The following is a 55,051-nucleotide window of genomic DNA, read 5'->3' as shown; positions in this document are numbered from 1 at the left end:
TGTTCAGGTTGATGGTTCTTTGGTGGGAAGGGACCGAGCCATGCCACGGCCTGTCCGCAAGGACGACCAGGATCCTCTCGGCCTCCTTCCCACTTCAACCATACAACGGAACCAACACACAGGATCCTCGGGTGGTCTACGCGTCCGCTTCGCTCCCGCCCCGCGCGTGGATGACGAAACTCGGATGCTTCGGCCAGTCCCCGAGGTTGGCGATTACCGCCGGCATTCGCCGCGGGTCGGCTTCAACTTCGGTCGCGACCCTATGCCGGCCGCTTCTTCTGCTTCTTGCGCTTCGCCGGCCGGTCAGATTTCGGCCCATCGAACTTCGGCCCATCGAACTTCGGCTTGTCGAATTTTGGCTTGTCGAACTTGGCTTTGCCGGGTTTCTTTGCCCAGGGTTTTGAGTCCGGCGCCCCGGCAGGCTGATGCCCGGCCGGCCCGCGCTTCTCGAATTTGGGCGCGTTCTGATCGAAAGCGCGCTTGCCGCGATGCGGCCTCTTCTCCGGTTTCGGCGGCTGGTATCCGGCCCGCGACAGATCCGGCGTGCCGTCGAGCCGCCTGACCGCGATGCTGCCCTGCAGCTTGCGGTCAGGGCCGATCGCGGCGAGGAAGCGGTCGGCCCAGTCGGCCGCGATCTGCACGAAGGTCTCTTCCGGCTGCATCTTGATGGCGCCGATCTCGCGTTTGGAGATGCTGCCGGTGCGGCACAGCATCGGGATCAGCCAGCGCGGCTCGGCATTCTGCCGGCGCCCCACCGACAGCGAGAACCAGACGCTGTCGCCGAAATCGTCGCGGCGGCCTGGCGCCTCGTCCCTACGCGAGAACTTCTCTTTCGACGGCGCGAACGGCGCGACATCGAGCAGGTCCTCGGGCGCCGAGCGGCTGCCGCGGCAAAGCCGCACGAAGGCCGCGGCCACCAGTTCTGCGCCATGCCGCTCGAGAAGCGCTGTGGCGAAGTCACGCTCCTCGTCCTTCACCGGCTCGCCGAAGGCCGGATCGGCGAGGATGCGCTCGTCGTCACGGCGCAGCACCTCGTCGGCTGAGGGCGGGCTCGCCCAGGCAGCGGTCAGGCCGGCATTGTGCAGCAGGCGCTCGGTGCGACGACGGGCGCTGCCCGGCACGATCAGCGCGCTGACGCCTTTTCTTCCGGCGCGCCCAGTGCGCCCGCTGCGATGCAGCAGCGTCTCCGGATTAGTCGGCAGGTCGGCATGGATGACCAGGTCGAGATTGGGCAGGTCGATGCCGCGGGCCGCGACGTCGGTGGCGATGCAGACCCTGGCGCGGCCGTCGCGCATCGCCTGCAGCGCATGGCTGCGCTCGTTCTGGCTGAGCTCGCCGGACAGCGCCACGACGGAGAAATTGCGGTTGTTGAAGCGCGCGGTGAGATGGTTGACGGCGGCGCGCGTGTTGCAGAACACCATCGCGTTGGTGGCCTCGTAATAGCGCAGCACGTTGATGATGGCGTTCTCGCGGTCGGCGGGTGCCACGCTCAGCGCCCGGTACTCGATGTCGAGATGCTGCTTCTCCTCGCCGCCGGCCGTGATGCGCACGGCCTCGCGCTGGTAGCTTTTCGCCAGCGTGGCGATGGAGCGCGGCACGGTGGCGGAAAACATCAGCGTGCGGCGCTCGGCGGGCGCGGCGTCGAGGATGAATTCGAGGTCCTCGCGGAAACCGAGATCGAGCATCTCGTCGGCCTCGTCCAGCACCACGGCCTTCAACGCCGACATGTCGAGCGCGCCGCGGGTGATGTGGTCGCGCAGCCGGCCCGGCGTGCCGACGACGATGTGGGCGCCGCGCTCCAGCGCTCGCCGCTCGCCGCGCATGTCCATGCCGCCGACGCAGGACGCGACGGTCGCGCCGGTCAGCTCGTAGAGCCATTCAAGTTCGCGCCGAACCTGCAGCGCCAGCTCGCGTGTCGGCGCCACCACCAGTCCCAGCGGCGCGCCGGCGTCAGTGAAGCGTTGCGCGCCGCCGAGAAGGCTCGGCGCCAGGGCAAGGCCGAAGGCAACCGTCTTGCCGGAACCGGTCTGGGCCGAAACCAGCGCGTCGGCCGAGCCTAGCCCGGGCGCCAGCACCGCCTGCTGCACCGCCGTGAGCGCTGAATAACCGCGCTTTTCCAGCGCCTCTGCCAGCGCAGGAACGATCGTATCGAAACTGGACATCTTCTTCTTTCGGGATTCGGGTTCTGCGCTCGTCGTGGAGCACAAGGCCGGCACTGCGCCAGCCAAACGAAATTTGGGCGTTCCTACTTCTTGCGCCCGTCATTGTACAGAGCAGGCGGCGGCGCCTTGCCCTTCTCCTCTTGTGGGACAAGGTGGATCGGCGCGCCGATTGACTCTTTTAGCAAAGTGCGTAAAAGCCGGCACCGAACGGGATCATCCTCGATGCGCGGCCTCTTGATGGCTCTTCTTGCATTCGATGCCCCCAGCCTCAATGCGAACCATTGGGCCGGGCGCGTCGGCGTGTCCGCTCGTTCCAGCAAAACTACGGCCAAAACCACCACCAAAACGGTGTGATTCCCTTGGCCTAACCACCCTCTCCCGGGTTCGGCCCGGGGGACGGAACCCGCATGAGGCCGGCGGGTTTTCTCCAACAACCAAGCGGAGAGGGACAGGAGATCTTTATGAGTTTCAAGGTTGCGGTAGTCGGCGCCACGGGCAATGTGGGCCGCGAAATGCTCAACATTCTGGACGAGCGCGGCTTCCCGGTGAGCGAGGTCGTGGCGCTGGCCTCGCGGCGCAGCCAGGGTACCGAAGTGTCCTTCGGCGACCGCACGCTGAAGGTCAAGGCGCTCGACACCTACGACTTTTCAGACACCGATATCTGCGTCATGTCGGCTGGCGGCAATGTCTCCAAGGAATGGTCGCCCAAGATCGGCAAGCAGGGCTGCGTCGTCATCGATAATTCGTCGGCCTTCCGCTACGATCCGGACGTGCCGCTGATCGTGCCGGAGGTGAACCCGGACGCGGTCGAGCTGTTCTCGCGCAAGAACATCATCGCCAACCCGAACTGCTCGACGGCGCAGCTCGTCGTGGCGCTGAAGCCGCTGCATGACGTCGCCACCATCAAGCGCGTCGTCGTCGCCACCTACCAGTCGGTCTCCGGCGCCGGCAAGGAAGGCATGGACGAACTCTTTACCCAGACCCGCGCGGTCTTCGTCGCCGACCAGGTCGACGTCAAGAAGTTCACCAAGCGCATCGCCTTCAACGTCATTCCGCATATCGACGTCTTCCTCGACGACGGCTTCACCAAGGAAGAGTGGAAGATGGTGGCCGAGACCAAGAAGATGCTCGACCCCAAGATCAAGCTGACGGCGACCTGCGTGCGGGTGCCGGTGTTCATCGGCCATTCGGAAGCGGTCAACATCGAGTTCGAGAAGCCGATCACGGCGGACGAGGCGCGCGAGATCCTGCGCGAGGCGCCGGGCTGCCAGGTCTTGGACAAGCGCGAGAACGGCGGCTACATCACGCCGCTCGAATCGGCCGGCGAAGACGCCACCTTCATCTCGCGCATCCGCGAGGATTCGACCGTCGACAACGGCCTGTCGATGTGGGTCGTCTCCGACAATCTGCGCAAGGGCGCGGCCCTCAACGCCGTCCAGATCGCCGAGCTCTTGGTCGAGCGCGGCCTGATCCAGCCGAAGAAGCAGGCGGCTTGATTTTCGCTCACGGCCCGTTTCGCCGCTGACGCGGCTGGGCCTCCGCGAGGGCGCCGGACGACCGGCGGCCCGCGGTCGCGGGCTCGGCCTTTGGCCGATTCGGTTTTCGCTCACGGGCCGTATCGCCGCTGCCGCGGCGGGCCCTCCGGGGGGCGCCGGACGACCGGCGGCCCGCGGTCGCGGGCTCGGCCTTCGGCCGTTGGGTTCTCGCTCGCGGCCAGTACCGCCGCTGACGCGGCTGGGCCTCCGCGAGGTGGCGGCCTGTGACTGGCCGCTTCTTTTTGTCCCGAAACCGGTCCCACTTTCGGAGATATGCTTTAGCCGCCGCTGTCCGCCGCCAATTGCCGCAATATCGCCAGCGCCTCCCCGGCCCGCTCCGCCGGGACGAACAGGTGATCGTGATAGAAAGCCGAGACCGGATTGACGCCCATGCCGGCGGCCGCGAGCCGCGCGGTTACGGCGGCGAGGAAGCCCACCGCCTCCAGCGAGGAATGGATGTCCAGCGTGATCATGCGGCAGCGGAACGTGGCGGCGAGGCCGGCCGCTTTCGCCTGATCTTCGGGCACGATCAGCGTCCGGCCTTCCCGTTCGCGGAATTGCAGGACCGGATCGAGTCCGTCCGGCAGGGTCACGCCCGGCGCCAGCGAGGCAAAGACATAGATCTCGGGAAGCAGTTGCGGGGTCATCGACGCCAGCAGCTTTTGCAGATCGGTCTCGCCGGTCATCTTCTCTCCCTTGGTGACTTGTCCACGGTCTGGTGCTTGGACGACGTCGCTCTCCAGAGCGTTTCAGCGATTCATAGAATCGCCGAACCGCTCTAACTATTTGTTTTTTGCGCAATTCCGGACGGAAAATCGGTACACACCTTTCCTGGAATTGCTCCAGAGCGGCCGCCCGGTGCCGCCAGTCCTCCGCTGTTCAAACGACATCGCAATGTCGCGAGCGGCCGAGCTTGCGGAGCTGATGAATAACACAATACACAAGATCAGCGCCGCCCGGCTCAGGCGCGGTGTCGGACTGTCTCGCGGAAGCGCGCAGTTTCCTGGAATTGCTCTTGAGGGTTTCGATGATCGTCCGGCCGCGCCCTGGAATCCTGCATCTGTTCTTCATCATGCGCGGCTCCGTGGTGCCGCGCATCCTGCCGCAGATCTTCGGCTTCGCCGCCTATGGCGCGCTGGTGGTGCTGATCGTGCGCGCCCTCAAGTTGGAGTTCGGCAATGCCGGCACCGCGCCCTTCGCCCTGCTCGGCGTGGCGCTGTCGATCTATCTCGGCTTCCGCAACAACGCCGCCTATGACCGCTGGTGGGAGGCGCGCAAGCTGTGGGGCCAGCTCGTCTTCGACATCCGCAACCTGGCGCGCGCCTCGACCGGGTTGATCGAGGATCGGAGCGAGCTGCGCGGCCTGCTGATGGACGCGATCGCTTTCTGCCATTTCCTGCGAGGCTTGCTGCGTCGGGTCGATGCTCTCCCGGAAGCACGCGGCTTCATCGGTGACGACGTCGAGGCGGTCGCGCGTGCTTCCAACGCGCCTGACGCCATGGTGCGCCGGATGGGAGCGCGCGTCGCCGCCCTGCGCAAAAGCGGCGCCATCGACACGATCGGCTACCGCATCCTCGACGAGCGTCTGTCGGAAATCGCCGCCGCCGAGGCCGGATGCGAGCGCATCATGGGCACGCCGCTGCCCTTCGCCTACACGCTGCTCCTGCAGCGGACGGCCTATGTCTTCTGCCTGCTGCTGCCGTTCGGGCTGGCCTCCGCCACGGGCTGGGCGACGCCGTTGTTCACGGCGCTGATCGCCTACACCTTCTTCGGCCTCGACGCGCTTTCCGAGGAGCTAGAGGACCCGTTCGGAACCCAGCCCAACGACCTGGCGCTGGACGGTCTCTGCCGCGTCTGCGAGATTTCCGTATTCGAGGCGCTGGGCGAGACGCCGCCGAAGATGATCCCAGCCGACAAGTTTTATTTTTCGTAGCCCTGCCCTGTCGTCATCCCAGCGCGGAGCAAGGAGCAAAGCGACGCGCGTAGACCCTGGGATCCATGCCGTAACGTTCGTGATAGGCAAAGCGGGCCAGGATCGAGCCCTTTTTCACAACGGATGGGAGCTTGTTCTGAACCGCGGTGTTCTTCGGCCGAGGTCACGGGCATGGATCCTTGGGTCAAGCCCAAGGATGACGAAAGATAGTTGCGCCTGCGCTAAAAAAGAACCTCAGCCTTGTAGGATCGCGGCGTCTTCCTCCGTCCTTGGATTGAAACCGGCAAGCAGCCGGCATTCGAGCCACTTGGAGGGAACACCATGAGCATTTCTGAGGCCGCGCCCGTCTCGAACGGCGCCTTGTGGACCGGGCGCGCGCTCAGCGCCGTCGTCGTCCTGTTCATGATCTTCGATGGCGTCATCAAGCTGCCTCCGCTCGGCGTGGTCACCCAGACCATGGCTGAGCTCGGCTGGCCGTCCGACGCCAACATCGCGCGGCTGCTCGGCATCGTCGGGCTGGTCTCGACCGCGCTCTATGCGCTGCCGCGCACCTCGGTGCTCGGCGCCATCCTGCTCACCGCCTATATGGGCGGCGCCATCTCAACACATGTGCGCATCGGCAACCCGCTTTTCTCGCACACGCTGTTCGGCGTCTATCTCGGCGTGGTCCTGTGGGGCGGGCTCTATCTGCGCGACGCCAGGGTGCGCGCGCTTATCCCGTTCAGCCGCTAGGTGGGAGGGCGAAATGCTTGCCACAATCCTTATCATCCTCGTCGTTATCATTGCCGCTTTGCTCGTCTATGCCGCGACACGCCCGAACGATTTCGTCGTCAGCCGCTCGGCCAGCATCAAGGCGCCGGCCGAGGCGATCTTCCCGCTGATCAACGACTTCAAGCGCTGGCCGGAATGGTCGCCCTATGAAAAGCTCGATCCGCAAATGAAGCGCACGCTCTCCGGCGCCGACAGCGGCAAAGGCGCGGCCTACGCCTGGGAAGGCAACAACAAGGCCGGAAAAGGCCGCATGGAGATCGTCAACGCGGTGCCGTCGTCGCTGGTCTCATTGAGGCTCGATTTCGAAAAGCCGTTCCGAGCCAACAATACCGTCGACTTCACATTGGCGCCGTCGGGTCCGAACACGACCGTCACCTGGGCGATGCGCGGCGCCAGGCCGTTCATCGCCAAGCTGATGGGCCTGTTCATGAATTTCGACACGCTGATCGGCAAGGACTTCGAGGCCGGCCTCGACAATCTGAAGCGCGCCACCGAGTGATAAAATCCAATAGGTTCAACCATATAAAAGAGCTACGCCGGCAATCTTCATTGCCTTCGGGATCAAATTAGCCGCCTGCGAGTTAAAGACATGGCGGCGAGGACGGTGATCCGCTTGAGAGAGGAACCGCAATGAAGAAAGCGATGGTCATTCTGGTGTTGGCGACGGCGCTCGGCGCATGCTCGCAAACGGAAAAAGGCGCCGCGATCGGCGGCTTGGGCGGAGCGGCGGTCGGTGCCGCGGTCGCCAATGATCCAGTCCAGGGCGCGGTGGTCGGCGGCGCTGTCGGCGCGGTGGCCGGCGCTTTGATCGGCCGTGCCAGCGAAAGCGGCCAATGCCGCTACCGCGACCGGTACGGGCGCGTCTACATCGCTCGCTGCCCGGCAGGCTATTGAGCCATCAAACCAAAGAAAAACGGCGGGCAGAGCCCGCCGTTTTTGTAAATGGAGAGGGCCGGGATTACTCGGCGGTCGCGGCTTCGGCCTCGGCCGGCGCGGCGGTCGCCGCGGCAACGGCAGCGGCGGCGTCGTCCTGGGCCTTCTTCAGCAGGGCGGCGCGTTCCTGCGCCTTCTTGCCGGGCAGGGCCTTGTTCGGGTTGGAGCGGGCCTCGCGCTTGGCGATGCCGGCCTCGTCGAGGAAGCGCAGCACGCGGTCGGTCGGCTGGGCGCCGTGCGAGAGCCAGTGCTTGACGCGGTCGGCATCGACCTTGACGCGCTCGCCGTCCTTCGGCAGCAGCGGATTCCAGGAACCCAGCGCCTCGATGAAACGGCCGTCGCGAGGCGAACGGGCGTCGGCGACGACGACGTGGTAGTAGGGACGCTTCTTCGAGCCCGCGCGGGCCAGTCTGATCTTCAGTGCCATTGTCTATCTCCTAAAAAGCTCTGATTTGGTTGATCGGGTTGCGGCTACTTAGCCGGTTTTGGTAGCGCCGTTGGAAGCGGCGATCTGTTCGTGATGCCGGATCACCTCGCGGATGACGAAATTCAAGAATTTCTCCGCGAAATCCGGATCGAGATGCGCATCCTTCGCCAACTGGCGAAGGCGGGCGATCTGCTGCTGCTCGCGCGCCGGATCGGCGGGCGGCAGGCCATGCTCGGCTTTCAGCACGCCTACCGCCTTGGTGCAGCGGAAGCGCTCGGCCAGCATATGGATGAGGGCGGCGTCGATGTTGTCGATCGAAGCGCGGTAGCCCGCCAGAACGGCGCGTGCCTCGGCCATGTCCTTCTCCTCGTTCATAGCCCCCTCACTTCTTCTTTCCGAGGCCTGGCAGCCCGCCGCCGCCAAGGCCGGGAAGGCCAGGCAACTTCATGCCGCCGGGCAGGCCCGGCAGGCCGCCGCCGGGAAGTCCACCAGGCAGCCCGCCCGGCAGGCCTTTGCCGAGGCCGGCAGCCTGCGCCTGCTTCTGCAGCGCCTCGAGCTGCTTGGGATCCATCTTGGAGAGGTCGGGCATGCCGCCGCCGGGCATCATGCCGCCGAGGCCCATTTTCGAGGCAAGGCCGCCCATCATGCCGCGCATCAGGCCGCCGCCTTTGCCCTTGCCGCCCATGGCCTTCATCATGTCGGCCATGCCGCGATGCATCTTCAGAAGCTTGTTGATCTCGGCGGCATCGGTGCCGGCGCCGGAAGCGATGCGTTTCTTGCGCGAATGCTTCAGAATGTCGGGGTTGGCGCGCTCGGCCTTGGTCATCGAGGAGATGATGGCGAGCTGGCGGCGGAACATCTTGTCGTCGAAGCCGGCTGCGGCAAGCTGGTCCTTCATCTTGCCCATGCCCGGCATCATGCCCATGATGCCGCCCATGCCGCCCATCTTCGACATCTGGTGAAGCTGCGCGGCAAGGTCGTTCAGGTCGAACTTGCCCGACTGCATCTTCTTGGCCATCGCCGCCGCCTGCTCGGCGTCGATGGTCTCGGCGGCCTTCTCGACGAGCGAGACGATGTCGCCCATGCCCAGGATGCGGTCGGCAATGCGCTTGGGATGGAATTCCTCCAGCCCGTCCATCTTTTCGCCGGTGCCGATCAGCTTGATCGGCTTGCCGGTCACGGCGCGCATCGAAAGCGCCGCGCCGCCGCGGCCGTCGCCGTCCATGCGGGTGAGCACCAGGCCGGTGATGCCGACGCGCTCGTCGAAGCTCTTGGCGAGGTTGACGGCGTCCTGACCGGTCAGCGAGTCCGCGACCAGCAGGATCTCGTGCGGCGACGACACCTTCTTGATGTCGGCCATCTCGACCATCAGCGGCTCGTCGATATGGGTGCGGCCGGCGGTATCGAGAATGACGACGTCATGGCCGCCGAGCCTGGCCGCCTGCACGGCGCGCTTGGCGATGTCGACCGGGCTCTGGCCGGCGATGATCGGCAGCGTGGCGACCTTCACCTGCTCGCCGAGCTGGCGCAGCTGCTCCTGCGCGGCGGGACGCCGCGTGTCGAGCGAGGCCATCAGGACCTTCTTGTTCTGACGCTCGGTCAGGCGCTTGGCAATCTTGGCCGAGGTCGTCGTCTTGCCGGAGCCCTGCAGGCCGACCATCATGACGACGACAGGCGCCGGCGCGTTGAGGTCGACGGCGACGCCTTCGGCGCCCAGCATGTCGACCAGCTCGTCATGGACGATCTTGACGACCATCTGTCCGGGCTTGATCGACTTCAGCACGGCGGCGCCGACGGCCTTCTCGCGCACCTTGTCGGTGAAGGAACGCACCACCTCCAGCGCGACGTCCGCCTCGAGCAGCGCGCGGCGCACCTCGCGCAGCGCCGCCGAGACATCCGCCTCGGACAGCGCGCCGCGGCCGGTCAGGCCGTTCAGGATGGAGCCAAGGCGCTCCTGGAGGGATTCAAACATCTGCGGTCCTTATCTCGGTTCGTCTCGATCCGAGAGGTAGTGAGTTCGCGCCGGGTCGCCAAGCAAAAGCGCAAAGCCAAAAAGCACCCGGGGGCGCATCGCGCTGCCGGGTGTTGGCCTCCAGGATCGGTTTACAGCTCTTGCCTCGAAAGAGGCTTCGGCGTCCTGGTCGGCTTTCGCGGAGGTGTACTCGTCGCGGAATTCGAGCGCGTCTAGACAGGAAATCGGTGGCGGAGTCAAGGCCGGGGCGGCAACAGGGCCAAAACACCGCGATCTAGGGCAGCTTTTCGCCGTCCAGGATGCGCTTGTAGAGATCGAGATATCCTTGTGCCGTCCTGGCGATCGGAAAACGATCGGCGGCGGATTGCCGGCATCGATCAGGCGAAAGCGCCGCGATCTCGGCCAAGGCTTGCGCGAACGCGGCATCTGTGTCGAACCGGCGTCCGGTGGCGTCGTCGACGATTTCCGGCAGCGCGCCGCGCGGCGTCGTCAGCACCGGCGTGCCGCACAGCATCGCTTCGACCGGCGCCATGCCGAACGGCTCTTCCCAGGCGATCGGGTTGAGGAAGGCCTTGGCCTCGCCGAGCAGGCGCAGCTTCTCATCGCCGTCGACTGTGCCGTGGTAACGGAAGCGGGGCCCCAAGCTTTTGAAGAAGACGCCCTGGCGGCGGACCTTCGTGCGTGTCAGGAGCTGCCAGCGCGAGCCGCCGGCGATGTCGAGCTGGAAATCGAAGGCCTTGGCGAGATCGACGGCCCGGTTCAAGTTCTTGCCGGCACGCGCGATGCCGGCCAGAAACAGCAGCCGGTCCGTCTTGATGGCGGCGAGACGATAGGCATCGATTGGAAACCCGTTGTAGACGAAGGTTTCCCCGCCGTGGTTGCGCGCATGGCTGGCGCTGACGAAGCTCCAGTTTCGCCCCTGTTTCTGGAATCCCGGGGCAAAGCCGTGCATCGTGTAGAGCGCCGGGCGCGACGTGTCGACGTACCAGCCGTTGAAATGCACGATGTCGGCGTCGGCCGGGATCGCGGCGCGGCATTCGGCGGCCGAAGACGCCTGCCGCACTTCGCAAAGCGGGTGGCTCGAACCGCGACCGGCGATCAGGACCACCTTGTGGCCGAGGCGCGAAAGCTCATTTGCCAGCCAATCGACCTGCCGCTCGGTGCCGCCGTAACCCTTGCAAGGAATCGCGCGTTCCGCCACCAGCGTGATGCGCATCAGGAGAGCCCCCCGGCTTTCTGCTCGCCCATCGTCCAGTCCAAGGCCCGGTTTCGGCTTTTTGGGATCATGGCCCGTCCGTCCCGACCTTGAGAGGCGAGCGGCGGTGAAACAGCAAGAGCATGGTCAACAGCGTACTTGCGATACCGATCGCGGCGATGAGGACGGCATCCCAATTCGTCCAGCCGGGACCTTCGAGCGGCTTGGCGTTGAACAGGGCGAAGGAATTGTAGCTCTCCTGGTGCGAGATCAGCAGGAAGCCGGTGAGGTTGTTGCCGAGATGGGCGCCGAAGGCGGCGCCCAGATTGCCGGTGACATAGACCAGCAGCGTCAGAAGCAGAGCGAAGGTGGCGATCGAGACCAGAACGCAGGCATTGATGGCAAGCGTAGAGGTGGAGCTCCAGTGCAGCGCGGTGAACAAAAGCCCGGGCAGCGCGGCCCAGATCAGCGGGCTGGCGAACCGGCTGGCCAGGCCGCGCAGCAGATAGCCGCGGAACAGGGTCTCCTCCGAGGACGTCTGCAGAAAGGCGAGCAGCGCGATCGGCACGAGGAACAGCAGCCAGGACGACAAGGCGATCGGTCCGCGGGCGATCTCCGGCTGCAGCCAGTAGAGCAGGACCTCCGAGAACAGGGAGGTGATCAGGACCGCGACCAGGCCTTTGAGGAAACCGCCGCGCGAGATACGGCGGCTGGTCCCGATCAGCGCCGAGAGCGGCTCGCCATGCAGGAAGCGCATCGCCACCCAAAGGCCGATCCAGATGCCGGCAAAGGACGCCAGCGCGGTGAGGATGCCGACGGGCGAGGCGAGGAAATCCTGGACCGGCCGTCCAGTCGACAGGCCGGGAAGGTGCAGGACGATGAAAGCGTAGGTGCCGGCGACGAGCACCACAAACGTCATGGCGAGCCAGAGGAAAACGACGATCGCCGTTCCCAGCAGCAGCCGCAGCAAGGTGGTCTTTTCATTCGGCGAGCGCCGGTAGCGCTCGAAGACGGCACTGTCGATGATCACGCGGGTCCCCTGCCCAGCCGCTTTGGGTCGCATGATCTAGGGGATTGCCGTTTTCGGCGCAATCGTCCTTGCTAATGTTCGGGAGAGTTCTCGTTGCCGACCGGCGAAAAAAGCGGCCGCCCATTGGGCAGCCGCTTTCCCACATCATCAGCGCATCACATAGACGATGCGCCGCGTGCCCGGATCGACCAGCGCCGGCTGGTTGTTCACATAGACGTAGCGGTAGTTGTAGTCCGGAATCTCGCGCAACTCTACCGTGTCTGGCAACGTCGCGCCGGTCACCACTTCGCCCTCAAGATAGACCGGGTCGACCCGATGCGTGGTGACGTAGGTGCCGACCTCGGCCGGCGGCCTGGCGATCGGATCAACCGGATCGCTCGCGACAATGGCGCCGGTGTAGTCGTCCGTATAGGTGTCGTCGACGGGCGGCGCCACGACGGCGATGCCGGCTTCAGCCGGCCGACGCGTCACGACAACCCGGCTGCCGCCGAAGTCGCCCGCAACATAGTCGGAATAGACCCAGCCGTTGCCGCCACCCTCGGCGATGGTGCACCATTTGCTTCCTTCGATGCAGCCCCTGAGCGTGGCCGACTGGCCGGCCGCCAGAACGCCGATCACAGGATATTGCGGACCCGGGCCGGCGCGGACATTCAGATCCGTCAGCGCCGAGACGGGCGTGTCGGCAAGGGCCGCACCCGACATGGCGAGCAGCGCACCGGCAAACGCCGGAAACAATACGCTTTTCATGGCTTTTTCTCCGTTTTCAACGCTCCCTCGGGCTCGAAAACGAAACCAGGCCTTATGCGTTCCGGCTAAATTGCCTGTCGCGCGCTCACGAATTGTTCCATGGTCTTTCGGCGGACCGGTCAAAGCTTGTTGAGATCGTCGGTTTGCACCGCCTGTCTCTCGGCATTCCGGGAGGTCACCCATAAAGACCCCGCCACAATAAATGCCTGCGCCATAATAAATGCTTGATCGTAGGCAAATTCCCCGGCATTCGCCAGCGTCGAGCGCTGGGTGGCCCCTTGTGGGCGGTGACAACCGGACGTTTCGCTGGCAAATTCGCAACCGGGACGTGATTCAGGCAACCAGGAGAGACAGAATGGCATTTTTTGCCAAGGGAAGAATGTTTGCAGCGGCCACGGTGGTGGCCGTGCTTGCGCTGGCGACGGGCGCTGAGGCGGCGGGCAGCTGCGGCAAGAACGGCGCCGGCTTCGAGGCTTGGAAGCAGGATTTTGCCGCGGAGGCCAGGGCCAACGGTGTTGGCCAGAAGGGGCTGTCTGCGCTGGCCGGCGCAACTTACGCGACACGGACGATCGCTGCCGACCGCGCCATCCACAAGGCCTTCAGCGGCTCGGTGGAAGCGTTCATGAAGCGCCGGGGCGGGGCAGCGATCATTTCCAGGGGACGCGCGCTGAAGAAGCAGAACGCGGCGATGTTCGACCGGATCGAACAGACCTACGGCGTGCCGCCGGGCGTGCTGCTCGCCATCTGGGGCATGGAAACCGGCTTCGGCGCTTCCATGGGCAACCAGAACACGGTCTCTGCCATTCTAACGCTGGCCTATGATTGCCGCCGCCCCGACTATTTTACACCGCATGCCATTGCAGCCTTGAAGCTGGTCGATCGCGGCGCGTTGAGCTCTTCCTCGGTCGGCGCCATGCATGGCGAGATCGGCCACACGCAGTTCCTGCCCGGGAACGTATTGAAGTACGGCGTCGGCAGCGGCAACCTGCGCGACAGGAACACCGCACTCGCTTCCACCGCCAACTTCCTCAAGGGCCACGGCTGGCAAGCCGGGGCGAGCTATGATGCGAATATGGGCGCGATCGCCGGCTGGAATTCGGCCAGCGTCTACCAGCAGGCCATCGCCCGCATCGCCGAGGCGATTGACGCCAACTGATCGAATATCTCCATTCCAACGAAAAAAGCCCGGCCACTCGCCGGGCTTTTTGTTGTCTATGGAGCAGGGATCAAAACCAGTCACCCGGAACGGCCAGGTTCGACCGCATCATATACACGTTCAGTAATGCGCGTAGCCACTCAACGGGCATTTCTGGGAAACGGGGACCTGGAAGGTGCCGTCAATACCGCTACAGTTGCGGTAGTTGGACGACCGCGGCGCCGAGGCCGCCTTTAACCCGGCCTTGATCTCCTTCTCGGTCGGCTGATCGAAATGCGCGTAGCCGCTCAAGGGGCATTTCTGGGAAACCGGAATCTGGAAGGGGCCGTCAAAGCCGCCGCAGTTACGGAACTTGGGCGACCGCGGCGCCGTGGCCGTCTTTGACCTTGCCTCAATCTCCTTTTCAGTCGGCTGGTCGACATGCGCGTAGCCGCTCAACGGGCATTTCTGGGAAAGGGGAACCTGGAAGGGGCCGTCAAAACCGCTGCAAGTGCGGAACTTGGCCTGGGTTTGCGCGGCGCTTGCCGCAACGGGCTGCCAGCCCACCAAAACGACGCCGGTAACGAAAAGAAGAAAAATTCGATTTTTCACTATTAAGCCCCCTATCCCGAGAAGGGAACTTGGTGAGATTCGTCAAAAGGTCAAACAGGAACTTCGTTGTACCTGGCCAGCCTCGGTTACATTGGGAACGTCAAATAAAAACCCGGCGTTTCCGCCGGGTTGCCTTGGTCGTTCGGTGTCGGTCGATGAAGGCCGGAAGCCCCGCCGCTCGAGTGTCAGCTCCGCCGATTCCTTGCCGCCAGCGTCCTCAGCCGGAGCGCGTTGAGGCGGATGAAGCCGGCGGCGTCCTTCTGGTCGTAGGCGCCGCGATCGTCCTCGAAGGTGACCAACGCGTCGGAATAGAGCGTCTTCTTCGACTTGCGGCCGGTGACGATGACATTGCCCTTGTAGAGCTTCAGCCGCACCGCGCCTTCGACGTCTTCCTGGCTCTTGTCGATCATCGCCTGCAGCATCACGCGCTCGGGCGAGAACCAGAAGCCGTTGTAGATGAGCTCGGCATAGCGCGGCATGAACTCGTCCTTGAGGTGAGCCGCGCCGCGGTCGAGCGTGATCGATTCGATCGCCCGGTGGGCGGCGATCAGGATGGTGCCGCCGGGCGTCTCGTAGACGCCGCGCGACTTCATGCCGACGAAGCGGTTCTCGACGAGGTCGAGGCGGCCGATGCCGTTGTCGCGGCCGAGGTCGTTGAGCGCCGCCAGCATGCTGGCCGGCGACAGCTTCTTGCCGTTGAGCGCGATCGGATCGCCCTTCAGGAACTCGATCTCGATCTCGGTGACGACGTCTGGCGCGTCCATCGGCGAGACGGTACGCTGATGCACGAATTCCGGCGGCTCGCTCCACGGATCCTCCAGCACCTTGCCTTCGGAGGAGGAGTGCAGAAGATTGGCGTCGACCGAGAAAGGCGCGTCGCCGCGCTTGTCCTTCGGCACCGGGATCTGGTGCTGCTCGGCGAAGTTGATCAGGTCGGTGCGCGACTTGAACGACCAGTCGCGCCACGGCGCGATGACCTTGATGTCGGGGTTGAGCGCATAAGCCGACAGCTCGAAGCGGACCTGGTCGTTGCCCTTGCCGGTGGCGCCGTGCGCGATCGCGTCGGCGCCGGTTTCCTTGGCGATCTCGACCAGGTGCTTGGAGATCAGCGGGCGGGCGATCGAGGTGCCGAGCAGATAGGTGCCTTCATAGACGGCATTGGCGCGGAACATCGGGAAGACGAAGTCGGCGACGAACTCCTCGCGGACATCGACGATGCGGATGTCCTTGATGCCCATCATCTCGGCCTTGCGGCGCGCCGGCTCCAGCTCGCCGCCCTGGCCGAGGTCGGCGGTGAAGGTGACGACCTCGGCGCCGAGCTCGGTCTGTAGCCATTTCAGGATGATGGAGGTGTCGAGGCCGCCGGAATAGGCGAGCACGACTTTCTTCACGTCTTTGATCTTGGGCATCTTGGCGGTTCCGCGGGAAAATAGCTTCGCGGGCGAGGTATCACGGCATTTCCGGCTCACGCAAGAGACGAAGGGGCGCAGGGCGGTGGCGGAGCTGGGCCAGACGTTGCCGTCGGCAGACGCTGGCGACGGCAAAACAGCTGCGTTATAGGTCACGCTATCCAATTTGCAGGGTTGAGCAATGTCTTTCATTCCCGACAGCACGACGCTGATCCAGTTCGCCATCGCCACCGTCATCCTGGCGATCACGCCGGGGCCCGACATGACGCTGTTCGTGTCGCGCACACTCTCCCAGGGCCGGGCCAGGGGCTTCGCCTCTATGGCCGGCGCGCTCTGCGGCACGCTGATCCACACCACGCTGGTGGTGGTCGGCGTCTCGGCGCTGATCGTCGCCTCGCCGATGGCCTTCTTCGCGCTGAAGATCTTCGGCGCCGGCTACCTTGTCTTCCTGGCGTGGCAGGCGGTGACGAAAGGTTCGGCTTTTTCGCCGGAGAAGAAGAGCGGGCCGCAAATCTCGCTGTTCCGCAGCTGGGCGGCCGGGCTTGGCGTCAACCTGCTCAATCCGAAGATCATCCTGTTCTTCATGACCTTCCTGCCGCAATTCGTCTCGGCGCACGATCCGAACGCGCCCGGAAAACTGTTCTTCCTCGGAGTCATGTTCATCGTGCTGGCGATCCCGGTGACGGCGCCGATGGTGCTGGCGGCGGAGAAATTCGCGGCGGCGATGAAGGCGAGCCCGCGCGTCACGCGCGTGGTCGACTATCTGTTCGGCGGGGTGTTCTCGGCCTTCGCGCTCAAGATCCTGACGGCGCAGGCGAAGTAGGCGGCACCTCGCAGAGGTCAGGATTCCAGATCGGGCAACGGCTCGCGGCGCCAGGCGCCGGCCCAGCGGCCGGCGCAGAGCCAGTAGAAGATGCCGCCGACCATGCCGCTGCCGATCAAAGCGAGCCTGACATTGTTGTTGGCGACATCGAAGTCGCCGTCGCCGAGATTATGCGCGAAGCCGAGGAAGACGACGGCGATGACGGCGCCTCCCAGCGCGTAAAACAGCCAGTCGCGGCGCCCGAGCACTTCGGCGATCAGGATGACGACCGTGGCCGGCATGAAGCCGAAATAGGCGACGAACAGCGCCACGAAAGGCACCGAAAAATAGAGCGCGGGCGCGATCGTCGGGTGTCCGGGCTCCGGCGCGTAGCCGAAATAGCCGAGGAAGAGCACGTTGAGGAAGGCGCTCGCCGCCAGCGAGGCGATGGCATAGCCGATCAGGATGGCGGCGAAGCGGACGAGATAGGCGATGATCCGCCTCACGCCTCGCCGTGCCCCGCGATCATCATTGCTTCCAGTGCCAGCCTGTCCGCCTTGCGCATGCGTTCCGACTCCGACTTCAGCTGGCCGCAGGCGGCGAGGATGTCGCGGCCGCGCGGCGTGCGGATCGGCGAGGCATAGCCTGCGTTGTTGATATAGTCGGCGAACTTCTCGATCGTCTCCCAGTCCGAGCACTGGTAGTTGGTGCCGGGCCAGGGGTTGAACGGGATCAGGTTGATCTTGGCCGGAATGCCCTTGAGCAGCTTGACCAGCGCCTTGGCGTCGTCGAGGGAATCGTTGACGTCCTTCAGCATCACATATTCGAAGGTGATGCGGCGGGCGTTGGAGAGCCCCGGATAGGCGCGGCAGGCAGCGATCAATTCCTTCAGCGGGAACTTCTTGTTGATCGGCACCAGAAGGTCGCGCAGATCGTCATTGGTGGCGTGCAGCGAGATCGCCAGCATGACGCCGATCTCCTCGCCGGTGCGGGCAATCTCCGGCACCACGCCGGAGGTCGAGAGCGTGATGCGGCGCTTCGACAGGGACAGGCCGTCGCCGTCGGAAGCGATCAGCAGCGCCTTCTTCACCGCCTCGAAATTATAGAGCGGCTCGCCCATGCCCATCATGACGATGTTGGAGACTTTCCTGCCCTCGGCCGGCACGATGGCGCCGTCGGGCGTGTCGCGGTCGGGGAAGTCGCCGAGCCGGTCGCGCGCGGTCAGCAGCTGCGCCAGGATTTCTTCCGTCGTCAGGTTGCGCACCAGCTTCTGCGTGCCGGTGTGGCAGAAGGAGCAGGTCAGCGTGCAACCGACCTGCGAGGAGATGCAGAGCGTACCGCGGCCTTCCTCGGGGATATAGACGGTCTCGATCTCGACGGGACGGCCGGCGCCGCGCGGCGGGAAGCGGAACAGCCATTTGCGCGTGCCGTCGGAAGAGATCTGCTCCTCGACGATCTCCGGCCGGGCGACGGTGAAATGCTTGTCGAGTTCGGCGCGAAGGTCCTTGGAGATGTTGAACATGTGGGCGAAGTCGGAGACGCCGCGCACATACATCCAGTGCCAGAGCTGCTGGGCGCGCATCTTGGCCTGGCGCTCCGGCACGATGCCGGCGGCGACCAGCGCCGCGCCGAGCTCGGCGCGGGTCAGGCCGATCAGCGACGGCTTCTCGGCCGGCGTGGCGCGGGCGCGCAAGGCGTCGCGTGCGCCTTCGGCGGTCAGATCGAATGAAAGGGTCATGGTTGCGCCAATATAAGCGGTTTGCGGCCGATTTCAGCATCGTGCCCGAAATGAAGCGCGGCGCATAGCACAGGTTGCAGGCGGAGTCATGGGGCGGCGAACGCGCGCCGGCGTGTCGCCGGAAATCAGATCACATATTCGTGTTGACGTAACAGTTCGAAGCGCAGCCGCGAACCTGAAAGGGGCGACCATGCCCTTGCAAAAATGGGAGTACGCGGAATGCATTCGATCAAGCTTGTTGCCGTGGCCGGTCTTGCAAGCCTTTTTGCCTCGCAGGCATTTGCCGAGGACGCGATGGGCACCATGACCATGATGAAGGGTGGGCAGGTGACCGCGATCATGCCCGACGGCCATATGGGCACCATGATGCCGGACGCCAAGATGAGCGCTGAAATGATGAAGATGGCGAAGCCGATCAAACATTGCATGATGATGATCACGGACGCCAAGGGCAAAACCTACATGATCGACACGTCGACCAAGAAGGCCCAGGCCGAATGTGAAAAAATGGCGATGTGAGAATATCTGGACCTCGCCGTCTCTCGCGCTGCCCGCCGGCAAAAGCCGGCGGGATATCCAAATGCAAAGATCCTGCGCGGTAGTCCCGATCTCCGATTTTCGTGATCGGCCTCGCGTTCCGGCCTGACCTCACAGGCTTGATCGCCCCCCTCAGTGTGCTAGGGGCGGTCATCACCATGAGGACAGGCATGACCGGCATATCGCGCAAATACCCGATGCTGCGGCGCTCGCAGGCGATGTGGGTCTCGCGCCGCGTCTGGCAGCCGCGACTGGTCTTCTGGGCCGGCGCCGTCTCGATCGGACTGATCAGCGTGCTGTTCGCCATGCTGGCCGATCAGGCGCAGGCGCTGTTCCATATCGTCACCGGCGGCGGCTGGCGCTTCTATCTGCCGTTGATCATGACGCCGCTCGGCTTCGTCGTCTGCGCCTGGCTTGCCCATGCCTTCTTCCCAGGATCGCAGGGCAGCGGCATTCCGCAGGCGATCGCCGCGCGCCACTTGCGCGACGACGAGGATCGAGGGCATCTGCTTTCGCTGCGCCTGGCGGCGGGCAAGATCGCGCTTACCGTCATCGGCCTCGCCTGCGGCGCCTCGATCGGCCGCGAGGGTCCGACGGTGCAGGTCGGCGCGTCGCTGATGCTGCAGGCGGCGCGCTGGGGCGGCATAGCGCAGGCGCGCGGGCTAATCCTCGCCGGCTCGGCGGCCGGCATCGCCGCCGCCTTCAACACGCCGCTTGCCGGCATCGTCTTCGCCATAGAGGAGATGGGCCGCGCCTATGAATCGCGCACCAACGGACTGGTGCTGACGGCGGTGATCCTCGCCGGCCTCGCCTCGCTGGCGCTGCTCGGCAACTACACCTATTTCGGCGTCGCCAGGGACACGGTGGCCTTCGCCACCGACTGGCCGCTGGTGATCGCATGCGGTGTCATCGGCGGCGGTTTCGGCGCGCTGTTCTCGCTGCTGGCGCTGAAGACAACGCGGCGTATCCGGCGCTGGAACGCGCCGCAGCCAGTGTGGCGCGCGCTGCTCGTGGCGGGCATATGCGGCCTGATGGTAGCCGTGATCGGACTTGCTTCAGGCGGCCTTACCTTTGGCACCGGCTATGCGCAGGCCCGCGGCGCCGTCGAAGGCGGGCCGCTGCCGGCGTTCTTCTTCCTCGAGAAATTCGCTGTGGGCCTGCTGTCGATGGTGTCGGGCATTCCGGGCGGCATCTTCGCGCCGTCGCTTGCGGTCGGCGCCGGCCTCGGCAGCACGCTGGGCCTTGTCTTCGGCGCTGGCACTGGCCTGGCGGCACTGCTCGGCATGGCCGGCTATTTCGCCGGCGTCGTGCAGGCGCCGATGACGGCTTTCGTCATCATCCTCGAAATGACCGGCAATCACGACAATGTCATCGCGCTGATGTGCGCGGCGGTGCTGGGTTACGGCACGGCGCGGCTGATCTCCTACGAGCCGCTCTACCATGCGCTGTCGCGCGTGTTCGTCGCCGAAGCGATCCGGCGGCGCAGGGCGGAGGCGGCGCCGGGAACCCATAAGGACTGAGCGACATCCCAACACAGCAAAGACTGGTCCTGCAGCACGCTCGGTGGGTGGAAGGTGCCGCGTCGGCGTGCAATATCGATGCATGAGCGAGTTGACTTTCCGGCGCCTGAGCCTCGACTGGAACGCCGAGTCGAGTGCTCCCGATGTTGAGTTGAATATCGAGGGCAATTCGGCGCGGCTTTCCTTTCTCTTGAACCCAGCGGCCCACGACGCCAAGCCTGGAGAGATAGGGACGCTTCACTTTGTTGGCTGTAGCCGATACCGATGGGATGCCTCAGACGACCACGCTTGGTTTGCGGGCAAAGATCTTTGCGGCAAGCAGGCTCCAAAATGGGGAGAGTTCTACGAGGTGTCCGGGGACAGCCGGGCAGTCAGTGAGGATGATTGGGATGTCCTGGCGCCGGACGGCCCGGGTTCACGGCTTTTCCTGCTCTGCTTCCGAGACGACACTATTGAGGTCGTGGCCAGTGACTGGTCGTCGACTCGAAAAATGCCGAGCGACGTATAGCCGGGCAGCCACCTGGTCGCGCTGAGCCTTCGCGCCTATTTGCACTTGGCGATCGAAGCCAGCGCGGCCGAGATGCCCTTCAGCGAAAAGACATAGGAAGTCGGGTTGCCGCGGCCGGACTTGGCCTGCACCTTCATGTCGCTGCCGGTCTTCATGGCGGCGATCAGCACCGGCTCTTCTGCCGCGTTCTCGACCCAGGCCGACTTGCCGCGGGTGAACATCGAGAATGATTTCTTGTCGATGGTAACGGTGGCCTTGGAGCCTTCCTGGAAATTGTAGCCGGCGATGAACTGCGGCTCATAGGAGATCTGCTGGCCCGGCCGCTGGCTGACGAAGAAGAACATGTCGCCATGGTCGAGCGTCGGCGGCTGCTTGTCGGTCGGCACCGTCAGCACGTAGCAGACCTTGCCGCCCGCCGACTGATAGCTGTAGGTGCCCCAGGCATTGTGCTGCCCGATCTTGGTCGCCTGCTGCGCCAGCGCCGGCGCCGCGAAGGCGGCCGCCAGGACCAGGCTGGAAACTGTAGCAATCAATCCGCGCATCGTTCTTCCCGTATTCCAACTGGTGCGGAGGCGGGGCGCCTGGCGTCCTGCCGTCGCTTCATTTTGATTTAATCAGGGTTACCAAACGGTGAATTGTCCTCAAGAAAAGGAGCTCACCCCAGGAAACCGCCACCATTCGCGCCGCCGCCGGAAAGCGGCAGGCACGACGTCCCGGCGCGAACTTGGAGGCCACGAAAACGGCAAGAGTTTGTCTTTTCGCGCGGGCGCTTTCGCGGCCTCGTTGTGCCGAAATGTAAGCCAGGGTCAACCCTTGTCGGCCAGCGCGTCCCTGGCGGCCTGCCGGTGCGCGGGCGTGATGTGGGCGCTGACGGCGGTGATCGCGGCGGTCAGCACGGCAAGGTCGTCGGTGAAGCCGAGACCGAAGACGAAGTCAGGGATGAAATCCACCGGCAGCACGAAATAGCCGAGCGCCGCAAGCAGGATGCCCTTGGCGCGCAGCGGCGTCTCCTTGTCCATGGCGCAATAGTAGCCGGCGACCACCTCGTCCATGAACGGGATCTGCCGGGCAGCCTTCTTCGCGGTGCGCCAGAATTTCTCGCGCACCTCGCCTTCGCCGGCGAGCCTGTCGCCGAAGCCGAAGAAATCAAAACCGGATTCCTGCGCCATCCATCTCTCCTTGGCGGCTGCGCGCAACCTTGCGTGGCAGTCCGCCGCGGAAGATGTGGTGGAAGCGGGGGGCTGCTACAAGAGTTCGGGCGGTTGCCGGCCCGGAAAATCGGACTCCGTGTGGCTGGCGCCTCTAACCAAAATAGCGGTTCATCCGCTTGGCCAGCTCGATGTCGAGCGCCGTGACGCCGCCGGCATCATGCGTGTTCAATGTCACGTCGACGGTCTTGTAGACGTTCGACCAGTCGGGGTGGTGGTCCATCTTCTCGGCGGCCAGCGCCACGCGGGTCATGAAGGCGAAGGCTTCGGAGAAGTTCTTGAAGATGAAGCTGCGCTTGATCGAAGTGCCGTCGGCGGCCAGCGACCAACCCTCGAGTTCCGCCAGAGCCGCGGCGATCGCTTCCTTGCTGAGTTTCTCTCTGGTCATGTCGGGTTCCTGTGCTATTCGGGAAAAATGACCCGCACCATAGTGCATGTCGCCCAAAAGTGCGCAGCGGTTTTGGGATCACGACATGCATGAAAACAACTGCCGGATCGATGAGCGCAAAGCCCATAAATTCCATCCTGTTCGTCTGCCTCGGCAACATCTGCCGGTCGCCTTTGGCCGAGGGTGTTTTTCGCGCCGTCTGGGCAGAGCGCGAGACGGCCCGCGACATTGCGCTCGATTCGGCCGCGACCAGCGGCTGGGAGGTCGGCTCGGCTCCCGATCCGCGCTCGATCTCGGTCGCCATTCGCCACGGCATCGACATTTCCGGGCAGAGGGCGCGCAAGATAGCGCCGGAGGATTTTTCCCGCTTCGACCTGATTCTCGGCATGGACCGGTCGAATGTGCGCGACCTCAAGGCGCTGGCGCCGCAGGCCGCGCGCGACCGCATCCACCTCTATCTTGACTTCGCGACCGGAAGCGGACGAGACGTGCCGGACCCCTACTATGACGGGCCGGAAGAGTTCGCTTCGGTCTACCGCATGATCCGGGAGGCGTCGGAAGCGCTGGCGAAGCGGCTGGACGCGCGCGCGTCGACGCCGACCAGCGGCCAGGCTTCCTCGACGATATAAGGGCCGCCGCCCACCGAATCGCGCGACGACATCAACACGAAGCGGCCGACGCGGAAGGGCAGCGCGGAAAAGTTGCCGCGCGCCGAAAGATATTGCGCGACGTCGAGCGGGCTCGCATTGCGCAGGCGGGCGAGCGTCACATGCGGCGAGAACTTGCGCGGATCGGCCGGCAGGCCGAGCCGCTGGCAGATGCGGTCGATCTCGCCCTGCAGCGCGACAAGGTCCGGCGAGGCGGACACGCCGGCCCACACCGCATGCGGCTTCTTGCCGCCGAAGGCGCCGACGCCGGAGAGCGTCAGGGAGAAGGAGGGACGGTTGATCCGGTCGAGCGCGTTGGCGATCTCGTCTGCGACATGGCCTTCGACATCGCCGATGAAGCGCAGTGTCAGATGGTAGTTTTCGACGTCGATCCAGCGGGCTCCGGGAAGGCCGCCCCGGAGCAGGGACAGGGAAAGAGCTGCGTCACGCGGAATTTCGAGGGCGGTGAAAAGACGTGGCATGAGAAGCCTCCTGTCCTCGAATCGAAACTCTTGGTCCTAGCGAATCATCGATATCCGCGCGGGGCAAGTGGTTTGTTGTCCACAAGGTTTCCCCAACGGAAACCGTGACTTTTCGGACTCATGACGCACCGCCATTGGCGGCAATGGCCTTCTCTACGGCCGGCAGGATGCGCTCGACGATCACGTCGACCCCCTTGGGGTTGGGATGCAGGCCGTCTTCCAGTTGGAGGTCGGGATGGCTGGCAACGCCGTCTAGAAAGAACGGATAGAGCGGAACGTCGTACTTGGCGGCAAGCTTCGTGTAGATGGCGTCGAAGGTCTTCTGGTAGTCGCCGCCGAGATTGGGCGCGGCGCGCATGCCGGCGAGCAGCACCGGGATGCTGCGCTGCTTCAGCTTTGCCAGCATCGCGTCGAGGTTCTTTTCGGGAATGTCGGGGGCGACGCCGCGCAGCATGTCGTTGGCGCCGAGCTCGAGGATGACCAGCCTCGTGCCGTCCGGCACCGACCAGTCGAGCCGCGCCAGGCCGCCGCTCGTAGTGTCGCCGGAAACGCCGGCATTGGCGACGGTGACGTCATGGCCTTTCGCCTTCAGCGCCGCCTGCAGCCTATCGGTGAAGCCCTGGCCCGGGCCAAGGCCGAAGCCCGCCGTCAGGCTGTCGCCGAAACCGACGATCTTGAACGTGTCGGCGCGCGCCGACACCATGGCGCCGCAAACCGCGAGGAAAAGGGCGAGGGCTGCGGCAGTCGAGTGTTTGAAAGCCATGCGGCGAGCCCCATATGACCGAAACAATCCCCGGGAGGAGAAATTGTCGTCTCCCTTTTCCACCATATAGGACGCTTTCATTGTGACAGAAGCCGTCATCGCATTGAGGGATGTCTCACTGACGCTCGGCGAGGGTGCTTCCGCCGTCCATGTGCTCAAAGGCGTCAGCCTGGAGGTGGCGGCTGCCGAGGCGACCGGCATCGTCGGCCCTTCGGGTTCCGGCAAGTCCACCTTGCTGATGGTCCTGGCCGGACTGGAAAGGGTCGACTCAGGCACGGTGCGAATCGCCGGCGAATTGCTCAACGGCAAAAGCGAGGACCAGATTGCATCGTTTCGGGGGCGAAACATCGGCATCGTCTTCCAGTCCTTCCATCTCATCCCCAATATGACGGCGCTTGAGAACGTCGCGGTGCCGCTGGAGCTCGCCGGCCATGCCGATCCGTTCTCGGTGGCGGCGCAGGAACTGGCGGCGGTCGGCCTGAGCGACCGTGTGACGCACTACCCCGGGGAGCTCTCCGGCGGCGAGCAGCAGCGCGTGGCGATCGCCAGGGCGCTGGCGCCCTCGCCGCGCATCCTCATTGCCGACGAGCCGACCGGCAACCTCGACCAGGCGACGGGAAAGCAGATCGCCGACCTTCTCTTCGCCAAGGCGGCCGAGCGCGGCATGACGCTGGTGCTGGTCACGCATGATCCGGCGCTTGCGGCCCGCTGCGCGCGCCAGGTGTCGATGCGTTCGGGACGCATCGAGGACGCGCCGAGGGCGGTGAAGGTGCCGGCCTGATGTCCAGGACACTGAAGCTCGCCATCCGCTTCTCGTTGCGCGAGATGCGCGGCGGCCTTTCGGGCTTCATGATCTTCCTCGCCTGCATCGCGCTCGGCGTGGCGGCCATCGGCGGCGTCAATTCGGTGGCGCAGGCGATCACCGCCGGCGTCGCCAACCAGGGCCAGACGCTGCTCGGCGGCGATCTGCGCTTCCAGGTCAACCAGCGCCGCGCTTCGGACGCCGAGCTCGGCTTCATCAACAACCTCGGCACGGTCTCGGTGAACTCCGGCATGCGTTCCATGGCGCGGCTCGCGGACGGCTCGGACCAGGCGCTGGTCGAAGCCAAGGCGGTCGACGACGCCTATCCGCTCTACGGCACGCTGCAAACCGATCCGCCGCTGCCGAAGAATGAGCTGTTCGGCGAGAGGTCCGGCATCTTCGGCGCGGCCGCGCCCGATCTCCTGTTCGACCGGCTCAATCTCCATATCGGCGACCGGCTGAAGCTTGGCAGCGCCACATTCGAGCTGAGGGCGAGGCTCATCAGCGAGCCCGACGCGGTGTCCGACGGTTTCGGCTTCGCGCCGCGGCTGATGATCTCGAACGATGGGCTTGCCGCATCCGGACTGATCCAGCCCGGCAGCCTGGTCGAGAACGCCTACAAGGTCCGGCTGCCCGACGGCGCCAGCGAGGCGCGGATCAAGGCAATCCAGGCCGAGGCAGCGAAAGACTTTCCGCAGGCCGGCTGGTCGATCCGCACGCGCAGCAATGCGGCGCCTGCGCTTTCCTCCAATATCCAGCGCTTCTCGCAGTTCCTGACGCTGGTCGGGCTGACGGCGCTGGTGGTAGGCGGCGTCGGCGTGGCCAATGCGGTGCGCGCCTATCTCGACGGCAAGCGCGGCGTCATCGCCACCTTCAAGAGCCTCGGCGCCTCCGGCGGCTTCGTCTTCATTGTCTATCTCGTGCAGATCCTCCTGATCGCGGGCCTCGGCATCGTGCTCGGGCTGATCCTGGGCGCAGCGATGCCGTTCGTGGCGAGCGCGCTGCTGCAGTCGGTCATCCCGGTGCCGGCGGAAGGCGGCTTCTATCCGGGCGCGCTTGCGATGGCGGCGCTGTTCGGCCTCCTGGTGACGCTGGCCTTTGCGCTCCTGCCGCTGGGCCGCGCCCGCGACGTGCCGGCGACGGCACTGTTTCGCGAGATGGGGTTCGAGAGCCGCGGTCTGCCGCGTCTGCCCTATGTCGGCGCCGCGCTTGCCATCGTGCTGGCGCTGGCGGGGCTCGCCATCCTTTCCGCCGACGACCAGCGCATCGCCTCGATCTTCGTCGGCGCCACGGTCTTTGCCTTCCTGGTGCTGCGGCTGGTGGCGGCGCTGGTGCAATGGTTGGCGCGGCGAAGCCCGCGCGTGCGTTTCGTGTCGCTTCGGCTGGCGCTCGGCAACATCCACCGTCCAGGCGCGCTGACGCCGTCGGTGGTGCTGTCGCTCGGGCTCGGCCTGACGCTCCTGGTGACATTGGCGCTGATCGACGGGAATCTCAGGCGTCAGATCTCCGGCAGCCTGCCGGAGCGGGCGCCGAACTTCTTCTTCGTCGATATCCAAAGCAGCGATGTCGATGCCTTTGCCGGCCTGGTCGGCAGAGAGGCGCCGCGGGGAACCCTGGTCAGGGTGCCGATGCTGCGCGGCCGCATCATGGCGCTCAACGGCGTCGACGTCGACAAGGTGAAGGTCCCTGCCGACGGCGCCTGGGTGCTGCGCGGCGATCGCGGTCTGACCTATGAAGCGAAGCAGCCGGAAAACGCCACGCTGACCGAAGGCGCATGGTGGGCGCAGAACTATTCCGGTGAGCCGCTGGTGTCGTTCTCGGCCGAGGAAGGCAAGGCGATCGGGCTGAAGCTCGGCGACACCGTCACCGTCAACGTGCTCGGCCGCAACGTGACGGCAAGGATCGCCAATTTCCGCCAGGTCGAGTGGGAATCCATGGGCATCAATTTCGTCATGGTGTTCTCGCCCAACACTTTCGCCGGCGCGCCGCATGGCTGGCTGGCGACGCTGACCGACAAAGGCGCCACCACGGCCGACGACGCGCGGCTGCTCAACGCCGTCACCCGCGCCTTCCCGGCGGTGACGACGGTCCGCGTCAAGGACGCGCTCGACATCGTCAACCGCCTGGTCGCCCAACTGGGCACGGCGATCCGCGCCGCCGCCGGCGTGGCGCTGATCGCCTCGGTGCTGGTGCTCTCCGGCGCTTTGGCCGCCGGCAACCGGGCGCGCATCCATGACGCGGTGGTGCTGAAGACGCTCGGCGCGACGCGCAGGACACTGATCGCCGCCTTCTCGCTGGAATATGTGCTGATCGGCCTGGCGACCGCGCTGTTCGCGCTTGCCGCGGGCGGCATCGCGGCATGGTTCGTGGTCGCGCATATCATGACGCTGCCGTCGCACTTCATGCCGGAAGTGGCGGTGGCGACGATCCTCGTCTCGCTTGCCGTCACCGTCGGCATCGGCCTCACCGGCACCTGGCGGGTGCTGGGCCACAAGGCGGCGCCGGTGCTGCGCAACCTTTGAGGAGCCAGGCCTGGGAACGGCCGCCCCCGTTAAATCTTTGTAAGAATGGCGGCCGAAACGGCCGAAAACCGTCGCTTTGCCTTCTCACGGAGCGTTACACCCGGTTACCGTCTTGTTCTTGACGTCAAGAACCATCATATTTCCCGCAGGCATGCTGGAGCCCCGCCAGCGGCGCCCGGTCCAAGGGCGGTCGCTCCCAAAGTGACCATTCCCGGGGACCTGTCACCGGACGGGGCAGAAGCAACAGAGGATTCAAATGGCTGATCCCATTCGCAACTACCAGACGTCCGCCGCCCCCGGCGCGCGCGTCGATATCGATCAGGGCCTCAGGGCCTATATGATCAAAGTCTATAACCTGATGGGGCTTGGCCTGCTCATCACCGGCCTTGCCGCCTGGGGCGCATTCCAGCTCGCCGTCACCGGTGACGGCCAGCTGACCGCCTTCGGCCAGCTCATCTACGCAAGCGCGTTCCGCTGGGTCGTCATCCTGGCGCCGCTCGCTGCCGTGATGTTCCTGTCGTTCAGGATCCAGTCGATGAGCGTGGCTGCGGCGCAGACCACGTTCTGGGTCTATGCCGGCCTTGTCGGCCTGTCGCTGTCGACGATCTTTCTCGTCTACACCGGCACCAGCATCACCCAGACCTTCTTCGCCACGGCCGCGGCTTTCGGCGGCTTGTCGCTCTATGGCTACACGACCAGGCGCGACCTGACGCCCGTCGGCTCGTTCCTTATCATGGGCGTGATCGGCCTGCTGATCGCCATGGTCATCAACATCTTCCTGGCGTCGTCGGCGCTCGCCTTCGCCATCTCGGCGATCGGTGTCCTGGTGTTCGCGGGCCTGACCGCCTACGACACGCAGCGGATCAAGGAGATGTATTTCGAAGGCGACGTCGCGGACGTTGCCGGCCGCAAGGCGATCATGGGCGCGCTGCAGCTCTATCTCGACTTCATCAACCTGTTCATGTTCCTGCTGCAGTTCATGGGCGACCGCCGCTAAAGGTCGGCTCGGGTCCGACTGGACCATAGGTTTCGGAAAGGGCGGCCCAACGGCCGCCCTTTCCTTTTGCGCGTCGCTCTGCTGTTATCGAGGCAAGAAAACAGCCTGCACAAATTATGAGCAATATTGCAATCAGGGCCGCCACAACGGCCGACCTCGACCGAATCACGGAAATCTATGCAGACGCGGTCACGCATGGCACGGCGAGCTACGAGCTGGAGCCGCCCAGCCGCGCCGAAATGGGCAATCGATTCGACAGCTTAGCGGCCGGCAGCTATCCCTATCTCGTGGCGGAAAGGGACGGCATCGTGCTCGGCTATGCCTATGCCGGACCGTTCCGGCCGCGGCCCGCCTATCGTTTCGTCATCGAGGATTCGGTCTATGTCGCCCCCGAGGCCAAGGGGCAGGGCGTTGGCTTGCTGCTGATGCAGGCGCTGATCGAAGCCGCGCGCCTGGCAGGCTTTCGCCAGATCATTGCGGTGATCGGCGACGGCCATGCCGGCAGCGCCTCGGTGCGGCTGCACGAGAAGCTCGGCTTTCGTCATTCCGGGCGCCTGGAAGGATCGGGCTACAAGCATGGGCGCTGGCTGGACACGGTGTTCATGCAGCTGGCGCTCAATGGCGGCGCGGAGCAGCCACCGGATGCTGATTCGCTGCCGGAGCGAACATTTCGGGGGAACTGAAGAATTAAGGAACTGAAGAACTGAAGAAAAACAGCCGTTATATCAGGCGCTTAGCGCCCTTTTCCCCAATTCTTCAGTTCTTCAGGTCTTCAATTCCCTTCCGCCTCCTCAGGCCTCGACCAGCTTCAGCTTGGGATCGAACACGCCGAGCACGCGGCCAAGCTCCTGGCCACGCTTGAGGATGCGCCCGCCGGCGGCGATGACGGCGAAGGCGCCTTGCCGGCGCGCCAGTTTCGGGTCCTTGACGATCTGGAAGAGCGGCACTTCGCTGGCCCGGCGGAAGACCGAAAAGACAGCGCGATCAGTGAGATGATCGATTGCATAGTCGCGCCATTCATTGGCCGCCACCATGCGTCCGTAGAGCCTCAGGATCTGGTCGAGCTCGCGCCGGTCGAAGCGCACCGGCTGGTCGAGGCGTGCGCTGCGCGCCTCGTGCAACGGGATCAGTATTCCGGATGCTTCCCCATCCTCCATCCCGCTGCTGCGATCGGTCATGCTTCGATCCTTCGCTTGAATCTTGCGCAGCCAAGGTTCGCGCTTTCACGGTGGAATTGCAAGGGCCGGCTAAGCAAGCCGGGGCCGCGCGGTTTCCCAAACGTCCAGTCACGTTTGCGAAACACGTGTTGGAATTGGTGATACTCCGCCACAATGTCGCCACAAATAATCCGCGCTCATGCCCCAATGTCCGACGAGTTTACCGGCGTTGCCTGAGACGGTTCGGTCCGGCACCGGCTCGTAAACCCCAAGCCCCCCGCCCACGGGTCAGCGTCGGATCGAACCAACCTCGGTTTTTCCTTGGAAAAATCAGGTGCGACGATCCCAAAACCTGAATGACCGGCGTCAGAAGCAAGCTGACGCCGGTTTTTTGTTGTCCTGGCGGGAGCACCCTTCTCCCACAAGGGAGAAGGAAAGGAGCCGTCAAAGCCGGTCGGGCTTGTGGATGAAGGCGGCGCCGAGGATCGGACCGGGCATACCGTCCTTGCCGACCGACTGCAGCAGCACGGCGCAGCCGCCCTTCTTGGAAATCTCGGTCATCGGCAATTCGTAGCGCTGCGCCTTGCCGTGCCACATGCCGGCGGTCTGGATGTCGGAGACGGCGTTCCAGTAGGTCAGGTTGCGGCCGCTGTTCTCGCCCTGGCCGATCTGGACCGTCTGCGGCGAATTGAAATAGACGATCACCACATGGGCGTCGGCCGGGCCATTGCCGGCGTCGCCGGCATCGATCATGACGCGGTCGCTGATGCGGCTCACCTTGATGCCGACCCGCATGCCCTCGCCTGCCCTGTCCATCCGGGCGAGCGCGCCGTCGACGTCCCTGCGGCTGGCGCCGTTGACGTGGCTGCGGCCGTTGATGACGGCTTGCGGGGTATAGACCGAGCGACTGCCGAAGGCGCGCATATAGTCATACTGCCGGTCGGTGTTTTCCTTGGTGCTCAGCGTGTCCTGCCAGCCCAGATAGTCCCAGTAGTTGACGTGATAGGCGAGCGCGACGACGTTTTCCTTGGTCGCCAGCTCGGCGAAGAATTCATCGGCCGGCGGGCAGGAGCTGCAGCCCTGGCTGGTGAAAAGCTCGACCACGCCTAAGGGCTTGTCGACTTGGGGCTTGTCGGTCTGCGGCTTCTCGGGCTCGCCTGCCAGCGCGGCGCCGGCAAACGTTGAAAGGGCCAGCGCAAATGCCGCAAGCCGCAATGGTCCTCGAGATGCCATGACTGTTCCGATTCCCGCCGGTGACGCCGGCCTTGTTCTGATTGCCAAAATATGTGGCAGAACGGGCAGTCAACGGGAAGTCACGTTGCAGTGAAATTTTTGTCGTCGCGAGCGCAGGTCAGGCGACGGGAGGAGAGGCCACTGCATTTTTCGAGGCGGTTCGATTTGGAAGCCGCGTCGCCACCATGTGGTAGAACCTCCCGATGCCGGTCGATCTCTATTGCGAGCGAACCGGATCTGGACTTTGACCGAGTCGGCCAATGCTTTGGGCGGCTCGTTTTCATTGGTGGAAGTTAGGGGAATAGGCAGTAGGCAGTAGGTGTCCTACTCCCTACTGCCTAAGCCCTACTCCCTGGCCGCTACGCGGCCAGATCGCGCAGCACGTATTGCAGGATGCCGCCGTTCTTGAAGTAGTCGAGCTCGTCCAGCGTATCGATGCGGCAGATGATCGGCACGTTCTTCACCGTGCCGTCGCCATAGGTCACCTTGGCCACCATCTTCTGGCGCGGCTTGATGGCGTCGAGCCCGTCGATCTCGACCAGTTCGTCGCCCTTGAGGTTGAGCGAAGCCCAGGAGGTGCCGTCCTCGAAGACGAAGGGGATGACGCCCATGCCGACCAGGTTCGAGCGGTGGATGCGCTCGAAGGACTGGGCGATGACGGCGCGGACACCAAGCAGATTTGTTCCCTTGGCCGCCCAGTCGCGCGAGGAGCCGTTGCCGTATTCGACGCCGGCGAAGATGACCAGCGGCACGCCTTCCTTCTTGTACTCCATCGCGGCGTCGTAGATCGACATCTCCTCTTTCGAAGGATAGTGGATCGTGTAGCCGCCTTCGCGCCCGTTCTCGCCCAGCATGTGGTTGCGGATGCGGATGTTGGCGAAGGTGCCGCGCATCATCACCTCATGGTTGCCGCGCCGCGTGCCGTACTGGTTGAAGTCGGCGACGCCGACGCCATGCTCGGTGAGGTACTTGCCGGCCGGCGATGCGGCCTTGATCGAGCCCGCCGGCGAGATGTGGTCGGTGGTGATCTTGTCGCCGAACAGGCCGAGCACGCGCGCGCCCTTGATGTCGCCGATCTTGCCGAAGCCACGGCCCATGCCGGCGAAATAGGGCGGGTTCTGCACATAGGTCGAATGATCGTCCCAGGCATAGGTCTGGCCTTCCGGCGCCTTGACCTTCTGCCAGTATTCATCGCCCTTGAAGACGTCGGCGTATTTGCGGGCGAACAGCTCGCGCGTGACGTTCTTCTCGATGAACTCCTGGATCTCGGCAGAGGTCGGCCAGATGTCCTTGAGATAGACCGGCTTGCCGTCGCTGCCCTCGCCGAGCGGCTCGGTGGTGAGATCCCTGGTCACGGTGCCGGCCAGCGCATGGGCAACGACCAGCGGCGGCGAGGCGAGGTAGTTCGCCTGCACGTCCGGGGAGACGCGGCCTTCGAAGTTGCGATTGCCGGAGAGCACCGCTGCGGCGATCAGCCCCTTGTCGTTGATGGTCTTGGAAATCGGTCCCGGCAGCGGGCCGGAATTGCCGATGCAGGTGGTGCAGCCGAAGCCGACGAGGTTGAAGCCGATCTGGTCGAGCTCCTTCTGCAGGCCGGATTTTTCCAGATATTCGGCCACCACCTGGCTGCCGGGTGCGAGCGAGGTCTTGACCCACGGCTTTTGCTTCAGCCCGCGCCGGTTGGCGTTGCGGGCAAGCAGGCCGGCGCCGATCAGCACGCTCGGATTCGAAGTGTTGGTGCAGGAGGTGATGGCGGCGATGACGACGTCGCCATGGCCGAGGTCGTAGGACGTGCCTTCCACCGCATAGCGCTTGGAAATCTCGGCCGCCTTCTTGTACTCGGTCTCCATCGCCTTGGCGAAGCCGGCCGGAATGTCCTGCAGGGCGACGCGACCCTCGGGGCGCTTCGGGCCGGCCATCGACGGCACGACGTCGCCGAGGTCGAGTTCGAGCAGGTCGGTGAAGACCGGATCGGCGGAGCCTGCGTCGCGCCACATGCCTTGCGCCTTCGAATAGGCTTCGACCAGGGCGATGCGGTTCTCCTCGCGGCCGGACATCGTCAGATAGCGGATGGTCTCTGCGTCGACCGGGAAGAAGCCGCAGGTGGCGCCGTATTCCGGCGCCATGTTGCCGATGGTGGCGCGGTCGGCCAGTGTCATGTTGGAGAGGCCCGGGCCGAAGAACTCGACGAACTTGCCGACGACGCCCTTCTTGCGCAGCATCTGGGTGACGGTGAGCACGAGGTCGGTGGCGGTGACGCCTTCCTTGAGCTTGCCGGTAAGGCGGAAGCCGATAACCTCGGGCAAGAGCATGGAGACCGGCTGGCCGAGCATCGCGGCCTCGGCCTCGATGCCGCCGACGCCCCAGCCGAGCACGCCGAGGCCGTTTATCATGGTGGTGTGAGAATCCGTGCCGACGCAGGTGTCGGGATAAGCGGTGGTCTCGCCGTCTTCCGAGCTGGTCCACACCACCTGCCCGAGATATTCGAGGTTGACCTGGTGGCAGATGCCGGTGCCGGGCGGCACGACGCGGAAATTGCGGAACGCCTGCTGGCCCCATTTCAGGAACTTGTAGCGCTCCTCGTTGCGCTCATATTCGAGCTCGACGTTGCGGGCGAAGGCCATCGGCGTGCCGAACTCGTCGACGATGACGGAATGGTCGATGACGAGATCGACCGGCACCAGCGGATTGATCTTTTGCGGATCGCCGCCAAGCGCCTTGATGCCGTCGCGCATGGCGGCGAGATCGACAACGGCCGGAACGCCGGTAAAATCCTGCATCAGCACGCGGGCCGGGCGGTAGGCGATCTCGACGCCGGCGGTGCCCTTGTCGGTCAGCCAGCCGGCGACCGCCTGGATGCTCTCCTTGGTGACAGAGCGGCCGTCTTCGTTACGCAGCAGATTCTCCAGCAGCACCTTCATCGAATAGGGCAGCTGAGCGATGCCGGTGAGGCCGTTCTTCTCGGCCTCGATGAGATCGTAATAGACATAGTCCGCGCCACCCGCGGTCAGGGTGCGGCGGCAGTTGAAACTATCGAGGGATTTTGACACGTGCGATCCGTCCTTGTCTGTTCAGCCTGAAAGGGAACGGACGCCGATGGCATGCAATCACGCGCAAAGGTGCGGGTACGGCCATTTCCGCTGTCCGCTCCCAAGCAACCCGAGCCGTTCAAGGCGGCGCGTGCGCTGGTTCGGCGCTAATTCTGTTCCCGCGCCGACCGCTGGCACGGATGAACCGCATATAGAGAATTTCCTGGAATAGTTCTAGACAGACGAAAGGCAAATTTGTGCGATGCGGCGAGAGCCGCAAAACGGTGCTTTCGGGACGGGCAAGAATGCGGCTGATCGCCGAAAATCTGGGCGGCGAGCGCGGCGGCGAGACGGTCTTTTCCGGCATCGGTTTCGCGCTCGAAAAGGGCGAGGCGCTGATCGTCACCGGGCCGAACGGATCGGGCAAGTCGACGCTGCTCAGGGTCATCGCCGGCCTGTTGCCGGTCGCCAAGGGGTTTGTGCGGGTCGAGGCTGGCGGCGAAGCGTTTCCCACGATCGCCTCGGCCTCACATTATCTCGGCCATCTCAACGCGATGAAGACGGCGCTCAGCGTCGAAGAAAACCTGGGCTTCTGGCGCGCCTTCCAGGGCGAGCCGGCTTTGAGCGTGGAAGAGGCGCTGGAGACGGTCGGGCTTGGCGGGCTCGGGCATCTGCCTTTCGGCTATCTCTCGACCGGGCAGAAGCGGCGCGCGTCGATCGCGAAATTGCTGGTCAGCCGACGGCCGGTCTGGCTGCTCGACGAGCCGACGGCGGGGCTGGACAAGGCGTCGGAGGAACGGTTCGCGGGGCTGATGCGGGACCACTGCCAAGAGGGCGGGATCATCGTGGCGGCGACACATTTGCCGCTGGGGCTTGAGGGGGCGAAGGCGCTTCAAATGAAGGTAGCCGTTTGATGTTGCTGCTCTACGGCGCCCCCCCCTGTCCTGCCGGACATCTCCCCCACTTGGGGGGAGATCGGCAGCTTCGGCGCCCCGCTCATCCTTCCGACGTTGGGGATTGGCGAAATCACCGGCGACGTCTGATCTCCCCCCGAGTGAGGGGGATGGCCGACAGGCCAGAGGGGGGCGCGAAGGAACGCTCACATCGACAGGGAGCCATATCCTGATGTCGTCGCTCTTCCTGCGCGATATCCGCCTTTCCATTCGCGCCGGCGGCGGGGCGTTGATCGGTGTCATCTTCTTCCTGGCGGTGATCGCCACGATCCCGTTCGGCGTCGGGCCGGACCTCAACCTTTTGTCCCGCATCGGCCCCGCGATCTTGTGGATCGCCGCTCTGCTCGCCTGCCTGCTCGGGCTCGACCGGCTGTTCCAGGCCGACCGCGAGGACGGCTCGCTCGATCTCCTGGTGCTCAACAGCGACCGGCAGATGCTGGCGCTGACGGTGCTGGTGAAGTGCCTGGCGCACTGGGCGGGCAGCGTGCTGCCGCTGGTGGTCGCGGCACCGCTGCTTGGCCTGTTCATGAATATGGAGCCGACCGGCATCGGCGCCACGGCGTTCACGCTGCTCGTCGGCACGCCGGCCATCACCTTCATCGGCGCCGCGGGGGCCGCGGTGGCGGTGGCGCTGCCGCGCGGCGGGCTCTTGATCTCGGTGCTGGTGCTGCCGCTCACCATTCCGGTGCTGATCTTCGGCGTATCGGCCAGCTACGGCGCCGTGGCCGATCCGGCGCCGTTCCTGCAGCCCTTCCTCATTCTTGCCGCGCTGACGCTGTTTCTTGCGGTGGTCGGGCCGCTGGCGGCCGCGCTTGCGCTGCGTCACGGGACGGATTGAGGCCCGCGGAACGCTCTCATTGTGCGGCGCCGCGTCTGATTGCGCAGCCTGCAATGCAGGGTTAAGGGAAGGCATGATCGAGCGGACTGACATGGCAGGCGCGGAAGGCATGCACGTGGAGCGGCTGATATGAGCGCGCATGCACTCTACGTCACCGCCGCCTATGCCATCACGGCGATAGTGCTCGCCGGGCTGATCGGCTGGATCCTGCTCGACCAGCGCGCGCGCAAGCGGGAACTCGCGGCGCTCGAGGCCGCGGGCGTACGGCGACGTTCCGATAAATCGGGGACGGGGAAGCCGTGAGCACGGAAACCCAAACGCCGGCGCCGCGTCGCCGCCTGTTCGTGATTTTGCCGCTGCTGGTCTTCCTGGGCCTGGCAGGACTGTTCCTGTCGCAGCTCCTGTCCGGCCGCGACACGTCGGAAATCCCCTCAGCCCTGATAGGGCTGCCGGCGCCGCAGACGAACCTGCCGCCGCTCGAAGGCTCGAACCTGCCGGGGCTGGAGTCCAAATCCTTCGCCGGCAAGGTGACGCTGGTCAACGTCTTCGCATCATGGTGCGCGCCATGCCGGGAAGAGCATCCGGTGCTTCTGGCGTTGTCTGAGGACAAGCGCTTCACGCTTGCCGCGCTGAACTACAAGGACGAGCCGGAAAACGCTCGCCGCTTCCTTGGTGAGGTCGGCAATCCTTACCAGGCGATCGGCGTCGATCCGGCCGGCCGCGCGGCGATCGACTGGGGCGTCTATGGCGTGCCGGAGACTTTCGTCATCGGCAAGGACGGCAAGATCGCCTACAAGCATGTGGGCCCGCTGACGCCGGAATCGGCGAAGGCGCTGCTCTTGCCGCAGATCGAGAAGGCGCTGGCGGCATCAAGCGCTTCGCCCTGAAGCGCGTCAGGATAACGTAGGCGGAGGCTCTTCAGCCGGTCCCGAAAGCCTGTAGACATACATCACGAACTCCTCGGCTGGTCCGTGCGGCTCGTTCAGCGCTTCATAAAGCGCCCGCGCCGGCCCGTTGTCCGGCTCCGTCCCGACCCACGACTCCTCACAGCCATGCTCGCGGCCGATCTCGAACATCGCGTCGAGCATCTTGCGCGCAATGCCCTGCCGCTGGAAAGGCGGCGCCACACCGACTTCGTCGATGTAGAGCTCGCTCGCCTTGTCCGGATGGCGATGGATGACGGCGGCGCACTGGCCGACCACGATTTCGTCAATTATCGCCGCGATCATGAAATGGCCGGGCGAGGCGAGATAGGCGGCAACGCGGTCGGGCCGGATCGGCTCGTCGAACACCCCCTCGGCCACTGGCATCACAAGGGCGTCATCCTCGGGACGAAGCCTTCTGATTTCGACGTTCATCGTGTAAATTTTCCTCAGTTGGCTCAATAACTTTGACGTTTACGTAAATCCCAAACCATCTAACCGATTGAAAACACTGGATACAAAATAATCGTTTGAATTTCTTCCACGCCGGAGCTATTGGGTGCGGCGAAATCTCGCGGGTCCTCTTCCAGCCTCCTCGACGCCGTCATCAAGTCTGCAAGGATTTGGAGCACGGTCACACACAAGGGAAAACATCCTGACATGGCACGCAACAAGATAGCGCTCATCGGCTCGGGCATGATCGGCGGCACGCTCGCCCATATGATCGGCCTCAAGGACCTCGGCGACGTGGTTCTGTTCGATATCGCCGAGGGCATTCCGCAGGGCAAAGGTCTCGACATCGCGCAGTCGTCGCCGGTCGACGGGTTCGACTCCAGGCTCACCGGCGTCAACGACTATGCCGGCATCGAGGGCGCGGATGTGTGCATCGTCACCGCCGGCGTGCCGCGCAAGCCCGGCATGAGCCGCGACGATCTTCTGGGCATCAACCTCAAGGTCATGGAACAGGTCGGCGCGGGTCTCAAGAAATACGCGCCGAAGGCCTTCGTCATCTGCATCACCAATCCGCTCGATGCCATGGTCTGGGCGCTGCAGAAATTCTCCGGCCTGCCGACCAGCCATGTCGTGGGCATGGCCGGCGTGCTCGACAGCGCCCGCTTCCGCTACTTCCTGGCCGAAGAGTTCAAGGTCTCGGTCGAGGACGTCACCGCTTTCGTGCTCGGCGGCCATGGTGACTCGATGGTGCCGATGATCCGCTATTCGACGGTGTCGGGCATCCCGCTGCCCGACCTCGTCAAGATGGGCTGGACCTCGAAGGAAAAGCTCGACCAGATCGTGCAGCGCACCCGCGACGGCGGCGCCGAGATCGTCGGCTTGCTGAAGACCGGCTCGGCCTACTACGCCCCGGCTGCCTCGGCCATCGCCATGGCCGAATCCTACCTCAAGGACAAGAAGCGCGTGCTGCCTTGCGCCGCGCATCTGTCCGGTCAGTATGGCGTGAAGGGCACCTATGTCGGCGTTCCGGTGGTGATCGGCGCCGGCGGCGTCGAGCGCGTCATCGAGATCGACCTCTCGAAGGCAGAGCAGAAGATGTTCGACAATTCGGTGGCGGCCGTCCAGGGTCTCACCGAGGCCTGCACCAAGATCGCCCCGCATCTCGCCGGCAAGTAACCCGTCTCCGGAGACCAAGCGCATGAACATCCATGAATATCAGGCCAAGGCGCTGCTGAAGTCCTTCGGTGCGCCGGTAGCAAGCGGCGTTCCGGTGTTCAAGGCAAGCGAGGCGGAAGCCGCCGCCAAGGCGCTGCCCGGCCCGCTCTATGTGGTGAAGAGCCAGATCCATGCCGGCGGCCGCGGCAAGGGCAAGTTCAAGGAGCTGCCCGCCGACGCCAAGGGTGGGGTCAGGCTGGCGAAGTCGGCGGCCGAAGTGGTCGCCAACGCCAACGAGATGCTCGGCCACACGCTGGTCACCAAGCAGACGGGTCCTGCCGGCAAGCAGGTCAACCGCCTCTATATCGAGGACGGCGCCGACATCGAGCGCGAGCTTTATCTGTCGATCCTGGTCGACCGTTCGGTCGGCCGCATCGCCTTCGTCGTCTCGACCGAGGGCGGTATGGACATCGAGGCGGTCGCGCATGATACGCCGGAGAAGATCGTCACCGTCGCCATCGACCCGGAAAAGGGCGTGACGGCGGATGACGTGAAGACGCTCAACACCGCGCTGAAGCTCGACGGCGATGCGGCCACGGACGGCGGCACGCTGTTCCCGATCCTCTATAAGGCCTTCGTCGAGAAGGACATGAGCCTGCTCGAGGTCAACCCGCTGATCGTGATGAAGAACGGCCGCCTGCGCGTTCTCGACGCCAAGGTGTCGTTCGACAACAACGCGCTGTTCCGCCATCCGGACGTGATGGAATTGCGCGACACCACCGAAGAGGACGAGAAGGAGATCGAGGCGTCGAAATACGACCTCGCTTATGTCGCGCTCGACGGCAATATCGGCTGCATGGTCAACGGCGCAGGCCTCGCCATGGCGACGATGGACATCATCAAGCTCTATGGCGCCGAGCCCGCCAACTTCCTCGACGTCGGCGGCGGCGCTTCGAAGGAGAAGGTCACGGCGGCGTTCAAGATCATCACCAAGGACCCGGCGGTCGAAGGCATACTGATCAACATCTTCGGCGGCATCATGAAGTGCGACGTCATCGCCGAGGGCGTGATCGCCGCGGTCAAGGAAGTCGGGCTGAAGGTGCCGCTGGTGGTGCGGCTGGAAGGCACCAACGCCGAGCTCGGCAAGAAGATCATCAACGAAAGCGGCCTCAACGTCGTCTCGGCCGATGATCTCGACGATGCGGCCAAGAAGATCGTCAAGGCGGTGAAGGGCTGAGGCAGCGCGCACGGACGACCATGGCTCTCGGCGTGAACTGAGCTGGAGAACACAGGTGGAACAGGATGCCACGCAAAGCGTGCTCGGATACATCATCGCCTGGTTGCCGCTGGCGGTTTTTTTGGTGATCTGGATCTGGGGCCTTGTCACGCTAAAACAATATGTGCGAGCCCGGGAACTCGCCGGCCACGATAACGCGACCGCTATTCGTGAACTCGTCGAGACGAATCGAGAAATTGTAGCCGTGCTGCGCGACCTGAAGTCAGACCTTCAAGTGCGGAGGTCATAGGATGCCTCCGCGCAAGATAAACCTGGTCGAGGCGGCGGACGCGAAGATCGCCAAGGTCTTCGATCCGCATATCGCCGGCGACGTCAACGACAGCCAGGCCAAGGTCGCCAAGTTCGGCGAGGTCTTCGATTGGCACGCGCATGACAACGAGGACGAGGCTTTCCTCGTGCTGCGCGGCAGGATCGCCATCGATTTCCGCGACGGGCCGGTCGAGCTCGGCGAGGGCGATTTCATCGTCGTGCCGCGCGGCGTCGAGCACCGGCCGCGTTCGCTGACCGCCGAACCGGTGGTGCTGATGTTCGAGCCGGCGACGACGCTCAACACCGGCAACGCCAAGAGCGACCTGACCGTCACCGATCTGAAGCGGCTCTGACCATGAACGCGGCGCCATTCTCCTCATTGTCGACCGGTCACCAGCGCCTGCAGGCGCTGGTCGGCGCGTGGCGTGGCGAGGAAGAGGTGGCGGCCGCGCAGTGGACCGATGCCGGCATGGCGACTGCGGAAGTGCTGGCGCAGCCTGAGTTCGGCGGCCTGTTCGTGGTGCAGCGTTACCGCCAGCGTCGCGACGGCACGGTCTCATTCGGCGCGCACAATGTGTTCGGCTTCGACCAGCAGAACAGCCTCGTCACCATGCATCAGTTCGATTCGATGGGGTTTGTGCCGGCCTCGCCTGCCACCGGCACCTGGAATGAGAAGGAATTGGTTCTCGAACGGTCGTCGCCGCGCGGCGCCGCGCGCGTGACTTACGGCTTTGACGACACTGACACCTACCGCATGCAATTGCAGTTCAAGCCCGCCGGCAGCGATGCCTGGCAAGACATGGTGAGCGGGCTCTACCGGCGCGTCTCGCCTTCCTCGATCAACGGTTTTTAGAAAAGGGCCGCGATGTCCATTCTCGTCGACAAGAACACCAAGGTGCTGGTCCAGGGTCTGACCGGCAAGACCGGCACGTTCCATACCGAGCAGGCGCTGGCCTATCACGGCACCAAGATGGTGGGCGGCATCCATCCCAAGAAGGGCGGCGAGACCTGGACCGGCGCGAAGGGCGAGACCCTGCCGATCTTCGCCACGGTCGCCGAGGGCAAGGAAAAGACCGGTGCCAACGCCTCCGTCATCTATGTGCCGCCGGCGGGCGCCGGCGAGGCCATCATCGAGGCGATCGAGGCCGAGATCCCGCTGATCGTGTGCATCACCGAAGGCATCCCGGTGATGGACATGGTCAAGGTCAAGGCCCGGCTCGACCGTTCCACCTCGCGGCTGATCGGCCCGAACTGCCCAGGCGTGCTGACGCCCGACGAATGCAAGATCGGCATCATGCCCGGCAACATCTTCCGCAAGGGCTCGGTCGGCGTTGTTTCGCGCTCGGGAACGCTTACCTATGAGGCAGTCTTCCAGACCACCAATGTCGGCCTCGGCCAGACCACCGCGGTCGGCATCGGCGGCGATCCGGTCAAGGGCACCGAGTTCATCGACGTGCTGGAGATGTTCCTCGCCGACGACGAGACCAAGTCGATCATCATGATCGGCGAGATCGGCGGCTCGGCCGAGGAAGATGCCGCGCAGTTCCTCAAGGACGAGGCCAAGCGTGGCCGCAGGAAACCGATGGCGGGCTTCATCGCCGGGCGCACCGCGCCGGCAGGCCGCACCATGGGCCATGCGGGCGCGGTGATCTCCGGCGGCAAGGGCGGCGCGGAAGACAAGATCGCGGCGATGGAATCGGCTGGCATCAAGGTTTCGCCGTCGCCGGCGCGGCTGGGCACGACGCTGGTCGAGGCGATCAAGGGTTAAGGAGTAGGGAAGTAAGGGGGTAGGACAGCTGGGAAAGATCGGCGGCAAAAAAGCCCTATTCCCCTACTGCCTTACTCTCCTACTCCCTTCCACAAAAGGAGACGGAGCCAGGCTCCGCAGACGAAAATGGCAAGACAAGATCAGGCCAACGACCAGTTCTCGCTCACCTCGTTCCTCTATGGCGGCAATGCCGACTATATCGACGCGCTCTATGCCGCCTATGAGGACAACCCGGCCTCGGTCGATCCGGAATGGCAGGATTTCTTCGCGGCGTTGAAGGACGATGCCGGGGATGTGCGCAAGAACGCCAGGGGCGCCTCCTGGGCGAAGCCCTCCTGGCCGATGCAGGCCAATGGCGAGCTGGTCTCGGCGCTCGACGGCAATTGGGGCCTGATCGAGAAGCACATCGAAAAGAAGGTGAAGGAGAAGGCGGTCGTTAATGGCGCGGTGCTTTCCGACGCCGACGTGCATCAGGCAACGCGCGATTCCGTGCGCGCCATCATGATGATCCGCGCCTACCGCATGCGCGGCCATCTGCACGCCAAACTCGATCCGCTCGGCATCGCCAATCCGCTCGAGGACTATAACGAGCTGTCGCCGGAGAATTACGGCTTCACCGCGGCCGACTACGATCGGCCGATCTTCCTCGACAATGTGCTGGGGCTCGAGTTCGGAACCATCCGGCAGATGTTGGACATTCTCACCCGCACCTATTGCTCGACCCTCGGCGTCGAGTTCATGCACATCTCCGATCCGGAAGAGAAGGCGTGGATCCAGGCGCGCATCGAGGGCGCAGACAAGGAGATCACCTTCACCGCCACCGGCAAGAAGGCGATCCTGGCGAAGCTGGTCGAGGCGGAGGGTTTCGAGCAGTATATCGACGTCAAGTACAAGGGCACCAAGCGCTTCGGCCTCGACGGCGGCGAGTCGCTGATCCCGGCGCTGGAGCAGATCATCAAGCGCGGCGGCCAGCTCGGCCTGAAGGAGGCCGTGCTCGGCATGGCGCATCGCGGCCGCCTCAACGTGCTTTCCCAGGTGATGGCCAAGCCGCACCGCGCCATCTTCCACGAGTTCAAGGGCGGCTCGGCCGCGCCTGACGACGTCGAGGGCTCGGGCGACGTGAAGTACCATCTCGGCGCCTCGTCGGACCGCGAGTTCGACGGCAACAAGGTGCACCTGTCGCTGACGGCCAACCCCTCGCATCTGGAAATCGTCGACCCTGTCGTGATGGGCAAGGCGCGCGCCAAGCAGGACCAGCTCGCCGGGCGCGAGCGCGGCGAGATCGTGCCGCTTTCCGAACGCGCCAAGGTGATGCCGATGCTGCTGCACGGCGACGCTGCCTTCGCCGGTCAGGGCGTGATCGCCGAGATGTTCGGGCTGTCCGGCCTGCGCGGCCATCGCGTCGCCGGCACGCTGCATTTCATCATCAACAACCAGATCGGCTTCACCACCAATCCGCGCTTCTCGCGCTCGTCGCCCTATCCGTCGGATGTGGCCAAGATGATCGAGGCCCCGATCTTCCACGTCAACGGCGACGATCCGGAAGCGGTGGTGCATGCCGCGAAGGTCGCGACCGAGTTCCGCATGAAGTTCCACAAGCCGGTTGTGGTGGACATGTTCTGCTATCGCCGCTTCGGCCACAATGAGGGCGATGAGCCGGCGTTCACGCAGCCGATCATGTACCGCAACATCCGCACCCATAAGACGGTGGTGCAGGTCTATGCCGACCGGCTGATCGCCGAAGGCCACATCACCCAGGCCGAAGTCGACAAGATGCGGGCCGACTGGCGCGCGCATCTGGAGCAGGAATTTGAAGTCGGCCAGTCCTACAAGCCGAACAAGGCCGACTGGCTGGACGGCGCCTGGTCGGGCCTGCGAACCGCCGACAACCAGGACGAACAGCGGCGAGGCAAGACAGCCGTGCCGGTGCGCACGCTGAAGGAGATCGGCAAGAAGCTGACCGAGGTGCCGAAGGATTTCGAGGCGCACAAGACGATCCTGCGCTTCCTCGAGAACCGGCGCCAGGCGATCGAATCCGGCGAAGGCATCGACTGGTCGACCGCCGAGGCGCTGGCCTTCGGCGCCATCCTGCTCGACGGCAATCCGATCCGGCTGTCCGGCCAGGATTCGGAACGCGGCACCTTCTCGCAGCGCCATTCCGTGCTCTACGACCAGCGCGACGAGAACCGCTACATCCCGCTCAACAATCTGTCGGCGGCGCAGGCCGGCTACGAGGTCATCAACTCGATGCTGTCGGAAGAAGCGGTGCTCGGCTTCGAATACGGCTACAGCCTTGCCGAGCCCAAGGCGCTGACGCTCTGGGAAGCGCAGTTCGGCGATTTCGCCAACGGCGCGCAGGTCGTGTTCGACCAGTTCATCTCGTCGGGCGAGCGCAAGTGGCTGAGAATGTCGGGCCTGGTCTGCCTGCTGCCGCACGGCTATGAGGGCCAGGGGCCGGAGCACTCGTCGGCGCGCCTCGAGCGCTTCCTGCAGCTCTGCGCCGAGGACAACATGCAGGTCGCCAACGTCACCACGCCGGCCAACTATTTCCACATCCTGCGCCGGCAGCTGAAGCGCGATTTCCGCAAGCCGCTGATCCTGATGACGCCGAAGTCGCTGCTGCGCCACAAGCGGGCGGTGTCGACGCTGCCGGAAATGTCGGGCGAAAGCTCGTTCCACCGGCTGTTGTGGGACGACGCGCAGCTTCTGCCCGACCAGCCCATCAAGCTGGTCAAGGATTCCAAGATCCGCCGCGTCGTGCTGTGCTCGGGCAAGGTCTATTACGACCTCTACGAGGAGCGCGAGAAGCGCGGCATCAACGACATCTATCTGCTGCGCGTCGAACAGCTCTATCCGTTCCCGGCCAAGGCGCTGATCACCGAACTGTCGCGCTTCCGCAACGCCGAGATGGTGTGGTGCCAGGAGGAGCCCAAGAACATGGGCGCCTGGTCGTTCATCGATCCCTATCTCGAATGGGTGCTGGCGCATATCGACGCCAAGCACCAGCGGGTGCGCTACACCGGCCGGCCTGCCTCGGCCTCGCCGGCGACCGGCCTGATGTCGAAGCATCTCAGCCAGCTCGCCGCCTTGCTCGACGACGCGCTTGGTGAATAAGCAGACCGGACCAACAGACCTCAAGAAGAGAAGAACGGACAGGCACAATGGCTACCGAAATCCGCGTCCCCACTCTCGGCGAATCCGTCACCGAGGCGACCGTCGGCAAGTGGTTCAAGAAGGTCGGCGACGCGATCGCCGCCGATGAGCCGCTGGTCGAGCTCGAAACCGACAAGGTGACGGTGGAGGTACCTGCTGCGGGCGCCGGGACGCTGGCCGAGATCACGGTCAAGGAAGGCGAGACGGTCAATGTCGGCGCGCTGCTCGGCTCGATTTCGGCAGGCGGCGCGGCAGCGCCGGCGACAAAGCCGCAGGCGGTGGCACAGGCCTCCAGCCCGGACGCCGCATCCACGGTCAAGCAGGCCGCGGCTGAAACCGCCGAGATGGCGGGTGACGGCGGCGCGATCGAGCCGCGCAGCATGCCGCCGGCGCCCGCCGCGGCCAAGCTGATCGCAGAGCACAATCTTGCGGTCGACCAGCTGTCGGGCTCGGGCAAGCGCGGCCAGGTGCTGAAGGGCGACGTGCTCGACGCCATCGCCAAGGGCGCGCCCTCGCAGCCGGCCGAGGCGCCGAGGGCGACGCCTGCGCCGATCGCAGCCCGCGCGCCGTCGACGGCCGACGACGCCTCGCGCGAGGAGCGCGTGCGCATGACCAAGCTCAGGCAGACGATCGCGCGCCGCCTCAAGGAGGCGCAGTCGACCGCCGCCATGCTCACCACCTTCAACGAGGTGGACATGAGCGCGGTGATGGCGCTCAGGGCCAAGTACAAGGATGTGTTCGAGAAGAAACATGGCGTGAAGCTCGGCTTCATGGGCTTCTTCACCAAGGCGGTGACGCACGCGCTGAAGGAGATCCCGGCGGTCAACGCCGAGATCGACGGCACCGACATCATCTACAAGAACTTTGCCCATGTCGGCGTCGCCGTCGGCACCGACAAGGGCCTGGTGGTGCCGGTGGTGCGCGACGCCGACCAGATGTCGATCGCCGAGATCGAGAAGGAAATCGGCCGGCTGGGTCTCGCCGCGCGCGACGGCAAGCTGTCGGTCGCCGACATGCAGGGCGGCACGTTCACCATCTCGAATGGCGGCGTCTACGGCTCGCTGATGTCGACGCCGATCCTCAACGCGCCGCAGTCCGGCATTCTCGGCATGCACAAGATCCAGGAGCGGCCGATGGTGGTCGGCGGCCAGATCGTCATCCGCCCGATGATGTATCTGGCACTCAGCTACGACCACCGCATCGTCGACGGCAAGGAAGCGGTGACCTTCCTGGTGCGCGTCAAGGAAAGCCTGGAGGATCCCGAGCGGCTGGTGCTCGATCTCTAAGGTGGCCTATGGGGGCTCGCGGCCGGAGCGACGAATGACAGCCCGTTTGCTTGGTGCCGCGAAGTCTGTCGCCCTCGCGGCCGGCATGGTAGTTGCCGCAGTGGCAGCCCATGCCGCCTGCCCGATCCAGCTCGCTGTCTATGGCGAGGCGAAGAGCGGCGCCGAGATCGATTTCACGCCCACCGGCACCTCGGCGACGATCACCAACACATTCCGCATGATCCTCGACAACAATACCGTGCTCGACGGCATCGCCATGTGGACCGAAGGCGACGCCGGGCGGCCGCATGGCTCGCTGATGTACAAATGCCCGACCGGCGACGTTACCGGCGAGGAGCTTGCCGCCTGCACGGTCTGGGAAGGCGTCATCTACAGCGCCGACGAGAAGGGCAGCGTCGGCCTGCTGCCGGCCGAGGGCGCCGACGCGCCGAAGAGCCTTGTCTTCCCCGATCTCGGGCCGTCGCTGCAGATGTCGGCCGCCTATGGCCCCGGCGGTTTCTCGAAAATGCCATGGGACGTCTTTGCCCTGAAAGGCTGCCAGGAATGAGCACGGAGAAAAAGACGCTGCTGGTCACCGGCGGCAGCCGCGGCATCGGCGCCGCCATCTGCCGGCAGGCCAGCGAGGCCGGTTATCGGGTGGCGGTCAACTATGTCTCCAACCGCGCCGCTGCCGACGCATTGGTCGCCGAACTCGAAGCTGCGGGGGGCGAGGCCTTCGCGATCAAGGGCGATGTCGACAGCGAGGCCGATGTCGCGGCGATGTTCGAGACGGTGGACAAGGCCTTCGGCCGGCTCGACGCTTTCGTCAACAATGCCGGCATCGTCGACGCCAAGGCGCGCGTCGACGAGATGAGCGCCGAGCGGGTCGAGCGCATGATGCGCATCAACGTCGTCGGCTCCTTCCTCTGCGCGCGTGAGGCGGTGAGGCGCATGTCGACCCGGCATGGCGGCAAGGGCGGCGCCATCGTCAACATTTCGTCCGCGGCTGCCAGGCTGGGCTCGCCCGGCGAATACGTCGACTACGCCGCCTCCAAGGGCGCGATCGACACGCTGACGATCGGGCTGGCGCGCGAGGTGGCGCTGGAAGGCATCCGCGTCAATGCGGTCAGCCCCGGCATCACCGACACCGAAATCCATGCCTCCGGCGGCCAGCCGGATCGCGTGGCGCGGATGCAGGATCTGCTACCGATGAAACGGGCAGGCACGGCCGACGAGGTCGCAAGCGCGGTTCTCTATCTTCTGTCGGACGCGGCCTCCTATATCACCGGCGCGATCCTGAATGTGAGCGGCGGCCGCTGAAGGCCGGATAAGAAGGATAGTCTCATGGCTTATGACGTCGTTATCATCGGATCGGGACCGGGCGGCTATGTCTGCGCCATCAAGGCGGCGCAGCTCGGCCTGAAGACGGCGGTGGTCGAGAAGGATGCCACCTTCGGCGGCACCTGCCTCAACATCGGCTGCATCCCGTCGAAGGCGCTGCTGCATGCCTCGGAGATGTTCGCCGAAGCTGCGCATTCCTTCGACACGCTGGGCGTCGAGGTCGGCGCGCCGAAGCTCAACCTCAAGAAGATGATGGCGCACAAGGATGCGACGGTCGCCTCGAACGTCAGCGGCGTCGCCTTCCTGTTCAAGAAGAACAAGATCGACACTTTCCGCGGCACCGGCAAGGTGATTGCCGCCGGCAAGGTCTCGGTGACGGGCGAGGACGGCAAGGTCGAGGAGATCGAGACCAAGAACATCGTCATCGCCACTGGTTCCGACGTCGCCGGTATTCCGGGCGTCAAGGTCGATTTCGACGAGAAGGTGATCGTTTCTTCGACCGGTGCGCTGTCGCTGGCTAAGGTGCCCGGCCATCTCATAGTGGTCGGCGGCGGCGTCATCGGGCTGGAGCTCGGCTCGGTCTGGGCGCGGCTCGGCGCCAAGGTCACGGTCGTCGAGTTCCTCGACAGCATCCTCGGCGGCATGGACGGCGAGGTGTCGAAACAGTTCCAGCGGCTCTTGTCCAAGCAGGGTTTCGAATTCAGGCTCGGCGCCAAGGTCACTGGCGCCGCCAAGACCAAGAAGGGCGCCAGCGTCACCTTCGAGCCGGTGAAGGGCGGCGCGGCCGAAACGATCGAGGCGGACGTGGTGCTGGTCGCGACCGGACGCCGCCCCTATGCCGACAGCCTCGGCTTGAAGGAAGCGGGCGTCGAGATGGACGAGCGCGCCCGGGTCAAGACCGATGCGCATTTGAGGACCAGCGTGCCTGGCATCTATGCCATCGGCGACGTCATCGCCGGGCCGATGCTGGCGCACAAGGCCGAGGACGAGGGCGTGGCGGTGGCCGAGATGATCGCAGGCGAGGCCGGCCATGTGAATTATGACGTCATCCCGAGCGTCGTCTATACCAGCCCCGAGATCGCCTCAGTCGGCAAGACCGAAGAAGAGCTCAAGAAGGCCGGCATCGACTACAAGGTCGGAAAGTTCCCGTTTAGCGCCAATGGCCGGGCGCGCGCCATGCTGCACACCGACGGCTTCGTGAAGATCCTGGCCGACAAGGCAAGCGACCGGGTGCTCGGCGTCCACATCGTCGGCTTCGGCGCCGGCGAGATGATCCACGAGGCGGCGGTGCTGATGGAATTCGGCGGCTCCTCGGAAGACCTCGCCCGCACCTGCCACGCGCATCCGACGATGTCGGAGGCGGTGAAGGAAGCGGCATTGGCCACCTTCTTCAAGCCGATCCACATTTAGAGGCCTTTCATAAACCCACTCCGGCGGCCATCTGGCGCGGTTTTCTGCGCTTCCGGTGCTCACGTACTTTAAGTACGCTCCGCTCCGGTTCTCGAAAGCCACGCCAGCTGACTCACCGGAGCGGCTTTCTGAAAAGGCCTCGGCCAGGGCACAGCCCCAAACAAGACGGCCCGCCTTTCGGCGGGCCGTTCGTCGTTGAGCTATAGCCTGATCACGGAGACGGCGCAGGTGCCGGTGCAGGTGCAGGAGCGGGGGCCGGTGCCGGTTCAGGCGCGGGAGCTGGTGCAGGCGCGGGCGCCGGGGCAGGCGCGGGCGCCGGGGCAGGCGTTGCCGGCGCCGGTTCAGCAGGCGCAGGCGCCGGAGCGGGCGTGCTGGCTGCCGGCGGCTCGGCGGGCGCCGGGGCCTTCTCGCCGCCGCTTCTGCCAAAAACATAATACGCAACAATGGCCAGGATAATGACAACAAGGGCGATCAGCCACCCGCTGCCGCCGCCACCCGACGAGGGAGGCGTGCTCGGAGGGGTGAAGGGGTCGTTAGGGTTCGCCATGAAACGTGTCCTCCTTGAAATGAAAGGCTTCAATCAACAGCCATCAACGCGCGATCCCGCTTTCGGTTTCACGCCGGCGGACGGAAAGCGCTGAAAAACCGGCGTTTTCCGCTCCCCAGCCGCCAGACGACTCAGTTGACGGCGGTAACAGTATACCCCGCCTTGCGGAAATCTTCGACCAGTCCGTCAGGGCCGGGCAGATGCAGCGCGCCGACGGCCATGAAAGCGTTGCCCCTGGCCAGAATTGGCTCGGCGTGCTCCACCATCACTTTGTTGCGGCTGGTGATCATGGTCTGCTCGAAGGCGGCATAGCCAGCCTCATCCGCGGCGTCGGGCAGCACGACGCGGAACAGCGGCCAGAACATACCGACCTCGCCACGCTGGTAGAGCACGATCATGGTTTCGTTGACGTCGTTCACCTTGTCGCCGAGCTTCAGCGTCTCGACCAGCCCCTTCATGTGGTACGAAAGTGGCAGCGAGGCCATGGCGCGCAACTGGTCGACAGCGGTTTCCAGTCCCTCGACGTCCTTGCCGGAGGCTTTGGCGTCGGAGGCCAGCTTGACATCCAGCACCGGCGCGCCGGCGGTCTGGCGCGCCACCTCGCAGGCCGGCAGCGCCACCATGGCCGACAGGATCCACGGCTTCATCTTGGCGACGGTCAGGGGCGGAATGCCGCGCGCGTCGAGCCCCTTGTTCAGCACCGCGGCGTCCTCGGGCGACAGCAGCGAGGTCAGCGTCGTGTTGTCGGTGAACATCATCAGGCCAGGCTCGGCGGCCATGGCAGCCATCATCTTGGCCTTGTCGAGGGCGTCGGTCGTCTCGATGATGACGGTGTCGGCGCCGTCATAGGCCTTCTGCGCCGCGGCCGGCAGCGTTGTGACACGCTGGTCGGTGATGTGCATGGTGCCGAACAGGAAGGACGGCCTTTCGCCTGGTTTCTCCAGCTTCCACAAAAGACCCTTGCCGTTCGGAACCGCGGCGGCCTCGGCCTCGACCTTCTTGAAGGCGGTGGGATCACTCTTTGCGAGGCTTGCCAGCAGATCGCCGCCGGCGCAGGTGGCAGTCTCGGCATGCGCCCTGCCGGCCAGCAGCAGGACGATCAGGAACGACAGGAAAAAAAGCACGTTGAGCGCTGCCAGCAGCTTCAACGAGACGAGAGCCGCGCGGTCGGCAATGGCGATGACGCGTTTCATGCGTAGCTTCTTAGGCCCAAAAAGCGGCAAAACCGTTAACCGAGGGGTGAAATTGTTTCCGGTGCGGTAATGACGACGTCCGGGCTTTCACGCTCGCGGATGCGCCCGCTCGTAGATGTCGAGCAGCCTGGCCGTGTCGACGCCGGTATAGACCTGCGTGGTCGACAGGCTGGCATGGCCGAGCAGCTCCTGGATGGTGCGCAGGTCGCCGCCGCGGCCAAGCAGATGCGTGGCGAAGGAATGGCGCAAGGCATGCGGCGTCGCGGTGTCCGGCAGGTTCAGCGCCGAGCGCAGCTTCGCCATCTCGCGCTGGACGATCGCCGGGTTCAGCGGTCCTCCGCGCGCGCCGCGGAACAACAGCCCCTTGGGCTCGATATGGAAGGGACAGAGCCGGCGGTATTCGGCGACCGCGCGCAGCGCCACGGGCAGCACCGGAACCAATCTTGTCTTGCCGCCCTTGCCGGTGACGCGCAGCACGGCGTCGGCCTCGCTGGCGAGATCTGCGCCGGTGAGCCCAAGCGCTTCCGAGATGCGCAGGCCGGAGCCATAGAGCAGCGTCAGCACGGCGGCGTTGCGAGCGGCGATCCATGGCTCTTCCGCGCGCTGCCCTTCCACGCCAACGACCTGTTTCGCATCGCTCGCCGTCAACGGCTTGGGTAGCGATTTCGGCTGGCGCGGCGCGCGCAGCGCCGCCGCACCGGCGGCGTTGACGAGGCCGCGCCGTTCGAGAAAGCGCAGCAGCGAGCGGATGCCGGCGAGACCCCGGCCAAGCGTGCGGGCGCCGGCGCCGGCGTTGCGGCGCGCGGCGAGGAAACCGCGCAGATCGGCCGGCCGCAGCTCGGCGATCTCGGGGATGCCGGGCGGTCCGCCGCAATGTCCGGTCAAGAAATGCAGGAACTGGCGCGTGTCGCGCTCATAGGCTTCGACCGTCTCCGGCGACAGCCGGCGCTCGCGCGCCAGCATCTTCAGCCAGCTTTCGCGCGCCGCCTGGAGGTCGGGCTTCGCCGGGATGAGGAATTCCTGCATGGCGGCATTCTCCGCCGGGCTGGTTAGGAAGCGGTGAAGAGGCGATCATTGAAATGACAACGGCAGAGGGCTAGAGCAAGTCAAAGGATTTGCACCGATGACCAAGCCCCAGAACCCTGTCCAGATGGCCGTGATCGGCGCCGCGCACGGCATCAAGGGCGAATTGCGGGTAAAAACCTTCACCGGCGATCCGCTGGCGCTCGCCGATTACGGGCCGCTCTACGCCAAGGATGGCCGCGCCTTCCAGATCCTCGACATCAGGCCGGCCGGCACGGTGGTGGTGGTGCGCTTCAAGGGCGTCAGCGACCGCAACGCTGCCGAGGCGCTTGCCGGCACCGAACTGTTCGTCGATCGCTCGGTGCTGCCGGACGACGGCGAGGAGGACGAGTTCTACCATGCCGACCTCATCGGCCTGGAGGTCAGGGACGATACCGGTGTCATCGGCAGGGTCGTCGCCGTGCACAATTTCGGCGGCGGCGATATCCTCGATGTCACGCTCGCCGGCCGCAAGGGCGTGCTGATCCCGTTCACCCAGGCCGCGGTGCCGCATGTGTCGATCGCCGACGGCTTCGTCCAGGTCGATCCACTGGCGGCAGGGCTGGTCGATGACGACGAAAGCGAGGCGCCAGGCCGTTCCGGCTTCGATCCGAAAGGCCGGCCGCGCGGGCCGAAGGATGCCGGGGGCAACCGGTGAGTTTTGCCGCCTCGGTGCTGACGCTCTATCCCGAGATGTTCCCGGGCGCGCTCGGCCTGTCGCTTGCGGGCCGGGCGCTGGAGGCCGGCACCTGGTCTCTGGAAGCGATCCAGATCCGCGATTTCGCCACCGACAGGCATCGCACCGTCGACGACACGCCGGCCGGCGGCGGCGCCGGCATGGTGATGCGCGCCGATGTGCTGGCCAAGGCCATCGACCATGCCTCGCCGCCGGGCGATCCGCGTCCGCGCCTGTTGATGAGCCCGCGCGGAAAACCGCTGATGCAAGCACGTGTGCGGGAACTCGCCGCCGGCCCCGGCGCCGTCATCCTGTGCGGCCGCTTCGAGGGCGTCGACCAGCGGCTGATCGAGGCGCGCGGCCTGGAGGAAGTCTCGATCGGCGACTTCATCCTGTCGGGCGGCGAGCCGGCGGCATTGGTGCTGCTCGACGCCGTGGTCCGACTGCTGCCCGGTGTCATGGGCAATGCCGTCTCGGGCGAGGAAGAAAGCTTCGAAAACGGGCTGCTCGAGCACCCGCACTACACGCGGCCGCAGGAGTTCGAGGGCAGGCAGATCCCCGAGGTATTGATCTCCGGCAACCACAAGAAGATCGCGCAATGGCGGCGCGCGGAGGCTGAGAAGCTGACCCGCGAGCGCAGGCCGGATCTATTGGCGGCCGCTCATCCCTTGGCGAAATAGTAGAAGGCCAGGAACAGGCCGACCGCGACCACGAAGCCGCGCACGACGCCTTGCGGCACGCGCTTGGCGATCCAGACGCCGGCATAGCCGCCCAGCGCGCCGGCCGGGATCATGACGATCGCCTGCGGCCAGGCGACGACGCCGCCCGAAACGAAGACGAGGATGGCGATGGCCGCAATGACCACGGCCAGCATGTTCTTCAACGCATTGAGCTTGTGGTAGTCGCCGGCCTGGGTCAGGCCGAGGGTGGCGAGCATCATGACGCCCATGCCGGCGCCGAAGAAGCCGCCATAGACCGATGTCGCGAACTGCGCCAGCGATCCGGCCAGCGAGCCGACCGAGGCCTGGTGCTCCGGCCCGGCCTCTGGCTTGAGCCACGGCCCGGCGGCGAACAGCGCGGTGGCGGCAATCAGCAGCCACGGCACGAGCGCGCGGAAGGACGGGTTGGAGAGCGCGAGCAGGATGAGCGAGCCGGCCAGCGCGCCGAGCGCCGAGATCAGGCAAAGCAGCAAGGCGCCGCGCCAGAAATGCCTGATGTCGTCACGATAGGCGAGCGTCGAGGTGATGTAGCCGGGAAACTGCGTCACCGAGGAGGTAGCGTTGGCGACGATGGGCGGCAGGCCGACCAGCGTCATGGCGCCGAAGGTGACGAAGGTGCCGCCGCCGGCGACGGCATTCACCGCGCCGGAGACAAAACCCGCGGCAAAGAGCAGGACGGCATCGAAGAAAGTCATTGGGAGAAGGCCTGGGGGATACACTTTCCCCGGCTTAGGAAGCTTGCGAGGCTCGCGCAACCCTGCACGACGGCGATATGATGGTCCCATAGGCGCAAAAAACGCCTCGAAGGCGTGACAAAGCGCCGAAATAGCTGTATGTGGCCGCCCGAACCGGAAGAACGATCTTCCGGACCCGTCAACAATGGCGGTGTAGCCGTCCCTGCCCGATGCCTACGGCAAAGGGCATAGCCGAGCGGTCGATGGAACTGCAAGGCGAGCCGAGGACGCTCTGACTGTCGGAAGAACAAGAAGTGGATTTTTGAGATGGATCTCATCCGTCAGCTCGAGGCCGAGCAGGCCGCCAAGATCGAAGCCAAGCGCAAGCTGCCCGAATTCCAGCCCGGCGACACCGTGCGCGTCCAGGTGCGCGTCACCGAAGGCAGCCGCACCCGCGTCCAGGCCTATGAGGGCGTCGTCATCGCCCGTTCCGGCTCCGGCTTCCAGGAGAATTTCACCGTCCGCAAGATTTCCTACGGCGAAGGCGTCGAGCGCGTTTTCCCGGTCTACTCGCCGATGGTCGAGGGAGTCGAGATCGTGCGCCGCGGCAAGGTGCGCCGCGCCAAGCTCTATTACCTGCGCGACCGTCGCGGCAAGTCGGCCCGCATCTCGGAAAACACCGGCGTGCGCGCCCGCAAGCTGAACGACGAGGAGCGTGACGCCTTGGCCGCCGAGCGCGCCCGCATCGAGGCCGAGAAGGTCGCCGCCGCCGAGGCGCTGGCCGTTGAGAAGGCCGCGCAGGACGCCGCCGAGAAGAAGGCAGCCGAGGCTGCTTCCGCCGAGTCCGCTTCGGCCGAATAAGACTTTTCGACAGACTGCTTTGGAAAGGCGGCTTCGGCCGCCTTTTTCATTTGGGCGGTACGCAACGTCGTCATCCCAGGGCGGAGCAGGAGCGAAGCTCCGTCGTGAAGACCCTGGGATCCATGCCTTTACCTCGATCGTAGAGTGCAGCGGAGCAGAATTCTGCATTGTCGCGGCGCTTCGAAGTCACGGCATGGCAACTGTGTTCATGCGAAGGCGGTTTTGTCTCGAATGATGGCATTGAGGGTGACGAGGAGCTTTCTGGCGACGGCGACGATGGCAAGCTTCTTGGATCCGGAGCGGGCCGCGAGTGCGGTGTA

Annotated in this window: 57 protein-coding genes; 33 read left to right on the top strand and 24 right to left on the bottom strand. The window is 64.9% G+C overall.

The window, feature by feature from the left end:
• Positions 1-260: 260 nt before the first annotated feature.
• Positions 261-2,162, bottom strand: a complete 1,902-nt coding sequence (locus EN853_RS28660; RefSeq protein WP_127862358.1) for a DEAD/DEAH box helicase — start codon at positions 2,160-2,162, stop codon at positions 261-263.
• Positions 2,163-2,623: 461 nt separating this feature from the next.
• Between EN853_RS28660 and EN853_RS28655 the strand changes: the two genes are divergently transcribed.
• The gene (locus EN853_RS28655; RefSeq protein WP_127862359.1) at positions 2,624-3,658 is read left to right on the top strand and encodes an aspartate-semialdehyde dehydrogenase; all 1,035 of its coding nucleotides are present in this window, start codon (positions 2,624-2,626) and stop codon (positions 3,656-3,658) included.
• Positions 3,659-3,975: 317 nt separating this feature from the next.
• On the opposite strand, the gene EN853_RS28650 is transcribed toward EN853_RS28655, so the two are convergent.
• Positions 3,976-4,383: an ACT domain-containing protein gene (locus EN853_RS28650; RefSeq protein WP_127862360.1), complete on the bottom strand. Its 408-nt coding sequence runs from the start codon at positions 4,381-4,383 to the stop codon at positions 3,976-3,978.
• A 341-nt stretch (positions 4,384-4,724) separates the two neighbouring features.
• Between EN853_RS28650 and EN853_RS28645 the strand changes: the two genes are divergently transcribed.
• The 4 genes from EN853_RS28645 (at position 4,725) to EN853_RS28630 (ending at position 7,295) form a co-directional block, all read left to right on the top strand.
• Entirely contained in the window at positions 4,725-5,630 is a 906-nt protein-coding gene (locus EN853_RS28645; RefSeq protein WP_127862361.1) for a bestrophin family ion channel, read from the top strand.
• 321 nt (positions 5,631-5,951) lie between these two features.
• The gene (locus tag EN853_RS28640) at positions 5,952-6,362 is read left to right on the top strand and encodes a DoxX family protein (protein ID WP_127862362.1); all 411 of its coding nucleotides are present in this window, start codon (positions 5,952-5,954) and stop codon (positions 6,360-6,362) included.
• 13 nt (positions 6,363-6,375) lie between these two features.
• Positions 6,376-6,900 carry an SRPBCC family protein gene (locus tag EN853_RS28635; protein WP_127862363.1) on the top strand — a complete coding sequence of 175 codons (525 nt, stop codon included), beginning with the start codon at positions 6,376-6,378 and terminating at the stop codon, positions 6,898-6,900.
• 131 nt (positions 6,901-7,031) lie between these two features.
• Positions 7,032-7,295 carry a YMGG-like glycine zipper-containing protein gene (locus EN853_RS28630; RefSeq protein ID WP_127862364.1) on the top strand — a complete coding sequence of 88 codons (264 nt, stop codon included), beginning with the start codon at positions 7,032-7,034 and terminating at the stop codon, positions 7,293-7,295.
• 64 nt (positions 7,296-7,359) lie between these two features.
• On the opposite strand, the gene rpsP is transcribed toward EN853_RS28630, so the two are convergent.
• The 6 genes from rpsP to EN853_RS28600 form a co-directional block, all read right to left on the bottom strand.
• Positions 7,360-7,761, bottom strand: a complete 402-nt coding sequence (rpsP, locus tag EN853_RS28625) for a 30S ribosomal protein S16 (protein ID WP_127862365.1) — start codon at positions 7,759-7,761, stop codon at positions 7,360-7,362.
• Between the two features lie 48 nt (positions 7,762-7,809).
• Positions 7,810-8,136, bottom strand: a complete 327-nt coding sequence (locus tag EN853_RS28620) for a chorismate mutase (protein ID WP_127862366.1) — start codon at positions 8,134-8,136, stop codon at positions 7,810-7,812.
• Between the two features lie 7 nt (positions 8,137-8,143).
• Complete coding sequence (gene ffh / locus EN853_RS28615; protein WP_127862367.1) at positions 8,144-9,733, bottom strand: signal recognition particle protein; 1,590 nt, start codon at positions 9,731-9,733, stop codon at positions 8,144-8,146.
• Between the two features lie 274 nt (positions 9,734-10,007).
• Positions 10,008-10,949, bottom strand: coding sequence for a glycosyltransferase (locus EN853_RS28610; RefSeq protein WP_127862368.1), 942 nt, complete (start codon positions 10,947-10,949; stop codon positions 10,008-10,010).
• Between the two features lie 67 nt (positions 10,950-11,016).
• Positions 11,017-11,958 (bottom strand): type II CAAX endopeptidase family protein, encoded by a 942-nt coding sequence (locus tag EN853_RS28605; RefSeq protein WP_127862369.1) that lies wholly within the window; start codon positions 11,956-11,958, stop codon positions 11,017-11,019.
• A 147-nt stretch (positions 11,959-12,105) separates the two neighbouring features.
• Positions 12,106-12,705, bottom strand: a complete 600-nt coding sequence (locus EN853_RS28600; RefSeq protein WP_127862370.1) for a DUF1236 domain-containing protein — start codon at positions 12,703-12,705, stop codon at positions 12,106-12,108.
• 355 nt (positions 12,706-13,060) lie between these two features.
• Between EN853_RS28600 and EN853_RS28595 the strand changes: the two genes are divergently transcribed.
• The gene (locus tag EN853_RS28595) at positions 13,061-13,861 is read left to right on the top strand and encodes a lytic murein transglycosylase (RefSeq protein WP_127862371.1); all 801 of its coding nucleotides are present in this window, start codon (positions 13,061-13,063) and stop codon (positions 13,859-13,861) included.
• 120 nt (positions 13,862-13,981) lie between these two features.
• Here EN853_RS28595 and EN853_RS28590 read toward each other — a convergent pair whose 3' ends face one another.
• Together EN853_RS28590 and EN853_RS28585 are read right to left on the bottom strand one after the other, a co-directional pair.
• Positions 13,982-14,452, bottom strand: a complete 471-nt coding sequence (locus EN853_RS28590) for a hypothetical protein (protein WP_127862372.1) — start codon at positions 14,450-14,452, stop codon at positions 13,982-13,984.
• A 185-nt stretch (positions 14,453-14,637) separates the two neighbouring features.
• Positions 14,638-15,861 carry an argininosuccinate synthase gene (locus tag EN853_RS28585; protein WP_127862373.1) on the bottom strand — a complete coding sequence of 408 codons (1,224 nt, stop codon included), beginning with the start codon at positions 15,859-15,861 and terminating at the stop codon, positions 14,638-14,640.
• Positions 15,862-16,042: 181 nt separating this feature from the next.
• Here EN853_RS28585 and EN853_RS28580 point away from each other — a divergent pair, with 181 nt between their 5' ends.
• A complete protein-coding gene (locus tag EN853_RS28580; RefSeq protein WP_127862374.1) occupies positions 16,043-16,684 on the top strand; it encodes a LysE family translocator in 642 nt (213 codons plus the stop codon).
• A 17-nt stretch (positions 16,685-16,701) separates the two neighbouring features.
• Here EN853_RS28580 and EN853_RS28575 read toward each other — a convergent pair whose 3' ends face one another.
• Together EN853_RS28575 and rlmN are read right to left on the bottom strand one after the other, a co-directional pair.
• Positions 16,702-17,169, bottom strand: coding sequence for a hypothetical protein (locus EN853_RS28575; protein WP_127862375.1), 468 nt, complete (start codon positions 17,167-17,169; stop codon positions 16,702-16,704).
• The gene (gene rlmN / locus EN853_RS28570; protein WP_127862376.1) at positions 17,166-18,401 is read right to left on the bottom strand and encodes a 23S rRNA (adenine(2503)-C(2))-methyltransferase RlmN; all 1,236 of its coding nucleotides are present in this window, start codon (positions 18,399-18,401) and stop codon (positions 17,166-17,168) included. The genes EN853_RS28575 and rlmN overlap by 4 nt, the downstream gene beginning before the upstream one ends.
• A 219-nt stretch (positions 18,402-18,620) precedes the next feature.
• On the opposite strand from rlmN, the gene EN853_RS28565 reads away from it, so the two are divergent.
• From EN853_RS28565 to EN853_RS28555, 3 genes are all read left to right on the top strand, one after another.
• Entirely contained in the window at positions 18,621-18,920 is a 300-nt protein-coding gene (locus EN853_RS28565; RefSeq protein WP_127862377.1) for a hypothetical protein, read from the top strand.
• A 188-nt stretch (positions 18,921-19,108) separates the two neighbouring features.
• The gene (locus EN853_RS28560; RefSeq protein WP_127862378.1) at positions 19,109-20,458 is read left to right on the top strand and encodes a chloride channel protein; all 1,350 of its coding nucleotides are present in this window, start codon (positions 19,109-19,111) and stop codon (positions 20,456-20,458) included.
• 82 nt (positions 20,459-20,540) lie between these two features.
• Positions 20,541-20,966 carry a hypothetical protein gene (locus EN853_RS28555; RefSeq protein WP_127862379.1) on the top strand — a complete coding sequence of 142 codons (426 nt, stop codon included), beginning with the start codon at positions 20,541-20,543 and terminating at the stop codon, positions 20,964-20,966.
• A 35-nt stretch (positions 20,967-21,001) separates the two neighbouring features.
• Here EN853_RS28555 and EN853_RS28550 read toward each other — a convergent pair whose 3' ends face one another.
• The 3 genes from EN853_RS28550 to EN853_RS28540 all read right to left on the bottom strand — a co-directional run bounded on the left by EN853_RS28550 (position 21,002) and on the right by EN853_RS28540 (position 22,562).
• Entirely contained in the window at positions 21,002-21,508 is a 507-nt protein-coding gene (locus EN853_RS28550; protein ID WP_127862380.1) for an invasion associated locus B family protein, read from the bottom strand.
• A gap of 264 nt (positions 21,509-21,772) precedes the next feature.
• On the bottom strand, positions 21,773-22,135 hold the full coding sequence (locus tag EN853_RS28545) for a YkvA family protein (RefSeq protein ID WP_127862381.1): 363 nt from the start codon (positions 22,133-22,135) through the stop codon (positions 21,773-21,775).
• Positions 22,136-22,268: 133 nt separating this feature from the next.
• Positions 22,269-22,562 (bottom strand): 4a-hydroxytetrahydrobiopterin dehydratase, encoded by a 294-nt coding sequence (locus EN853_RS28540; RefSeq protein ID WP_127862382.1) that lies wholly within the window; start codon positions 22,560-22,562, stop codon positions 22,269-22,271.
• A gap of 110 nt (positions 22,563-22,672) precedes the next feature.
• On the opposite strand from EN853_RS28540, the gene EN853_RS28535 reads away from it, so the two are divergent.
• Positions 22,673-23,191 (top strand): low molecular weight protein-tyrosine-phosphatase, encoded by a 519-nt coding sequence (locus tag EN853_RS28535; RefSeq protein ID WP_127862412.1) that lies wholly within the window; start codon positions 22,673-22,675, stop codon positions 23,189-23,191.
• Here the strand turns inward: EN853_RS28535 and thpR are convergent.
• On the bottom strand, positions 23,095-23,691 hold the full coding sequence (thpR, locus tag EN853_RS28530) for an RNA 2',3'-cyclic phosphodiesterase (protein WP_127862383.1): 597 nt from the start codon (positions 23,689-23,691) through the stop codon (positions 23,095-23,097). The two genes, EN853_RS28535 and thpR, sit on opposite strands and share 97 nt — an antisense overlap.
• Before the next feature lie 118 nt (positions 23,692-23,809).
• The gene (locus EN853_RS28525) at positions 23,810-24,454 is read right to left on the bottom strand and encodes an arylesterase (protein ID WP_127862384.1); all 645 of its coding nucleotides are present in this window, start codon (positions 24,452-24,454) and stop codon (positions 23,810-23,812) included.
• Positions 24,455-24,536: 82 nt separating this feature from the next.
• Here EN853_RS28525 and EN853_RS28520 point away from each other — a divergent pair, with 82 nt between their 5' ends.
• From EN853_RS28520 to EN853_RS28505, 4 genes are all read left to right on the top strand, one after another.
• The gene (locus EN853_RS28520; RefSeq protein WP_127862385.1) at positions 24,537-25,235 is read left to right on the top strand and encodes an ABC transporter ATP-binding protein; all 699 of its coding nucleotides are present in this window, start codon (positions 24,537-24,539) and stop codon (positions 25,233-25,235) included.
• Complete coding sequence (locus EN853_RS28515; RefSeq protein WP_127862386.1) at positions 25,235-27,778, top strand: ABC transporter permease; 2,544 nt, start codon at positions 25,235-25,237, stop codon at positions 27,776-27,778. Before EN853_RS28520 ends, EN853_RS28515 begins: the two co-directional genes overlap by 1 nt.
• Before the next feature lie 256 nt (positions 27,779-28,034).
• A complete protein-coding gene (locus EN853_RS28510) occupies positions 28,035-28,775 on the top strand; it encodes a Bax inhibitor-1/YccA family protein (RefSeq protein WP_127862387.1) in 741 nt (246 codons plus the stop codon).
• 116 nt (positions 28,776-28,891) lie between these two features.
• A complete protein-coding gene (locus tag EN853_RS28505; protein WP_127862388.1) occupies positions 28,892-29,458 on the top strand; it encodes a GNAT family N-acetyltransferase in 567 nt (188 codons plus the stop codon).
• A gap of 108 nt (positions 29,459-29,566) precedes the next feature.
• Here the strand turns inward: EN853_RS28505 and EN853_RS28500 are convergent, their stop codons facing one another.
• The 3 genes from EN853_RS28500 to acnA form a co-directional block, all read right to left on the bottom strand.
• On the bottom strand, positions 29,567-29,953 hold the full coding sequence (locus EN853_RS28500; RefSeq protein ID WP_127862389.1) for a DUF2794 domain-containing protein: 387 nt from the start codon (positions 29,951-29,953) through the stop codon (positions 29,567-29,569).
• A 423-nt stretch (positions 29,954-30,376) separates the two neighbouring features.
• A complete protein-coding gene (locus EN853_RS28495; protein WP_127862390.1) occupies positions 30,377-31,165 on the bottom strand; it encodes a thioredoxin family protein in 789 nt (262 codons plus the stop codon).
• 359 nt (positions 31,166-31,524) lie between these two features.
• On the bottom strand, positions 31,525-34,215 hold the full coding sequence (acnA, locus tag EN853_RS28490; protein ID WP_127862391.1) for an aconitate hydratase AcnA: 2,691 nt from the start codon (positions 34,213-34,215) through the stop codon (positions 31,525-31,527).
• 284 nt (positions 34,216-34,499) lie between these two features.
• Here acnA and ccmA point away from each other — a divergent pair, with 284 nt between their 5' ends.
• The 4 genes from ccmA to EN853_RS28465 all read left to right on the top strand — a co-directional run bounded on the left by ccmA (position 34,500) and on the right by EN853_RS28465 (position 36,872).
• Positions 34,500-35,108 carry a heme ABC exporter ATP-binding protein CcmA gene (gene ccmA / locus EN853_RS28485; protein WP_127862392.1) on the top strand — a complete coding sequence of 203 codons (609 nt, stop codon included), beginning with the start codon at positions 34,500-34,502 and terminating at the stop codon, positions 35,106-35,108.
• Positions 35,109-35,319: 211 nt separating this feature from the next.
• Entirely contained in the window at positions 35,320-35,985 is a 666-nt protein-coding gene (ccmB, locus tag EN853_RS28475) for a heme exporter protein CcmB (protein ID WP_127862393.1), read from the top strand.
• 129 nt (positions 35,986-36,114) lie between these two features.
• Positions 36,115-36,288: a heme exporter protein CcmD gene (gene ccmD, locus EN853_RS28470; RefSeq protein WP_127862394.1), complete on the top strand. Its 174-nt coding sequence runs from the start codon at positions 36,115-36,117 to the stop codon at positions 36,286-36,288.
• On the top strand, positions 36,285-36,872 hold the full coding sequence (locus tag EN853_RS28465) for a DsbE family thiol:disulfide interchange protein (RefSeq protein WP_127862395.1): 588 nt from the start codon (positions 36,285-36,287) through the stop codon (positions 36,870-36,872). The genes ccmD and EN853_RS28465 overlap by 4 nt, the downstream gene beginning before the upstream one ends.
• Before the next feature lie 6 nt (positions 36,873-36,878).
• Here the strand turns inward: EN853_RS28465 and EN853_RS28460 are convergent, their stop codons facing one another.
• Entirely contained in the window at positions 36,879-37,343 is a 465-nt protein-coding gene (locus EN853_RS28460; RefSeq protein ID WP_127862396.1) for a GNAT family N-acetyltransferase, read from the bottom strand.
• 225 nt (positions 37,344-37,568) lie between these two features.
• Here EN853_RS28460 and mdh point away from each other — a divergent pair, with 225 nt between their 5' ends.
• The 11 genes from mdh (at position 37,569) to lpdA (ending at position 48,999) form a co-directional block, all read left to right on the top strand.
• Complete coding sequence (gene mdh / locus EN853_RS28455) at positions 37,569-38,537, top strand: malate dehydrogenase (protein ID WP_040996351.1); 969 nt, start codon at positions 37,569-37,571, stop codon at positions 38,535-38,537.
• Between the two features lie 22 nt (positions 38,538-38,559).
• Positions 38,560-39,753: an ADP-forming succinate--CoA ligase subunit beta gene (gene sucC, locus EN853_RS28450; protein ID WP_127862397.1), complete on the top strand. Its 1,194-nt coding sequence runs from the start codon at positions 38,560-38,562 to the stop codon at positions 39,751-39,753.
• Between the two features lie 55 nt (positions 39,754-39,808).
• Positions 39,809-40,042: a hypothetical protein gene (locus tag EN853_RS28445; protein ID WP_127862398.1), complete on the top strand. Its 234-nt coding sequence runs from the start codon at positions 39,809-39,811 to the stop codon at positions 40,040-40,042.
• Between the two features lies 1 nt (position 40,043).
• On the top strand, positions 40,044-40,415 hold the full coding sequence (locus EN853_RS28440) for a cupin domain-containing protein (protein ID WP_126091187.1): 372 nt from the start codon (positions 40,044-40,046) through the stop codon (positions 40,413-40,415).
• Positions 40,416-40,417: 2 nt separating this feature from the next.
• A complete protein-coding gene (locus EN853_RS28435) occupies positions 40,418-40,915 on the top strand; it encodes a DUF1579 family protein (protein ID WP_127862399.1) in 498 nt (165 codons plus the stop codon).
• A gap of 12 nt (positions 40,916-40,927) precedes the next feature.
• A complete protein-coding gene (gene sucD, locus EN853_RS28430; protein WP_127862400.1) occupies positions 40,928-41,830 on the top strand; it encodes a succinate--CoA ligase subunit alpha in 903 nt (300 codons plus the stop codon).
• A gap of 126 nt (positions 41,831-41,956) precedes the next feature.
• Positions 41,957-44,944, top strand: coding sequence for a 2-oxoglutarate dehydrogenase E1 component (locus EN853_RS28425; protein WP_127862401.1), 2,988 nt, complete (start codon positions 41,957-41,959; stop codon positions 44,942-44,944).
• Positions 44,945-44,991: 47 nt separating this feature from the next.
• Positions 44,992-46,269: a 2-oxoglutarate dehydrogenase complex dihydrolipoyllysine-residue succinyltransferase gene (gene odhB / locus EN853_RS28420; RefSeq protein WP_127862402.1), complete on the top strand. Its 1,278-nt coding sequence runs from the start codon at positions 44,992-44,994 to the stop codon at positions 46,267-46,269.
• Positions 46,270-46,303: 34 nt separating this feature from the next.
• A complete protein-coding gene (locus EN853_RS28415) occupies positions 46,304-46,816 on the top strand; it encodes a hypothetical protein (protein WP_127862403.1) in 513 nt (170 codons plus the stop codon).
• On the top strand, positions 46,813-47,568 hold the full coding sequence (locus EN853_RS28410) for a glucose 1-dehydrogenase (protein ID WP_127862404.1): 756 nt from the start codon (positions 46,813-46,815) through the stop codon (positions 47,566-47,568). The genes EN853_RS28415 and EN853_RS28410 overlap by 4 nt, the downstream gene beginning before the upstream one ends.
• A gap of 24 nt (positions 47,569-47,592) precedes the next feature.
• A complete protein-coding gene (lpdA, locus tag EN853_RS28405; protein WP_127862405.1) occupies positions 47,593-48,999 on the top strand; it encodes a dihydrolipoyl dehydrogenase in 1,407 nt (468 codons plus the stop codon).
• Positions 49,000-49,677: 678 nt separating this feature from the next.
• Here lpdA and EN853_RS28395 read toward each other — a convergent pair.
• The gene (locus EN853_RS28395; RefSeq protein WP_127862406.1) at positions 49,678-50,739 is read right to left on the bottom strand and encodes a TraB/GumN family protein; all 1,062 of its coding nucleotides are present in this window, start codon (positions 50,737-50,739) and stop codon (positions 49,678-49,680) included.
• A gap of 87 nt (positions 50,740-50,826) precedes the next feature.
• A complete protein-coding gene (locus tag EN853_RS28390; RefSeq protein WP_127862407.1) occupies positions 50,827-51,765 on the bottom strand; it encodes a tyrosine recombinase XerC in 939 nt (312 codons plus the stop codon).
• A 97-nt stretch (positions 51,766-51,862) separates the two neighbouring features.
• On the opposite strand from EN853_RS28390, the gene rimM reads away from it, so the two are divergent.
• Complete coding sequence (rimM, locus tag EN853_RS28385; RefSeq protein ID WP_127862408.1) at positions 51,863-52,459, top strand: ribosome maturation factor RimM; 597 nt, start codon at positions 51,863-51,865, stop codon at positions 52,457-52,459.
• Positions 52,456-53,157: a tRNA (guanosine(37)-N1)-methyltransferase TrmD gene (trmD, locus tag EN853_RS28380; protein ID WP_127862409.1), complete on the top strand. Its 702-nt coding sequence runs from the start codon at positions 52,456-52,458 to the stop codon at positions 53,155-53,157. Before rimM ends, trmD begins: the two co-directional genes overlap by 4 nt.
• On the opposite strand, the gene EN853_RS28375 is transcribed toward trmD, so the two are convergent.
• A complete protein-coding gene (locus tag EN853_RS28375) occupies positions 53,139-53,891 on the bottom strand; it encodes a sulfite exporter TauE/SafE family protein (RefSeq protein ID WP_127862410.1) in 753 nt (250 codons plus the stop codon). The genes trmD and EN853_RS28375 overlap by 19 nt on opposite strands.
• A 306-nt stretch (positions 53,892-54,197) precedes the next feature.
• Between EN853_RS28375 and rplS the strand changes: the two genes are divergently transcribed.
• Positions 54,198-54,731: a 50S ribosomal protein L19 gene (gene rplS, locus EN853_RS28365; RefSeq protein ID WP_127862411.1), complete on the top strand. Its 534-nt coding sequence runs from the start codon at positions 54,198-54,200 to the stop codon at positions 54,729-54,731.
• Positions 54,732-55,051 lie beyond the last annotated feature (320 nt).

This window comes from Mesorhizobium sp. M1C.F.Ca.ET.210.01.1.1, from assembly GCF_004791585.1.
Classification (GTDB): Bacteria; Pseudomonadota; Alphaproteobacteria; order Rhizobiales; family Rhizobiaceae; genus Mesorhizobium.
The sequence above is the reverse complement of the archived record's forward strand: the minus strand, read 5'-3'. Positions and strand labels throughout refer to the sequence as shown.

What these genes read in the sequence shown, in the direction of transcription:
- EN853_RS28660 (WP_127862358.1), bottom strand. Translation starts at nt 2,162, where the DNA reads ATGTCCAGTTTCGATACGATCGTTCCTGCGCTGGCAGAGGCGCTGGAA.
- EN853_RS28655 (WP_127862359.1), top strand. Translation starts at nt 2,624, where the DNA reads ATGAGTTTCAAGGTTGCGGTAGTCGGCGCCACGGGCAATGTGGGCCGC.
- EN853_RS28650 (WP_127862360.1), bottom strand. Translation starts at nt 4,383, where the DNA reads ATGACCGGCGAGACCGATCTGCAAAAGCTGCTGGCGTCGATGACCCCG.
- EN853_RS28645 (WP_127862361.1), top strand. Translation starts at nt 4,725, where the DNA reads ATGATCGTCCGGCCGCGCCCTGGAATCCTGCATCTGTTCTTCATCATG.
- EN853_RS28640 (WP_127862362.1), top strand. Translation starts at nt 5,952, where the DNA reads ATGAGCATTTCTGAGGCCGCGCCCGTCTCGAACGGCGCCTTGTGGACC.
- EN853_RS28635 (WP_127862363.1), top strand. Translation starts at nt 6,376, where the DNA reads ATGCTTGCCACAATCCTTATCATCCTCGTCGTTATCATTGCCGCTTTG.
- EN853_RS28630 (WP_127862364.1), top strand. Translation starts at nt 7,032, where the DNA reads ATGAAGAAAGCGATGGTCATTCTGGTGTTGGCGACGGCGCTCGGCGCA.
- rpsP (WP_127862365.1), bottom strand. Translation starts at nt 7,761, where the DNA reads ATGGCACTGAAGATCAGACTGGCCCGCGCGGGCTCGAAGAAGCGTCCC.
- EN853_RS28620 (WP_127862366.1), bottom strand. Translation starts at nt 8,136, where the DNA reads ATGAACGAGGAGAAGGACATGGCCGAGGCACGCGCCGTTCTGGCGGGC.
- ffh (WP_127862367.1), bottom strand. Translation starts at nt 9,733, where the DNA reads ATGTTTGAATCCCTCCAGGAGCGCCTTGGCTCCATCCTGAACGGCCTG.
- EN853_RS28610 (WP_127862368.1), bottom strand. Translation starts at nt 10,949, where the DNA reads ATGCGCATCACGCTGGTGGCGGAACGCGCGATTCCTTGCAAGGGTTAC.
- EN853_RS28600 (WP_127862370.1), bottom strand. Translation starts at nt 12,705, where the DNA reads ATGAAAAGCGTATTGTTTCCGGCGTTTGCCGGTGCGCTGCTCGCCATG.
- EN853_RS28595 (WP_127862371.1), top strand. Translation starts at nt 13,061, where the DNA reads ATGGCATTTTTTGCCAAGGGAAGAATGTTTGCAGCGGCCACGGTGGTG.
- EN853_RS28585 (WP_127862373.1), bottom strand. Translation starts at nt 15,861, where the DNA reads ATGCCCAAGATCAAAGACGTGAAGAAAGTCGTGCTCGCCTATTCCGGC.
- EN853_RS28580 (WP_127862374.1), top strand. Translation starts at nt 16,043, where the DNA reads ATGTCTTTCATTCCCGACAGCACGACGCTGATCCAGTTCGCCATCGCC.
- rlmN (WP_127862376.1), bottom strand. Translation starts at nt 18,401, where the DNA reads ATGACCCTTTCATTCGATCTGACCGCCGAAGGCGCACGCGACGCCTTG.
- EN853_RS28565 (WP_127862377.1), top strand. Translation starts at nt 18,621, where the DNA reads ATGCATTCGATCAAGCTTGTTGCCGTGGCCGGTCTTGCAAGCCTTTTT.
- EN853_RS28560 (WP_127862378.1), top strand. Translation starts at nt 19,109, where the DNA reads ATGACCGGCATATCGCGCAAATACCCGATGCTGCGGCGCTCGCAGGCG.
- EN853_RS28555 (WP_127862379.1), top strand. Translation starts at nt 20,541, where the DNA reads ATGAGCGAGTTGACTTTCCGGCGCCTGAGCCTCGACTGGAACGCCGAG.
- EN853_RS28550 (WP_127862380.1), bottom strand. Translation starts at nt 21,508, where the DNA reads ATGCGCGGATTGATTGCTACAGTTTCCAGCCTGGTCCTGGCGGCCGCC.
- EN853_RS28545 (WP_127862381.1), bottom strand. Translation starts at nt 22,135, where the DNA reads ATGGCGCAGGAATCCGGTTTTGATTTCTTCGGCTTCGGCGACAGGCTC.
- EN853_RS28540 (WP_127862382.1), bottom strand. Translation starts at nt 22,562, where the DNA reads ATGACCAGAGAGAAACTCAGCAAGGAAGCGATCGCCGCGGCTCTGGCG.
- EN853_RS28535 (WP_127862412.1), top strand. Translation starts at nt 22,673, where the DNA reads ATGAGCGCAAAGCCCATAAATTCCATCCTGTTCGTCTGCCTCGGCAAC.
- thpR (WP_127862383.1), bottom strand. Translation starts at nt 23,691, where the DNA reads ATGCCACGTCTTTTCACCGCCCTCGAAATTCCGCGTGACGCAGCTCTT.
- EN853_RS28525 (WP_127862384.1), bottom strand. Translation starts at nt 24,454, where the DNA reads ATGGCTTTCAAACACTCGACTGCCGCAGCCCTCGCCCTTTTCCTCGCG.
- EN853_RS28515 (WP_127862386.1), top strand. Translation starts at nt 25,235, where the DNA reads ATGTCCAGGACACTGAAGCTCGCCATCCGCTTCTCGTTGCGCGAGATG.
- EN853_RS28510 (WP_127862387.1), top strand. Translation starts at nt 28,035, where the DNA reads ATGGCTGATCCCATTCGCAACTACCAGACGTCCGCCGCCCCCGGCGCG.
- EN853_RS28505 (WP_127862388.1), top strand. Translation starts at nt 28,892, where the DNA reads ATGAGCAATATTGCAATCAGGGCCGCCACAACGGCCGACCTCGACCGA.
- EN853_RS28500 (WP_127862389.1), bottom strand. Translation starts at nt 29,953, where the DNA reads ATGACCGATCGCAGCAGCGGGATGGAGGATGGGGAAGCATCCGGAATA.
- EN853_RS28495 (WP_127862390.1), bottom strand. Translation starts at nt 31,165, where the DNA reads ATGGCATCTCGAGGACCATTGCGGCTTGCGGCATTTGCGCTGGCCCTT.
- ccmA (WP_127862392.1), top strand. Translation starts at nt 34,500, where the DNA reads ATGCGGCTGATCGCCGAAAATCTGGGCGGCGAGCGCGGCGGCGAGACG.
- ccmB (WP_127862393.1), top strand. Translation starts at nt 35,320, where the DNA reads ATGTCGTCGCTCTTCCTGCGCGATATCCGCCTTTCCATTCGCGCCGGC.
- ccmD (WP_127862394.1), top strand. Translation starts at nt 36,115, where the DNA reads ATGAGCGCGCATGCACTCTACGTCACCGCCGCCTATGCCATCACGGCG.
- EN853_RS28460 (WP_127862396.1), bottom strand. Translation starts at nt 37,343, where the DNA reads ATGAACGTCGAAATCAGAAGGCTTCGTCCCGAGGATGACGCCCTTGTG.
- mdh (WP_040996351.1), top strand. Translation starts at nt 37,569, where the DNA reads ATGGCACGCAACAAGATAGCGCTCATCGGCTCGGGCATGATCGGCGGC.
- sucC (WP_127862397.1), top strand. Translation starts at nt 38,560, where the DNA reads ATGAACATCCATGAATATCAGGCCAAGGCGCTGCTGAAGTCCTTCGGT.
- EN853_RS28440 (WP_126091187.1), top strand. Translation starts at nt 40,044, where the DNA reads ATGCCTCCGCGCAAGATAAACCTGGTCGAGGCGGCGGACGCGAAGATC.
- EN853_RS28435 (WP_127862399.1), top strand. Translation starts at nt 40,418, where the DNA reads ATGAACGCGGCGCCATTCTCCTCATTGTCGACCGGTCACCAGCGCCTG.
- sucD (WP_127862400.1), top strand. Translation starts at nt 40,928, where the DNA reads ATGTCCATTCTCGTCGACAAGAACACCAAGGTGCTGGTCCAGGGTCTG.
- EN853_RS28425 (WP_127862401.1), top strand. Translation starts at nt 41,957, where the DNA reads ATGGCAAGACAAGATCAGGCCAACGACCAGTTCTCGCTCACCTCGTTC.
- odhB (WP_127862402.1), top strand. Translation starts at nt 44,992, where the DNA reads ATGGCTACCGAAATCCGCGTCCCCACTCTCGGCGAATCCGTCACCGAG.
- EN853_RS28415 (WP_127862403.1), top strand. Translation starts at nt 46,304, where the DNA reads ATGACAGCCCGTTTGCTTGGTGCCGCGAAGTCTGTCGCCCTCGCGGCC.
- EN853_RS28410 (WP_127862404.1), top strand. Translation starts at nt 46,813, where the DNA reads ATGAGCACGGAGAAAAAGACGCTGCTGGTCACCGGCGGCAGCCGCGGC.
- lpdA (WP_127862405.1), top strand. Translation starts at nt 47,593, where the DNA reads ATGGCTTATGACGTCGTTATCATCGGATCGGGACCGGGCGGCTATGTC.
- EN853_RS28395 (WP_127862406.1), bottom strand. Translation starts at nt 50,739, where the DNA reads ATGAAACGCGTCATCGCCATTGCCGACCGCGCGGCTCTCGTCTCGTTG.
- EN853_RS28390 (WP_127862407.1), bottom strand. Translation starts at nt 51,765, where the DNA reads ATGCAGGAATTCCTCATCCCGGCGAAGCCCGACCTCCAGGCGGCGCGC.
- rimM (WP_127862408.1), top strand. Translation starts at nt 51,863, where the DNA reads ATGACCAAGCCCCAGAACCCTGTCCAGATGGCCGTGATCGGCGCCGCG.
- EN853_RS28375 (WP_127862410.1), bottom strand. Translation starts at nt 53,891, where the DNA reads ATGACTTTCTTCGATGCCGTCCTGCTCTTTGCCGCGGGTTTTGTCTCC.
- rplS (WP_127862411.1), top strand. Translation starts at nt 54,198, where the DNA reads ATGGATCTCATCCGTCAGCTCGAGGCCGAGCAGGCCGCCAAGATCGAA.